The sequence below is a fragment of the Metasolibacillus meyeri genome (genome assembly GCF_003049505.1).
Classification (GTDB): domain Bacteria; phylum Bacillota; class Bacilli; order Bacillales_A; family Planococcaceae; genus Metasolibacillus; species Metasolibacillus meyeri.
The window spans coordinates 1-44732 of the sequence record NZ_PYWN01000088.1 but is presented as its reverse complement, the minus strand read 5'-3'; the positions used below and the strand labels follow the sequence as shown (position 1 = coordinate 44732).

The following is a 44732-nucleotide window of genomic DNA, read 5'->3' as shown; positions in this document are numbered from 1 at the left end:
TGTCGCTGACGTTACACTTTCGCGACAGGAGAAGATTTGCTGAATCAAGTTAAACATTGAAATTCGCTCAACCAAACTTAAAAGCAGAGCATTGCTGCAAAGTTGATTGGATTTAAATAACAATGGCTGCCGGAAAAGTGACATATTAGCCAACTTTTCCGACAGCCTATTTACAATTATAGTTTTGTATCATCAATTGAATTTAAGTAATCTTTAATTGTACCAATTACCGATTCCACACAGCCACTCTCAAACGGTGAAATAAGGCCGGCTTCATTCACTAGATTTGTAAAGGATTGTGAGCCACCTAAGCCGCATAAATGCACATAGTCCTTCCATGCGCCATCGAAGTCCTCGCGTGAACGCTTCCAAAATTGGAATGCACATATTTGGGCTAATGTGTAATCGATATAATAGAATGGGCTTGCATAAATATGCCCTTGACGTTGCCAGAAGCCGCCCGCCTCTAAATAAGCATTACCATCAAAATCACGGTTCGGCAAGTATTTCGCCTCGATATTCTTCCATGCTGCCTTGCGTTCAGCAGGTGTCATTTCTGGATTTTCATAAATAACATGTTGGAATTCATCAACCGCAACACCATATGGTAAGAATAATAATGCACCACTTAAATGCGTAAATTTATATTTGTCTGTTTGCTCTTTAAAGAAGAGCTCCATCCATGGCCATGTGAAAAACTCCATACTCATTGAATGAATTTCTGCTGACTCATATGTTGGCCATAAATATTCTGGAATACCGATGTTGCGGCTAGAGTACACTTGGAATGCGTGACCTGCCTCATGTGTTAATACATCGATGTCACCTGATGTTCCATTGAAGTTTGAGAAAATAAACGGTGAGTTATAGTCATCAATAAATGTACAATAACCGCCACTTTCTTTCCCCGTTTTCGCTACTAAATCCATCAACTCATGGTCAATCATAAAATTGAAGAACTCGCCTGTTTCCTTTGATAGCTCCTCATACATTTTCTTACCATTATCGATAATCCATTCTGGAGAGCCCTGTGGTTTCGCATTACCTGTTAAGAAATTCAAGCCTTCATCATAGTATTTAAAATCTTCTACACCAATGCGCTTCGCTTGACGCTTATATAGCTCTGTTGCGACTGGTACGATAAAATCACGCACTTGATTGCGGAACTTCTCTACCATCTCTGCATTGTAATCAACACGATTCATATTAATATAGCCTAGCTCTACATAGTTTTTATAGCCTAATTTCGTCGCAATTTCATGACGTAGCTTCACTAATTTATCATAAATTTCATCAAATTTCTCACCATGCTGTGCATAGAAGCTAAAGTTTGCTTCGCGTGCCGCTTTACGCACATTGCGATCCAATGATTCACCATACGGCGCTAACTGTGCAAGCGTTAATGTTTTACCATCAAAGTCGATTTGTGCAGATGCTACAAGCTTATTATATTCTGAAACAAGCTTATTTTCCTGCTGCATTAATTCAATCACTTCTGGTGAGAAGCCTTTAATTTGATTTTCTGCTAATGCAAAAAGCTGTGTTCCCCATTTTTCTTCAAGCTGTGCACGGAATGGTGATTTCACAAGCTCTTGATAATATTCGAATACAATTTCTTCTGCCTGTGGACTTACTTCATCTAAATAATCACGCTCTGCTTGATAAAAAGCATCATTTGTATCGATGGATGCGCGAATATAAACTAAATTCGCTTGCGTCGAGAAATTATTACGGTACGCATTAATTTTTTCAATAACTGCGCTTTGTTCCTCTACATTTTGTGCATTTTTGAAATCCTCAATCAATGCACGTACTGCTACTTTCATTTCATCTAAATTTGGACGCTTATACTCATAATCTTTAAATGTTACTCCCACGATGTCCCCACCTTTAAATTGTGTTTGAATCAATGACGCCTTTAGCTAAAGGTCTTATGTTGATTTCCTAGCATGCCGTTCCTTTCTAGCATTTGCCCAATCAAAATCATTCAATTCGCTTTTAATTATTTACTACTATTCATTATTTTGCAACTATTCTGAAGGACATTTAGTAGAATTATAGTCAATTGTCAGAATTATTTGTGTGCCTGACACCTATACATTAAATTTACGAATTGCTTCTTGTAAGCTATGAATCTCATTCATTAACTCGTTTGCAGAATTTGTAACAAGTTCGATTGTATGTTGTTGCTCCTCTACAGATGCCGTAACCTCCTCTGTCACAGCTGCATTTTTCTCACTAATATTCGCAATATCTTCCATTGAAATGAGCATCTCATTTTTAGACGTGTTCAACTTATTCACGCTACTCGACATATCATGAATAGTAGCCGTAATGTGTTCAACAGACTTTTCGATTGCCTCGAACGAGCCTTGCGTTGTCACAACAGAGTCACGTTGCTTTTGCACAATTATTGTCGCTTTCGCCATTTCATTTGTTACTAAATTTGTTTCTTCTCCAATTCCACGCAGCGTCTCTTTTACTGCTCCTGTTGCCTGTTGCGTTTGATCAGCTAATTTACGTACTTCTTCCGCTACAATTGCAAAACCTTTTCCATGCTCACCTGCACGTGCCGCTTCAATCGATGCATTCAAGGCTAATAAATTCGTTTGATCAGAAATTTCATTAATTGTACCTACAATCCCTTCAATCTCAGTCATTTTCTGCATTAAATTATTAAATACCGTTTGCACTTGTATCATAAGCTTGTTCGATTCTTCAGAGCTTTGCTGTAAATGCTGTAAATTTGCCATTCCTTGTTCATTGGAATCAAACATTTGTACAGACGCTGTTAGCATCATGTCATTTTTTACATGTAATACGTCAATTTGAGTAGCAAATTCAGCTGTTGATCGATTCGTCTGTTCCGTGTTTAAAGCTTGCTGCGTCGCACCGCTCGCCACTTCCGCAACCGCTTTCACAATTGTCTCGCCTACAGCCGTCGTTTCCTCTGCAACAGCCGATAAATTGCTAGAAGTCGTTTGAATTTCAGTGATTGTTTTCTCTATATTTGAGATAAGTGCCTGTAATTGAATCACCATATTATTAAAACCTTCATTCAAAGTACCGATTTCATCTTGTCGATTAAGTTGATCAATCGTTACTGTTAAATTTCCATCTGCTACTTGGCTCACTCGCTTAGATAAACGTATTAGCGGAATTGCTAAATAGCGTGAAAATACAATCGACACAATCCCTCCTACTACAGCAGAAACAATAAGCGTTGCTAGAATGACTTTAACTAAGTCATTTACAGGTGAATTAAAATCTTGCATGTATGTACCTGATGCAACAATCCAGTCCCAATGAGGATCTAGCTTTGAGTAAATTAATTTTGGTGCTACAGCAGTTTGCCCTGGCAGCTCAAAATCATAATATGTAAAACCCCCACCAGCTAATGCATGCTCTTTCACTTCTCGAATAAAATAACTTCCAGAACTATCCTGACTTTCCCATAAATTATCCCCTTCACGTGTAGGATGTCCAAGCAATGTTCCATCATGACCTAAAATATAAATATAGCCGTTTTCCCCTAAATTTGCAGGGTATTTTAGTGAACGCTTGCCCTCTGCACCCATTGCGCCAATCAGTTGCGTTTTGATACGCTCTTTTGCTTCTTCAAGCGTTAGCATCCCTTGCTCTACTTCATAATTTGTCGATTCAATTAATTGCAAAGCCGTTTCTACGCTATTTTTAATTACCGTTTCTCCTAGCTCATCCATCCCTTGCTTTGCTGTCATATAACTAACAACACTAATGATGAGACTGGGTATAAAAAATATTAAAAATGAAAACACAAGCAATTTACCCTGTATAGATTTTAGAAAACGTGTCATTGTCATCATCCCCCCATCTTTAATCTAAAAATATATAACTAATATTATTACATAAATAGGCACAGTAGGGAAGAAAGCCTAATGATAAGTGAAAATCAGCGAAATTCATAAAAAAAACGCCTTAAAAGTAGGCGCTTTTAGCAGCAAGTATTTACTATCTAAAAAAAAGTGCCTCATCTTACAACATGAATCTCTTTATTAACCAGTTCAAAAGTACCAATTTACCCAGTGGACAAAAAAATTCGCCCAACCAATGCTCAGTTTCGCCCGTAAGACAAGTAAATTTACTCAAAAACAGAGGCATGCCTGAAAAGTTGATACCTTTTCGGACATGCCCCTTGTTTTCAAAGCTCTCTCTTACAATTTAAACTTCTCAATCTCATTCACAACGTCTTTTGACGTAGCATCGAGCTTTTCGACTACTTCATTGAGCTTCTCAACCATATCTACTTGAATATCTATCGATTTTGCTACTTCCTGTGTTTGAGTTGTTGTGTTTATTGCCAATTGGCTCATGTCTTCAGCGGATGCTAATATTTCCTCGGAGCTCGCTGACATTTGCTCGATAACTGCTGAGTTTTCTTGAATATTATTATTAACTCGTATAACAGATTGTAAAATGCTTTCTAGATTTTCACCAATTGCTGTTACTGCTAAGCTACCCTCTTTTACATCCTCTGTACTTACAGCCATTTCACTTAATGCACGTTCCGCAATTTCTAAGAAGCTTTGTAAATGGTTGCGAATATCGTCTGCTGAAGTGCGCGACATTTCTGCTAGCTTACGCACCTCATCAGCTACTACAGCAAAGCCTTTACCTGCTTCACCTGCTCTTGCCGCTTCAATCGCAGCGTTTAATGCTAATAAATTGGTTTGGTCTGCAATGCTTGTAATGACAGTAACCATTTCTTCGATAGAATGGAATCGTTCACCCATTTCACGTACTTGCTCAGATGTTCTAATAACTGAAGCTTCTACGTTTTGAATTTGCTGAACAACATGTTTAGAGTTTGACGCACTCTTTTCCACTAACTCTGTCATATCGTTCGAAGATTCGGCAATATCGCTTGTTGAATCAGCTAATCTTTGAATACCAATTGTCATTTCACTCATCGCTTGCATGACCTCATCATTGCTAACTTGTTGTTTGCCACTACCTTCTGCAATTTGCGTTACACTTGCAGCAATGGTATTATTCGAATCACTTACATGGTGCGCTGTCAAATTAATATCTTCAACAGCCTGCTCTAGGTTATTTGTTTTTGCATGAATTGTTTCAAATGTTGCTGAAAGCTGTTGGAGTGCATTTGTAAAGTCTTTTGCGAATCTGGAAATTTCATTGCCATTCGTCATATCGATGTTAGATACTGCCTCATTGGCACCTTTAATATCGCCTTCCGCTAAATAGGTTGCTGACTCCTTCAACGATGTTAAAGGGCGCAAAGATTTATTAATATAATAATAAAGTATAGCTAAACCTAAAATTGCAATTACACTAAAGATAATAATAATCATAGGGATAACTTCCTTAGCGATTAAACTACTAATGATATCAACATAGTCTGCATCCATATCAATCCCTAAATAAAAAACTGCCTCTCCACTTGCATCCTTTACCGGAATTGTTCCTGAAATAAACTGCCCGTACTCACTTTCAATAATATCTGTATAGTAGTAGTCATCTTCTAATGCTTGTACAAGATGGGCATTTGAGGTAGCGCTTGATTCATCACCGATAGCAGCTGCATTTTCATGGTCATCTGCTGGCATACCATCAACTAAAAAAACTGCCTTTCCTTCTTTACCATTTGTAGGTGGGGCAAAAGTATAAGCATACATAACGCCATTTTTCTCACGTAGCTCATTTAATTGTTCACGTAATTCCCAGTATAATGTACTCTCTTCTGGTGAATTTACTAGCTGCTTATAGCCTTCAATATCCATATATTCAGCTATATTTTGTGCTACTGTTACACTATGCTCTGCTAATGTTGCTTTTACGGACTTTTCCGTACTATAAACGGTCATGAAAACATTAGCTGCTATTAATACTATAAAAACTGCAATTGTAATGGCTACAATACGGCTCGCTAATCTATCTTTTCGTCGCATAAGTAGTCTCCTTTCTCGATTTCCAATCGTTATAAATATTGTGACTTACTTCGACAAAATTCACAATAGTTAAAATCTTTAAGCTTGTTTTTTCACAATTTTGCCATATAAAAAAAGAGACTGTAAATTTTTTCATTTTACAGCCCCTTTAAAATGTATTATTAATTAATACTACGAATTAATATGGTAAGGACAAGCAAGTTTCAACTAGCACGCTACTAAGAATGTAACTGAAGCTCGACCTATTCTCCTAAATCTGCATTATGATATACACGCTGAACATCTTCTAAATCTTCTAGCGCATCAATCATTTTTTCAAATTTTACTAAATCATCGCCTGTTAACTCTACCTCTGTCATTGGTAGCATTGTTAACTCAGCTACTGTAAATTCCTCAATACCAGCTGCTTTAAATGCTTCTTGCGTTGTATGGAATTGATCTGGTTCTGTATAAACGATAATTGTACCTTCTTCGTCCATAATATCACGCGCATCTAAGTCCGCTTCCATTAGAATTTCTAGTACCTCATCCTCTGTTTTACCTTCAACGCCAAACACTGCTGTGCTTTGGAACATATGTGCAGCAGAACCGCTAACACCCATATTCCCACCGTTTTTGCCGAATGCTGCGCGCACCTCAGAAGCAGTACGGTTAACATTGTTTGTTAAAGCATCAACGATAACCATTGTACCGCCTACCCCAAAGCCTTCATAGCGCAGCTCATCAAATTGCTCATCTCCGCCGCCTTTTGCTTTTTCAATTGCTTTTTCAATAATATGCTTTGGCACAGAATATGTTTTTGCACGCTCTAAAACCGTTTTTAATGCACGATTTGATTCTGGATTTGGCTCACCAGATTTTGCTGCTACATAAATTTCACGACCGAATTTCGCATAAATACGGCTATTTGCTGCGTCTTTCCCCGCTTTTTTATCTTTAATGTTATTCCATTTACGCCCCATCGAGTTCACTCTCTTTCAATTATATATAAATTCAATGAAATAATGTTTTAACTTAACTATTATACATAAAAAACTTCAAAAATTAAATTATAAATCTTGTAAATTAAATGTATCGCCTTCTTGCAATGTGCCGCTCTTATAGCCCTTTGTAAACCATCGCATGCGCTGCTCGCTCGTCCCATGTGTGAAGCTTTCTGGCACAACATAGCCACGTGCCTCCATCTGCAATGTATCATCACCAATCGCATGTGCAGCCGTTAATGCCTCCTCAAAGTCGCCTTCTTCTAAATAGCCTTTGCTTTGCACGTAATGTGCCCAAACACCTGCTAAATAATCGGCTTGCAATTCAAAGCGCTTCACCTGCTCGTTATACTCTGCTTGCGATACTTTACCATTTAATGCATGCACCTTTTGCGAAGTGCCTAACAATGTTTGTACGTGATGCCCTACCTCGTGTGCGACAACATAAGCCATCGCAAAATCACCAGGTGCTTTAAAGCGATCTTTCAATTCTCCATAAAAGCTTAAGTCAATGTATAGCTTATAATCTGCTGGACAGTAAAACGGTCCAACAGCTGCACTTTGCAAGCCACAGCCTGAGCTAACACTTTCAGTAAAGAGTACAAGTGTTGGATTTTGATATGTCATACCGTTGTCTTTAAAAATTTGCGTCCAAATATCTTCCGTATCTGCCAGTACGACCGACACAAATTCAGCCAGCTCTTCCTCTTCACGACTTGGTGTATATACCTCTGTCGTTTGCCCGTTTTGCGTAATACTTTTCGTCACCGTATTGAGTACATCACCTGCATCCCCTCCGCTCAGCAATGTATAAATAATGACAATAATAATTCCAATACCACCTAAGCCACCACCGACTTTTCCAGCACTCATGCCGCGACGATCTTCTACATTGCTGCTTTTACGTCTGCCTTTCACATCCATAGATGTCCCTCCAATATTTCTTTACATATATTCGTACCCGTTTTACAAGTAAGATACTCTTTTTTAATAAAAGTAAGGTAGAAAAAACGCGCTCACGAATCTTATCGTGAACGCGCTTTTTCATCCTCTAAAACCTTCTCCAGCAGAGCCTCGCAGCCTTCTAAACAAAGGTCATACGTTTCTTGGAAATCGCCTGTATACCATGGATCCGGTACATCTTTCTGATGCGCTGTTAAATCTAGAAAACGGAAAATTTTTGTATCATCCGGCTGTCTAAGCATTTCGCGAATGTTATCTACATTGCTTGTATCCATCCCAACAATATAATCAAATTCTGTAAAATCACTGCTTGTTAACTGACGACATTGCATACCAGTTGTGACAATGCCATATTCCGTTAGCTTCGCCTGTGTTCCTTTATGTGGTGGCTCACCAACATGCCAGCTACTCGTGCCTGCTGAATCCACTGTAATTTTCTCACTTAAGCCGCGCTTTTCTATTAAATCGCGCATAACAGCTTCAGCCATAGGAGATCTACAAATATTGCCCAAGCATACAAATAGTATACGCATCTCGCTCAACACCACCCTATATTTTTGCGTGTAGCTCTTCCGTTAAACGTAGCAATTCCTGCTCTAAAAACTTTGTTGCTTCATCGCGTGCTTCCTTGCCACTTTCCACTGTAAATGGCTTCCCATAAATTAAATAACCTTTTTGACGCTTAAATACTTCCCCCACATTACGTGGTCCAACATAGGCAGCTGGTACGATTTGTGTCTTTGAAAGCTGTGCAATTGTTACCGCTCCTTGCTTCAAATCATTGCTTTCTGTTGAGCGTGTACCGCTTGGGAAAATACCGACGATTTTTCCTTCCTTAATAAGCTGACGTGGAATTTTAATAACGCTTGGTCCAGGATTATCACGGTCAACAGGAAAGGCATTTAATCGATTAATGAGCCAACCAAGACCCTTCATTTCAAACAACTGCTTTTTCGCCATAAAATGAATTTCACGTGGATAAATCGATACGCCTAGATTAATAATGTCAATATAGCCTGTATGCGTACAAGCAATAACAAAGCCGCCATCCTCTGGTAAATTTTCCTCGCCATATACCTTTGCCTTTGAGCCATTTATTTTTAACGTAACCTTACAAATATTCGCTGCTAATTTATACACATCATTGCCCTACCTTATGTTTTAATACTTTTATTTTAATCAAAAAGGTGCATTCTTTCAATTATGTGTACTGCTTTGCAATGTCTTGTACTAAATTTTCTAGCCAGCTATCAAGCTGTGAAAACTGAAAACCAGCCGCTGTCGCTTTATCATTTTTCATATACCATGATGCGGGAATCGCATAAGGTGAACGTATTTCGTCATCTCCTAAAAGAGCGATTTTTGCTCGTTTGCCTGTCGCCTTCTCTACTAGCTCCATTAATGTACGCAATGTAATTGCTCCCGTTGCCGTTGCATTAAATGGACCCTCTACCTCAGTTTCCCCCGCCCATAATAAAAAACGAGCTGCTTCATCCGCATGAATAAATGACATTTCTGCCTCCATATTGACAAAGCCAATTGGCTTCTCCTGCGCTACACGCTTCACATGAAAATGCAGTCGCTCTGTATAATCATCCGTTCCCATCACAATTGGGAAGCGCACCGCTACAACAGGAAACTCTGCATATTTGAAAAACACGGCCTCTGCCTGACGCTTTCCTTCTCCGTACGTAAAATCTGCCGTATCCCCCATACGAATCGCATAATTATGCGGATCAAAGTCTTCCTCTACTTTTATAGCACCATCAATCTCATATGTTGATAATGTAGACGTAAAAACAAGCTTACCAATTTTTCCATTAAACACATCACAAAAAACCTTCGCTTCATTTGGCGAATAACAAATATTGTCATAGACAATATCGAATGTACGGTTTTCCATCAGTGATTGTAAATCGCTCGCATTTGTGCGGTCTATCACGACATGCTCCACTTTGCCGCCAAATGGATTGCCCGACTTTCCTCGTGTCGCAATTGTCACTTGATACCCCTCTGCTAATAGTCGCTCTACTAATTTCTGTCCAAAAAATCGCGTTCCACCTAATACTAAAACTGTCGCCATCGTTTATTCCCCTTCCCCAATTAAAATATCTACATCTATCGTAATTTGTGGTAGCTCTACTGCCTCGCTATTTTCAATATGCCAACCCATCGGTGTCATTTGCAATAATTTTGACACAAGTCCCGTGGCTAGCGGTATGGTGTAAGTAAGCCGGTGAACATTCACATGTGCAAAGCTTTCTTTAAAGCGTTCTACCGTTTGGATATTAGAATAGTTTTCCTTCTCTGAATCCGCAAATGCTTGCACACGTAACTCTTTTAAATAGCCTTCCTGTGGCACAACTTTAATTACTTTACCATTTGGTTGAAGCAAGCGCTTAAATTCCTCATAATTGGCCGGTGATAAAATATTTAAAATCGTCGTAAAGCTCGCTGATTGAAATGGGCTATTCGCTAAATCACCAACACACCAAATTTTCTCACTATAAAATTTAGCCGCAGCGATAATTCCTTCTTTCGCAATATCAATGCCCACACCTACCGCATTCGGTATCTGTGCACAAATACGGGCTAAATGCGAGCCCTCCCCACAACCTGTATCTAAAATAATTTGTTCACCAACTAATAACTCAGCAATCTTCTGTTGCAAAGGATCATAAAGACCGCTTGCAATGACTTCCTGCCGTGCCTCAAATAATTCTTTGCTATACATTGTAGCAACAGGCTTTGTCATGAAATTCATATAGCCTTGCTTTGCCATATCAAATGAATGATTTTCACTACAGCTCATTGTTCCCGTATCATTTAACTGCATCTTGGCCTGACAAAGTGGACATGCAAATAACGCCATATGCTGCTTTACATAGTAAATGCTTGCTTCTCTTTTTGATAATTGTTTCATCATGCTCTCCTACAACCGTTTTCTCTATTGTACAGGAAAAACGCACTCAACAAAAATAGCCCCGTCCTATTAAGGAGCATGGGGCTATCACAATTACTCTATTAAATCCCTCTTCACTCACTTCGTGCCTAACACGCCTATTTCTTTAAGAAGGCTAATCAAAAACGGGTTTTTCTCACTTTTTAACGCCTCATCTGTACAGGCTGAGTCAGATGCATAGCTTAGTTTTTGCGCCTCTCCTAATGTGGATTCTTCAAGAAAATTTGTCGCATTCGCATCTTCAAAGCATTGTGGAGCGATATATGTTTTAAACGTATGCTCCAAAATGACCCTAGTATCTGCCGAAGGTTTCGTTTCTCTCGGTATAATGAAACTTGCAAAAATAATGACAATCATTAAAACTGTAAAAAGAATCAATCGTCTACTTTTCTTTCCTTGCATGAACTCACTCCTTCGATAGCAGCTTTATATCTTTAATTATTTCTTCATACGGTACATTTAGCCCATTATAATTTTTGATGATGATTCCCTCTTTATTAATCAAATAAAAAGATGTGCCGTGTATCACTTGCGTATCATCCAAAGGCTTTTTAGCAATTGTTTTAAAATTTTCTAACGCGAACTGCTCAATTGTTTCTTGTGAATAACCTGTTAGCAAGTTCCAATTAGATAAATCTGCACCGTAGCTCAACGCATATTTTTTTAAAATTTCTGGTGTGTCTATTTCTGGATCAACACTAAAGGACACTAATTCTACATCCAACTTCTCTTCCTTTAACTTTTCTTGTAGCTCCGTCATATTCGCCATCATTGGTAGGCAAACTGTCACACAATTTGTAAATACAAAATCGGCTACCCATATCTTCCCTTTTAAATCAGCTAATCCAAATTCTTGGTCTTCCTGATTGGCAAATGTAAACTCTTTCAGCTCCCAATTAAGTGGATCTTTCACTTGTTGGCTGCATCCGATCAACAAAATGGAGAAAAATAATATAGAAGAAAATAATCGTTTTTTTCGCAATACACTCACTACTTTCCATTCAATTGTAGGTACTCTGACTAACGTCATCATAAGTATTGGTCATCGCCAATCTATATGTCAATGTGAGCTAGCCCTTTTTCACTCTTTCTTCTTTCTTATCACACATTTTCTAAACATTTTTGACACTTTTACAACAAAAAACTGCTAGGAGAGTCTAATTACTCTTTCCTAGCAGTCTCATATTTAAGTCGTTTCCATCGCTAAATGCTCGGTTGTTTTTCTATCCTTTAATGCATCATAGGCTGCCTGTATATTTTCAGGCGATAATACTTTTTTCTGTTGATGTAAATGCACAATCCAGCTCTTTAAATCATTTGTCTTCAACACATCTACATTATCAGAATGCAGCTCAATTTTCTGGAAGGAGCATTCATTTGTAAAGACAACAATTGCTTTATACGCCTCTGCATCTACTGTAGGCAATACATCACGCAATGTATAGACACTACGTTGAGCTTGATGGATTGGGTTTGGGAAAGTCTCTTTTCGCTCCTTATGTAGAAGCTGTGACCATTCAATATCTTGCTCACGTCCCGCAATCCAGCCCTTTTTCTGCTCTACATGTACTACATAAATGCCTGATGCGTGCATAATCAACACATCTACTGGCTTTTCATTTGGTTGAAGCTGTACATCAAATAAAATATCATATTTTTCTTTCGTCGCTTTTAATTCCGCTGTCAGTTTATATAATGTATGAACTCTACTATTACTTAGTACATCGAAAATCGAATACGACGTCGCTTTACTAAATAAAGAATCATCATATTTATAAACAATAAGCATTACTATAGCTATGAATAGAAATACACCTAGCAATATCCAAACCATTCCTCACGTCACCCCATAGACAATCATTTATACAGTTATTGTAACAAACTAACAACGGCTTGGCTACGCGCGTTTAGAACTATAATTTTTTATCAATGACAATGCTACCTAGCTCTGTTTTTAGCTTAATCAAATTTTCCCCTGTACCATAAACAAGGCGCTTGCCACGCTCACCATAAATCGAAATTTTCCCTAGCTCTGATTTCGCCTCAATTGTTGCATTATCAATCGCTTTTGCTGTTAGTACCTCTATTTTCCCTACACTTGTTTTCAGCTTTAATGGCTTTGTAATGCTTTCAACATCCATCGTCATCTTGCCTGCCTCTGTACGCGCATCAATTTCACCTTGAATATTGATTAAATCTACACGCCCTGCTTCTGATTTTACATGCCAAATTTCCGCAATAGAGTCTTCAATGATGACTTTGCCAGCTTCACTTTTCACAGTAGCTGTCGTAGCATGAACTGATTGCAATTCTGCTTTCCCAACGCTTGACTTTACATTTAACTCACTAGCTAAGACATTTTTTAGCTTTGTCTTACCAACAGATGTATGACATTTAATCTCCTTTGCTTGTAGCTTTTCAATCACAGAGCCACCGATTTCATTTTTAATGACAATGCTTTGGTAAAGTTTTTCTGGTACATAAACGAACGCTGTCGCCCCATGATCTATATTGAAATTAATATTAATCTTTAAGCCAAATAATTTAAATGTACTTTCCTCTCGTTGAATGTCAATAGTCAATGTATTATTCGCAATTTCCACATCCATTATAAATTGCTCGCCTTTGCTTTTTAATTCTGTATAAAATTTCCCTGTTGGTGATGGTAATAATTCAATAGCAGCAAGTTCACTATCAATTTTAATATGATCGAATTCTTCTTCCTTCACAGTTTTTGATGTTTGAATGAATTCCTGTTCTGAATAAGCTTTCAACAGCTCTGCTGCTAGCTCATCTACATCACCTAATGAAGTAATTATTTCTTCCACTGATTTCCCTTCAGCCTGACCACTTGCAAAGTATTCCTTGAAATCACGCAATATATCTTGTCGCTCACCATCATTTAACTTTGCTAACGCTCGCTCTAATTTGCTTAAAAATTGTTGTTCCATCATTATTATTCCCCCTCATTCATTAAACTGTTTACCGCTTGGTAAAAATGTTCCCATTCCATCTTTTGTATGCGCAATTGCGCCTTGCCATCTTCGGTAATTTGATAATACTTTCTTGCAGGTCCTTCTGTCGATTCCACCATATACGTTGTAAAATAGCCTTCTGCTGTTAAACGACGTAGTAATGGATACACAGCCCCTTCAGAAATATTGATTTTACTTGAAATTGCCTGTACTAGTTCATATCCATACATATCGCGCGTTTCAAGTAAGGCGAGTACACATAAATTCAGCACACCCTTTTTAAACTGTGGATTCATTGCGTTTCCTCCTCCCACTACTATTTATTAATTAGTAGTATAGCATCCACTATTGTTCAATGCAAGGTACTGATTTAAAAATAATAGAAATAATTCAGAAATCTCGTGCACCTTTATCGAAAATAAAATCGTTACCGCCAGTGTTTTCAACGATTTAAAAGAAGATATCATTTTTCTCAATGCCGTACGCTTCCAGCAAAAAAGTGTCTGGGGAGTGATCTAATATACCACTTCCCAGACACTTCCTATTTTACTTGTCTTAAAGACTTCATACTTTTTGCAAAAACCCATAACAACACAATACTCGCAATGGCGATGCTTGCTGATAAATAATACGTTTTACCACTCGCCAGCGTGAGCATCCACGTGAAAAATAACGGTCCGATAATGCGTCCTAAGCTATCCATCGAATAAATAACACCTGCTGCAGTGCCATACATACCACCTGATTCCTTCGAAGCAAGCGATGTATTTAACGTTCGAGCAAGTGCATTTCCTGCCGTAAATACGCATAGTGCTGCTCCAGCAAAGACTAAGCTATTCGTGAATGGTAGCATGAATAAACCGATTGCTGTAATAATTTGTGCGAGCATTAACCATTTCGGCTCTTGTCCATCCTTCACTTTGCGTACGACCATCCCTTGAATGAAAAAGTCCACAAAGCCGCTAAATAAAAACAGTGAGCCGATTTGCGCTGGCGTAATTTGAATCGCATCCATGTGGAAAAGCTGAAATGTCGATTCAACACCTGCTAATAAAAATGTCACTAAAAATGAAAACACAAATAAATAGCGAATACGGTAGCTAAATAGCTGACCAGCCGCCATTGGGATAAGTGCACGCCCTTCCGTTTTGCGGTATGTATCTGGCTCTTTCAAGACGGCTAACGCATAGAAGAACAGCATAAAAATTAGGATTGCTGACACTGTAAAAGGCATCTGTATGCTGATTTCTCCAAGTAAACCACCAATTGCAGGACCAAAAATAAACCCTAAACCAATCGACATCCCCATAAAGCCCATATATTTATTGCGGTTGTCCTCATTTGAAATATCACCAATAAAACCAGTTACGGCTGTGTATAAAGCTCCTGAAAACAAACCACCAACAATGCGTGAAGCATAGAGCATTGGCAATGAGTGTATAAATATTGAAACCAATATAAAGCTTAAACTAAAGCCAAGCAAGCCTACTAATATTAATTTTTTTCTTCCTACTTTATCAGATAAGCGCCCCCATAACGGTGCTGTAAAAAAGCTCGCAAGTGAATAAATCGTCAACAGTCCGCCAACATGCATCGGATGAAAGTCTTGCTGGACAATAACCTCTGGTAAAACAGGGATAATTAGCCCGAATCCTACATATACAAAAAATTGCACAGATACGAGTAAAAAAATTGCTTTATTCATAACGCCTTCTCCCTTATTTAAACTAAATTATTCTCTACAAATTGAACAAGTCGCTCATAACCCTTTACGCGATGATTACAATTTTAAGCATTATCACAAATATATTGGCTATACGCTTTATATGTATCTACCTTCATTAATTGCTAGTCGATTAAACGAACGGTGTCATTCTAATAGCACTTCCTTTATTCTTAGCATTAACTATTTATTTTAACATGCTCTTCTCTATTATATAATAAGATTAGCATACTAAAAGTGAGGTTTTTGCATGCAAACAACGACAATCGATATACCCGCTTATGTTGAATCTGGCAATATTATATGCCCTCCACTAACAATTCCACATCAACCGGAATTTATAATGGGCATTTATACAGATCAAGCAAAAATACAATATTTATTAAAAGTACTGATGAAACAACCAAATAGCTATGTACATTTAAAAAACGATAATCTTTATGAGCGCTTAACAGTAAAAGAGCATGTTTCCTTTTTTAAAAAGCTATTCAACTCATCCGAAACGGTTGAAGCATTGTTACAGCTTGTTGATTTATTTGATTTTAAAAATATGAAAGCAACTCAGTTATCAAATAGCAATCGTCAATTACTTCATTATTTAAAGCTTTATTTAACACCTGCTTCCATCATTGTAGTTGAAGAGCCGTTGCAAAATATGGAAGATTTTTCAAAACAAATGACTGTACAACTATTTGAGAAGTTGTCTCAAAAAATGATTATATTGCTATCCAATAATGTTGAGGATCTATTTATTTCTTGTCATGAAACAAACCGTCTCGATGCACAAGGATTATGCTTATTGGATGTTGTTGGACAAGATACAGCAACAAATGACATCATAACATTTTCTCCAATGAAGATTGAGAAAATCCCAACGAAGAAAAATGATAAAATTATTTTGTTTAACCCACCTGAAATTGATTATATAGAAAGTGTGGAGGGGAATGTTTCCGTCTATGTTGCAGGAGAAGCATATCCTTGTACATTGACATTAACAGAGCTTGAACAACGCCTTCTACCACTTGGCTTCTTCCGTTGCCATCGCTCTTATATTGTTAATTTACAAAAGGTACGTGAAATTATTACATGGACGAAAAATAGTTATAGCTTATCCATTCATACAACAACAAAAACAACAGTTCCTTTGTCTAAAAATAAACTTACCTCGTTAAAAGAACTTATCGGAATTTAGCGAATTTCCGGGGAAATAATTTGCTCCATTTAGCCGTTTTATTTCTCCATTCGCCCCTCTTCCCCCTCCTTTCACCATGAATTGAATGCTCATTTCCTTTTCATCTATTACATTTAAGACATCACAAATATGGAGGGGAAATACGATATGACAACAATTATTGATGTTCGTCACTTAAAAAAGAAATTCCAAAAATCATACGCTTTAGCAGATGTTACATTTTCTATTGAAAAAGGAGAAATTTTTGGTTTCTTAGGTCCAAGTGGTTCGGGAAAAACAACAACAATTAAAGTTTTAACAGCACAACTTCTTAAAGATAGTGGTGAAGCACGGGTTTTCAATATGCCTGTTAGCGCCATGCAAAAAAGTAAAAATAGGGAAAAATTCGGTATTTTAACAGATAACAGTGGTCTCTATTCTCGGTTATCTATTGAGGAAAATTTAGCACTTTACTGCAAGTTATATGATGTACCTATAACAGCGATTAAAGAAGCTCTAGAATTTGTCAATTTATATGGAGAGAGAAAGAAAAAAGTGAGTATGTTGTCAAAAGGGATGACACAGCGCGTTTTATTAGCTAGAGCCATTTTGCATAAACCTGAACTATTATTTTTAGATGAGCCAACATCCGCACTTGATCCTGTCAACACAGCACATATTTATAATGGACTACGCGCTTTAAATGAGCTAGGTACAACTATCTTCTTAACAACGCACGATATGCAAGAGGCTGAAACATTGTGCCACCGTGTTGCTTTTTTAAATAAAGGTTCAATTCAAGCCATTGGTACGCCGAAGCAATTAAAGGAACAATATAGTGAGCAAACAATCACAGTGGAATTGCTAGATGGCTCATCTCACATTATTAAAAACGCGGCACAAAATGCCTCAGTTTTACATGATTGGATGGCAAATAATCAAATTTCTCGTATCTTTTCTAATGAACCAACTTTAGGCGATATTTTTATGAAAATTACAGGGAGTGACTTACAATGATGAATATTTCGATTGCGCGCATTCAAGCTATTTTTATGAAGGATTTTAAGGAGTTTTCTAGAAATTACGCTATTTCTGTCATGGTATTTGTTCCAATAATTCTGACGTTTTTATCTAGAGCTGAAGGAGGAGATGGCACTCAACAACTGCTGTTCCCGCTCGCCTTTACTTTCGGTATGGTGACCGCCTTTGTGCAAGCTGCTCTAATTGCAGAGGAAAAGGAGCGCAACACACTGCGTAGCTTATTGCTATCACCTGCCTCACTTGCAGATATTTTAATCGGTAAAAGCGCGTTAGTTTCAGCTATATCCGCTTTCACTATCACTGTTTGCTGCTATGTTATCGACTATATACCAAGCATTGCCTTAATGGTCGCTATGATTTTATCCATATTATTTTATACAGCTTTAGGTACAATTTGTGGCTTATTTGCTAAGTCAACATTAGAAACAACATTTACTGTATTACCCGTGGCGTTTATTTTCCCATTTGGTCCATTTGTTATGCTGTTAGCTGAGCGTTTTCCATTTTTAAAAATCGCCCAATGGCTACCAAGCACACAATTGTCCGATTTAGCACAAGGCGATATTGTTGCCCCATTAATCAATATTGCACTATGGGTTGTCATCGCTTGGGTTGCCGCAATAATACTTTGTAAAAAAAGAATGGTAGATTAATTGAAACCTTTTACCCATCTAGCCGTACAATAATTATGGCACCAATTTTCAAATACAAGGGGAAATTTTCGTTGAATCATTGAACCAAATGTTTCTTATTTATCATGTATCTAATTGCAATTTCAGATGCCTATTATTCTTCTTTATGGCTATTTGAATTGAAATCACCACCGCAACACCAAACTGTACAAACATATGGACAATTTGCGCTAGAGGTTGTTCATATGCGGTGACAAAGATGCGAATACTAAACAGCGCACCACAAAGAAAATGCAAAATGCACCATTATTTCGCATTATCCTATATGATAGAATTAAATTAAAAAGGTCGATTTATACCCAAAATTTGAGTATAAATCGACCTTTCTATCTAATAATAGCCTCTTATAATAAAATTTTCTCTAATTGCTGTAACCCCACTATTTCATAGGTAGGTTTGTAATTATCTACTGACTGCTTCCCATTTGGATTGAGCCAGCATGTATCGATGCCCGCTTCAATGCCACCTACGATATCTGCGTGGAAGGAATCTCCAATAATTAATGCCTTCTTTGTATGGAAATTCGGGATGCGCTCAAATACATAATCAAAATAGCCTTTCATTGGCTTCTGATAGCCTGTATCCTCAGATACAAATACATTTTTAAAAAATGGTGCTAGTCCTGTTACTTGTAAACGTTTATATTGAGTTGTGGATACACCATTTGTCACTAAATATAAATCGAATTGTAGTGCCAGCTTGTTTATGAGCTCCCACGCGCCCTTCACAAATACTTTGCTTTCCGTTAAATAATTGCGATATTTCTCATCAAATTGTACACCATCAACTTCTTGACCATATGCTGCAAACAATTTAGCAAAGCGCGTTGCAAGGACTTCATCGCGTGTAATCTCACCATTCTCAAATCTAGTCCATAAGTTGCTATTAATTTGACGATAGTTCGCCTCTATATCTTCCGTTAAAGGGATTTTTTTCTCCTCAAATAAACGGTGGAGTGCTACATCCTCAGCTGCTCCAAAATCTAGTAATGTATCATCTAAATCAAATAATAAATGCTGATATTTTTTCATATGCCCTCACCTCTCTCTTTTACTATAGCAAAATATTGTTGTGATGATTAGCTATTTTCAGGTACGATTCAATTGTAAAGTAGAAAGAAGGTTGGACAATGCCATTCGATTTAGATATTTCACTCATTATTATTTTAATTTTCTTTGGTTTTTTAGCCGCTTTTGTTGACTCGGTTGTTGGTGGCGGCGGTCTTATTACAATACCAGCATTGTTGTTCACAGGACTTAGCCCTGCTTCTGCCATAGCAACAAATAAGCTCGCAGGCTCATTAGGCTCTATGACGAGCACGATTACCTTTTATCGTTCTGGAAAGCTTGATATGAAGTCTGTTTATAAATGGTTTCCTCTATCATTTTTCGGCTCAATGCTTGGCGCATGGACCGTCCATTTAATCAATCCAGAAATTTTAAAACCCTTGATGCTTGTGATGTTAGCAGCCGTAGCTATTTATACAATTTTCAAAAAGGATTGGGGGCAGCTTTCTACATATAAAAGCTTATCTCCTAAAAAGCTTTTCATTTTTTTATTTATGCTTTTTATCATCGGTTTTTACGATGGCTTTTTAGGTCCTGGGACTGGCTCATTTTTAATTTTCGCCTTCCTAATTGTTGGCTTTGATTTTTTGAAAGCAGCAGGCAATGCAAAATTCTTAAACTTCGGTAGTAATATTGGTGGATTGTTTATGTTTATGTCACTTGGACAAGTAAATTATACATACGGTCTTATTATGGGGGCGGCACAAGTTGCAGGTGCCATATGTGGTTCCAAATATGCGATAAAACGTGGAAGCAGCTATGTGCGTATTTTATTTATCGTCGTAACAATTCTATTGCTAGCTAAAAACGCTTATGATTTTTTCAAATAGATCAATTACACTCAAGCTAACTCTCGTTCAGATTTTTCGAGCTTGCTCATATAACTGACCTGCATCACGCAGGCTCTCTCTTCAAAATTTGCGACATCCGCTGTAACATGATGTTGGTCACACAATCGTTGCACGCGTGTCGTAGCGTTCTTAGAATGAGTTTCTCTTTCTCAGCGGGTTGCCGCTTCGCTTTCGGTACAGAAAGAAGTTAAAATAGCAGCCTAGAAGTGTACGAACACGCCTCTAGACTGCCTTTTCTAACGCTTAATTTTACCGATATATCTCAATGCTTTTTCAGATGGGACAAGCATCACTTTATCATTGCGCTTTTTGCGAATTGTATATGCTCTATAAAAGCAACGTTCAGCATTCATTACATCACCCTGTTCTAAATAACACTTTCCTTTAAATTGCCAGATGCTATCTTCATACTGCTGTAAATTATGCTCATTGCAATAAGTTAATGTTTTTTCAAACACATCTATTGCTTTTTCATACGCTTTTGTATGTTTTATGATTTCTCCATAATGAATTAATGTTAATATGTACTCTTCTCCGCCTTCTGGCTCAAAATAATCTAGCGCTTCCTTTATGTAATATAACGACGTTGCAAAACACCCTACTAGTTTATTTAAATAACTTATTTTACGATATGTTCTATACTTTAAATTACCTTCTGTCGTTGGCTGTAATAGAAGAGAATCACCTAGGCGAAGGGCCGCATAAAGCTTATCTGTATCAGAACATTTCTCACGCAAAAAATCATTCTCATCAATAAAAATTAACTGTCTAACTTCTTGAAATCTTTGTTCAAAGTCATTTATTAGCACGAAAACCCTCTCCTTAGCTTTCCATCACGCTACAATTGTGATTCATCATCGTTGTCCTTCAACTGCTAATAATGCCTTCTTTAGCTCTATACCTGCACTAAAGCCTGTTAAAGTACCGTCTTTTCCAATCACTCTATGGCAGGGCACAACGATAATTACTGGATTCGCTCCAATCGCGCCTCCTACAGCTCTTACTGCCTTTGGATTGCCTATACGAGAAGCTATATCAGAATATGTACATACTTCTCCATAAGGAATTTGCTGCAATTCTCGCCATACACTTTCTTGAAAAGGAGTACCTTTATAATGTATTGCAAAATCAAATTGTTGTCGTTGCCCTTGAAAATATTCAGTAAATTGCTGCGTATAGAGCATTAACTTCTCAGCATCTTCCTTTACTTCGCTACCTTTATAACGCTTGTCTGCCCATGTAAGTAGCTCCTCCTCATTTTCATACAAAGAGCCTGTGTAGCATAAACCTTGCTCCATTGCTGCGATAACAAATTGTATGTCTCCATAACAGAAATTTGTCCAATAGATTTGTTGTGGCATTAGAATATCTCCCCTATTGTTAGCTCATTTCGGCAGTTGGTCCCATTACTGGCGGCACTGTTAAACCTGCTTGCCGTAATAACACGGTCATTTGTCCTCGGTGATGTGTTTGGTGATCAATTAATACTCTAAATAACGCACCACGTGGCATGGAACCTCCAAATGCAGGTACCTCCTCCGCCAATTGTTCATCAGATAATCCCACAATTTCTTTTTTATATGCTTCAATTACCATTTCATATGATTCTATAATGTCTGCCATATTGTTAGGCATAGCCATCTCTGGCCCAGGTGCAGGTATTTGTAAGCCAGCAAATTGACCAAATGCTCCAGCTACTCCAACTAAATGCCAAGCTAACCATCCCAATGTATTATGCCCTTCCACAATTGACTGACCCATTTTTTCATCTGGAATTGCCTTCAATACATTTAAAGTGCCTTTTGAAGACATATGCCAATCTTTTGAGAAATCCGCTACTGTGCGATACATAAAAATCCCCTTCCTAATATACCGAAAGTTTCACTTTATTTACAGCATAATCAAAAAAACATCAAATTTCAATCAGTTTGCTAGCTTAAACAATATATTGCTTTAAAGTGCTCCAAGCTTCTATTTTTTGCTCGAAAGTTTTAATATTCTTCCCTGGTATCGGGCTTGTAGATGGCATTTTTTCGTAATAGCGTCCATCTAATATATCTAGCCCTACATGTTTTTTAAATACCTCAAACGATTTCGCACCATTAAATAGCACAGCTTTCACTTGAGGATATTGCTGAAACAACCATGAAAAGTCATTAGCTACCTCGTTTCGAATATTCGCATCTAAGCTCCCTTGTCGCTCACATGATTGAATAGAATCCCATAAACCGATGCCCTTCTTTTTCAATACTTCTATACGCTGCCGATAATCCTCTTGTATGCTTTCCTCTGTAATCGCTGCAATGATTGGCCAAAAATGATTGCGTGTATTGCCGTAATATTGTTGTTTCTCTAATGACTGTACACTCGGCATTGATCCAAGGATAAGCACTTGTGTATTTTCGTCAATAATTGGTGGCAAACTATTTTGTCGCACTACTTTCACCTACTTCTACCATCCATTATATACTATTGAAAACATTTGTAGACAAAGTCTAAATTGACTTTGTCTACAAAAAAATTATTCTACAAACTTAACGTGTTGAATTTTATAAATTCCAGTTGGATCAATTGTGAAGCCTGTAACCTTTTTGCTCACACCTGTTAAATAAGCTTGGTGGTGAATGAATGCTGCTGGTGCCTCTGTGTTAAGAAGCGTTTGAGCTTCTTTATAATAGCCTAAACGTGTATCGCTATCTGTTTCAATACGAGCCGCAGCCAATAGCTTATCTACTTCAGGGTTTGAGAAGCGAGTACGGTTATTGTTGCCAATATCAGATGAATGGAACAGCGGATATAGTGCACCATCTGCGTCACCTGTTGATGCAGACCAACCTAAAATGAACATTTGATGGTCACCAGCACCCGTTTTCTCTAAATACGCGCCCCACTCCATTACTTCAATCTTTACCTCAATATTTAATTGCTTTAATTTTTCTTGTAAAACAATCGCAATTTGTTGACGTTGTGGATTGTCATTTGTCCAAATTTCTGTTTTGAAGCCATCTGGATATCCAGCTTCTGCAAGTAATGCTTTTGCTTCTTCAATATTGTAATCTTGCGGCACAATATCGTCACTTTGTCCCCAAATCATCGGTGATAATGGCCCTTTAGCCGCTACCCCAAAGCCATCATAAACACCTTGTAAAATTTCTTCACGATCGATTGCTTTTGAGATGGCTTGACGCACTTTCGGATTATCAAATGGCGCTTTTTCTGCATTAAAACCAATATATGCAATAGACATAGATGGTTGCTCATTTACTGTTGCAAAACCTTCTACCATCGATACTTCTGTTGGCTGTACTGGATCAATAATATGCGCATTTCCTACTTCTAAGTCCGCAGCACGCGTTGCACTTTCCGGTACTGTTTTAAATACAGCTGAATCGTAAGCTACTTGCTCGCCCCAATACTCTGTATTTTTCACTAAACGAATTTCTTGTCCTGGCGTCCATGCATCAAACTTTAAGAAACCTGTACCAACTGGGTTTGCATTTACATATGCACGAAGCTTTGATGTATCATCGCCTGCTTCTTCATAATCTTTCGCAATAACAGTTGGACTAATCATATATCCACCCGAATGTGTTAATACTGCCATAATCGGTCCATAAGGCGTTTTTGTTTTAATTTCTACTGTATATTCATCTACCACTGTAACCGATTCAATCGGCTCAAAGTTTGTCGCACGTGGTGATGCTACAGCTGGATCTAATAAACGATCTAGGTTGATTTTTACCGCTTCTGCATTAAAAGGTGTTCCATCATGGAATTTCACATCTTGACGTAATTTTAATTGCACTGTTACATCATCTACTTGCTCCCATGACTCTGCTAATTGTGGCTCAATATCGCCTGTGTCAAAATTACGAACTACTAAAGTTTCATAAATATTATTTTGTACGTTAGAAGATGGCACATCATTTGAACCATGCGGATCAAGCTCCACCGCTTCTGATAATACTTCTAAAATAAGATGACCACCTGTTACTGTCTCTTGCTTGTCATTATTATTGTCATTGTTTGTTGTATCCCCACCTGTTTCTTTACCTTTATCATCGCTACCACCACATGCTGCAAGTACAACAAGAAGAGCCGATAATAATAGCAGTAACCATAACTTATTTTTCTTCATCCAAAAACCCCCTTCATTAATAACAGAAAATTATGTTTTTTAAATATTATCTGAATGTTCTATAAAAAGCAACTCTTCTTTACAAATTATTTTCATCTAAAAAGCTGTGAGGATAGTAGCGTCCAGCTTAAATCCTTCACAGCCTTTAATTATGATAAAAATTCTGTCATATACATATTTACTAACAATGCGTCACATTTTATTATTTTTTCCTATTAGATTTCATGCCTTTCGCAATTTGCTTCCATTTTCGCTGTTCAGCTTGCTTGGCTTGAGCATCTGTTTTGCGCTCAATATAAGCTAGTTCACGTTGTAGCTTGAAGTAGCTTTGCAAACGTGCTGCTTCCAACAGTCCTTCATCAATTGCATGTTGTACGGCGCAATGTGGCTCTCCTTGATGCGTACAATCTCTAAAGCGGCATTGCTCAGCTAATTGCTCGATATCTTGGAAGCTTGAAGCAAGACTATCTGACTGATTCCAAAGCTGCAGCTCGCGCATCCCTGGTGTATCAATTAAACAACCACCTGATTCTAATACGACAAGCTCACGGTGTGTTGTTGTATGTCGCCCTTTCGCATCATCTTCTCGGATACCGGAAACCTTCATATGTTCCGTTCCTAAAAGTGCGTTTGTTAATGTAGATTTCCCTGCCCCAGAGGAGCCTAGCAATGCACCTGTTACACCTGCTGGAAACAATGTTCGTAAACGTTCAAAGCCAATGCCTGACACCACACTCGTCACAATTACTTCCACGCCATATGCAACACGCTCCACATCTGAAACAAGCTGCCCTACATCATCACATAAATCTGCCTTCGTTAAAACAATAACAGGTACTGCACCCGAATCCCATGCCGCAACTAAATAACGTTCTAATCTGCGAATGTTAAAATCCTCATTTAAGCTCATCACCAACAATACAATATCCACGTTGGCTGCAACAATTTGCTCCTCAATTTCCGAACCAGCTACTTTGCGTGAAAATACTGACTTACGTTTTAATAACTTATGAATAATCGCCTTTTCTTCTCCTGGCATTTGCTCAACTAACACCCAATCCCCGACTGCAGGGTAATCCTCTCGTGCAAATGCATTGTAAGCAAAATTACCTGCTATCGTCGCTAGCCATTCACCATGCTCACCTACAACCCGATATGAATGTTTATGCTCCAATACAACGCGTGCTGCCACATATTTTTTATATTTATCTTCTAACTGTTCAATTTGCTCACTAAAAAATGCCGTTAATCCTAAATCCAATGTGTATTCCTCCTAAGTTGTATATCAATGATGCCTCCACTTTAGTCCAGATTTTTTCGAGCAAGCTCTTTAGAAGGTTAACCTAAAATCATCCCGCTAATCGCTAATGATTAACTGACCTGCATTGCGCAGACCTCTTCCTCTTCAAAATCTATGACATCCGCCAGAGACTTTGTTTTAATTCAACAAACTAAATCAAAACAAAAAAAGTCCTGAGCCGCCATTTCAGCAGTTCAAGACTTTTACACACTTAGGAACTTCTATGCGAAGTTAAATAAGCATACGTCAAAACGTACACTGTAGGCGTGTGAAAGTGAACAAGCTGAATGGCAGTTTGTCAATCGCAATCTTATTCATCATGTCACATCACCTACTTCCGATAATTAGTAATTCCACTATAACGAAATATTTCCTACAAGTCAATTTTATTTGCAATTAACGCATTATATTCCTCTTCAATCCGCGCTACATCAATGCGCTCTAATAAAGGTGTAATCGTTGGTAAATACGTTGGTTGGATAATTTGCTCCTGCCATTCAATTGCTTCAATTTGCAGCATTCCACGCAATTTCTCCGTAGAAAATGGTAAAAACGGCTGTAATAATTGGGCTAAATTTGCACAAATATAAGTGCATGTTGCCAATGTTCGCAACGCCTTTTCCATATTATCTTTCACCTGTAGCCATGGCTGTTGCTCGTCAAAATAACGATTTGCTCCACGTATATAATGGAAAATTTGCTCTAACCCCTCTTTGAAATGCCCTTCTTCAATAAGCACACCTACGCTTTCATACAGCGCAATAGTTTGCTGACGAATCACCTCATCAATTTCACAATCTGGTACAATGCTCTCAAATGACTTTTCAATAAACTTCAATGTACGATTAACAAAATTGCCATATGCCCCAAGTAGTTCACCATTATGACTGTAAATAAATTCTCGCCATGAAAAATCAGCATCGCGATTTTCAGGTGCATTGACTGTTAAAAAATAGCGAATCGAATCCACATCGTACCTTTCTATCATATATGGAATCCATACCGCCCAATTTTGACTCGTTGATAGCTTCCTTTTTTCCAATGTTAAATATTCATTCGAAATCATATACGTTGGCAAGGATGGATTATTTAGCCCCATTAAAATAGCTGGCCAAATAACACTATGAAACGGGATATTATCTTTGCCGTGAATATAGTAGGCAATCGTCTCCTTATTCCACCAATCTTCTAACTTCTCGCCATGTTGACGCGCCCATTCCATGCTTGCTGTTAAATAACCAGCTACCGCCTCAATCCAAACATAAATCTTTTTATCACGAAAGCCATCAATAGGTGCTTCAATACCATTTGGTAAATCGCGGGTTACAGCGCGGTCTGGCACACCTTCTGCTAAATAGCGTTTCGTTAATGCTATCGCATTGTCACGCCAACGATTCTCTTCCTTTGCTTTCGCTACAAACTGCTCCAACTCTCTTTGGAATTTGCTAAAGGCGAAATATAGATGCTCAGTTTCTTTAATCACAGGTTCATTCCCACAAATTTTACATCGCTTTTCCACTAAGTCGAGCGGGTCTAAAATTGCTGAACAATTGTCACATTGATCGCCTCTCGCCTTCGTACCACAATTTGGGCAAATACCTTCTACAAAGCGATCTGGCAAAAACTGCTTGTCGGTTTCACAATAAGCCTGCTCTACCTTTTGACTATATAAATGCCCCTTCTCGAATAATTGTAAAAATAATTGCTGCACAGCTTGATGATGGTGTGGCGCATCTGTTCTTGTGTAAAGATCATACGTAAAACCTAGCTTTGTAAAGCTTTCTTCAAATTCTCGATGATACTGGTCTGCAATTGCTGCGACAGTTGTATTTTCTTGACTTGCACGAATGGAAATCGGCGTACCGTTACAATCACTACCAGATACATACAACACACGCTCACCCTTTTGTCGGTAATAGCGTGCTAAAATATCTCCTGGTAATAATGCCGCAATATGCCCTAAATGCAAAGAACCATTCGCATAAGGCCAAGCTCCCCCAATAACAATTGTCATGATAAATCCTCCTTTAAAATAGAAAAGCGCCCTAATCTAAAAAGATTAGGACGCCTAAATTAACGTGTTACCACCTATATTTACAAATAGCTCACACTATTTGCCTCCATCAGTACGTCATATGTGAGATACTGCTGCTGTTGTAACGAGTGCCTTTCTCGTCGTAGCCTACTTCATCGTTCGGTACGCAGCTCCGAGGCCATTTTCCACTAGGTTTATTTGCTTCATTTCCACCATCAGAAGCTCTCTATCAAACGTGCCTACTGTACTTTCCTCTTCAACGCTTTTCATTTCAAGTTGTCATTTATCATACATACAAATAAATGAAAAAGCAAGTCATTGTTTTTTAAATGACTGCGCTCGTGTTATTGGTTGCCCAATAAAAACATGGTCTAACAGCTCCTCAGATGAACCATTATGCAATAGTACAATTTCCTGAACATAAGGCAAGTTTTCAAAATAGGTTTCTGCGAGCGCTCCCATAAACATTTGTCCACCCGCTGAGCCTTGCACAAGAAGCACCCCGTCATCTAAATTTAAAATAAGCGTGGTATCACCATTTGCCAATTTATAATCTAGTAACTTCACTGGTTCAATAACAACTTCATCAAAAATAAAACGGATAGCAGACTGTTCCATCTCTTTTGGATAACCTACCTCACGAGGAATAACGTACTCTGCATTAGCGTCTGATTCATATACAACAAGCGTACGCTCCTCTGTTACTCCATTGTTCTGCTCATTCTCTTCCTGCGAGCAAGCGGTTAATAAAATGACAGCGAATATAAATAGACACCTTTTCATTATAAACCCTCCTTTTCTAATATTGCCCCATCCACTATTATCTCTGTTGGCATATGCAATAGCTGCACTGCTGTTAAGTCATTTGTTTCTTGAAAGGACTTTACTATCCTATACCCGATGCAGTAGCCAATCCAACTAGGTAAATTCTCATAATTTCCAAATAAGAAGGGTTGATGCTTTTCCAAATCAACTAGCTGTAATGCAGGGGTAAAATACTTTTCCCAAATTGGAAGCACTTGCCCTACTGTATAACGCTTTGTCCAAGGCAATAGCCACTGTTCTCCATATAATTCCTCCACAGCACATTCTGCTAACCCTTCAATTACTAACGAATCTTGCAATGTCAATTGATTAGGCTCTCGATTTAAATAATGTAGACGGCAAATATGGTTATACTCATGTGCCAACAATGCTCTAAGTTCCTCTACATGAAGCCCTCCAGATACGAATAAAAAAAGTCCATTTCGGTAAGCTATACCATTTTTCTTCGATGCACCCATAGTAATCGGCAAAATATAGATTTCAACATCAGGTCCATGCCATAAAGTACGCAATCGCTCATACTCTTGCTCAAGAATCGACCATATTTCTATGTTTTGTAACAGTTGCTCCGCCTGCTGCCATTCAAACGGCTGAAACAAGCCATTACTTAATAATTCATATTGAATCGCTTCTTTAGATGCCCAAGGAAATAGTTTTTGTAACGGTGTGCACAGTACATCGCAGTGAACCTCTGTTATTTTTTCCACACTTTGATTGCTGCATAATGCAACTACCTTTGCAAGTGTTGGTGCAGTTTCGATAATCCCCATTACATTCATCCTTTTTCATTAACCTATGCTTCTTAGTCCAACAGCGTTCTTCCATATAATTCATAATACTTTTCTTGTCGAAAAAGATTGACTTTTGCCGAAAAAATAGTATTATTTTACCGAGTGATAAAGATTCTCATTATCATCTATTTAAACTTAAGTGAGGTTAATAAAATGAAAAAAATAAAAAATTCTTTGTTTTTCCTAATGCTGATGGCATTAGCAGTATTTGCTTTAGCAGCGTGCTCCGATTCATCGAAAGAGGAAGAGCCGAAAAAAGAAGAACAAGCAACAGATAACACATCTAATACATCAGAAGCTACTGATGAACAGCAATACCCGATTACAATTAAACATGCTTTCGGTGAAACAGTTATTGACAAAAAACCTGAACGTGTTGCAACAATTGCATGGTCTAACCATGACGTAGCATTAGCACTTGGCGTTGTACCTGTAGGCTTCTCAGCAGCAAACTATGGCGTGCAAGACGGTAGCGGAATGCTTCCTTGGACTGCTGAAAAATTAAAAGAGCTTGGTGAAGAAAATCCAAATATTTATCAAGATACAGACGGTTTAGATTTCGAAGCAATCGCTGACTCTAATCCAGACGTTATTCTTGCTGCATACTCTGGTATTACACAAGAAGATTATGACACATTAAGCCAAATTGCACCTGTTGTTGCATATAAAGAAACTCCTTGGGTAACTTCTTGGCGTGATCAAATCCTATTAAACTCTCAAGGTATGGGTATGGAAGCAGAAGGAAAACAATTACTTACAGATACTGAAAAATTAATTCAAGATAAAGTAAGCGCACACCCTGAACTTAAAGGGAAAAAAGCGGCATTTGCAATGTTTATGGTGAACGATTTATCAAAATTCTATATTTACACACCAGGGGACCCACGCGGTGAATTTTTAGGAGAATTAGGCATGGAATTCCCAGCAGGCCTTCAAAGTTTAGTTGTAGATGAGAACAGCTTCTATATCGAATTAAGCGCTGAAAATGCAGATGCTTTAGCTGATACAGAAATCTTCATCGCTTACGGTGATGATGCGACGGTAGCAACATTACAAGCTGACCCAATTTTAGGAAAAGTACCAGCGATTCAACAAGGTAATGTTGTTATTATTGGTGACAACACACCACTTGCTGCCGCAGGTACACCTAGCGCACTATCAATTGCCTATACAATTGATGAGTATGTATCATTAATCTCAGATGCAGCAAAAAATGTAAAATAATATGAACAAGTTACAAGTTACCGAAAATAAGCAATCATTTATGCCAAAGTATTTAGGTAAAACTATAATTCTACTTATTATTTTACTGGCATTATGTATCGTCGCTTCACTTGTATTCGGTTCTCGTACTATTGGCTTGACTGGACTGATGGATGGATTATTCCATCCTGATGTCGAGTCCCATGAAGCCAACGTTGTGCGACAACGAATTGTCCGAACAATTTTCAGTTTAATGTGCGGTGCTGCTCTAGGTGTTTCTGGGGCATTAATGCAATCCGTAACCCGCAATCCTATTGCAGATCCGAGTATTCTGGGTGTAAATATGGGGGCATCACTTTTTGTTGTTTGTGGTATTGCGTTTTTAAATATTAGTTCAGCAAACCAATATATATGGTTAGCAATAGCAGGTGCAATGATTACTGCTATTTTTGTTTTTGGGATAGGTTCTATGGGGGCAAGCGGTGCGACGCCACTGAAGCTTGTACTCGCAGGCGCAGCTACAAGTGCGATTTTATCTTCCTTAGTTGTGGCGGTGATGATTCCTCGTACAAATGTTATGGACCAATTCCGTTTTTGGCAAGTTGGAAGTGTCGGTGCGGGTAACTGGGATGCGATTCAGTTATTTATTCCTTTTATCGTCGTCGGTATTTTGATTGCTCTGTTCACTGCACCTGCATTAAATGCTTTGGCGCTTGGAGATGAAGTGGCAACAGGTTTAGGCGTTCGTACTGGTACATTGCGGATGTTTGCTGCACTAGGTGGCGTTCTTTTATGTGGTGCAGCTACGGCTTTAGCTGGCCCTATCGGCTTTATTGGTTTACTAGCTACCCATGTTGTACGCCTTGTAATTGGACCTGATGTCCGTTTTATTATTCCACTCTCCGCCTTGACAGGGGCTATTATTTTAACATTTTCAGATGTTTGTGGTCGACTTCTTGGTAGTCCTAGCGAGCTAGAAGTAGGCATTTTAACAGCCTTTATTGGGGCTCCGATCTTAATTTTAATTACGATGAAAGCGAAAATGCGTGCGTTATGATAAATGAAACATTGAAATCCATAATGAAAGGTCGACAGCAAAGAAAAAGACGCTTTGTTATCACCACTTCTGTGCTTATTGTTATTTCACTGCTGCTTTGTGGCACAATGCTGATGCTCGGCAATACAATTTATCCTGTGCGTGATGTGATGCGAGTTCTTTTAGGTCAAGATGTACAAGGGGCTTCCTTTGCTGTTGGCACAATTCGATTACCACGAATGTTAGCAGCTGTATTTACAGGCTTTGCATTTGGTGTCGGCGGTTATATTTTCCAAACGATGCTACGTAACCCTTTAGCTAACCCAAATGTCATTGGTATTACAGCAGGCTCTAGTGCTGCTGCAGTATTTTGTATCATTGTGCTACAAGCAAGTAATACCGTTGTATCTGTTGCTTCCATTGTCGGTGGACTAGCTACGGTACTTGTTATTTATGCTTTAGCAAAGGGTTCTTCTTTTGCTATTGGTCGATTAATTTTAATTGGGATTGGGATTCAGGCAATGCTTAATGCCTTTATCTCCTATTTAATGATTATTGGGAATACACATGATATTCCCTCTGCAATGCGATGGTTAAGTGGGAGTTTAAACGGCGCGAAAATGGAAACATTGTATCCATTAATTTTTAGTATGATGGTGTTTATACCCATTATTTTCGTTTACGGTAAACGCTTAGAAATGCTAGAGCTTGGGGAGCAAGCAGCTACTTCACTAGGTGTTGACACGAATAAAACACGAATCATTTTAATTGTTTGCTCCGTATTAGTGATTGCACTTGCTACAGCGACAACAGGGCCAATTGCTTTTGTTTCATTCCTCGCTGGACCAATTGCGAAAAGAATCGTGGGTGTTGGGTTTTCAAATATACTGCCAGCCGGTCTCATTGGTGTTATTTTAGTACTAGCGGCAGACTTAATTGGTCAATTCGCATTTACAGCTAGATATCCTGTAGGTGTTATTACTGGTATTATTGGTGCACCTTACTTGATTTACTTGTTAATTCGAATCAATCGAAAGGGAGATATATAGATGAAAGCAACACATACATTTCTAGCTGAACATATCACAGCGGGTTACGAGCATAAAACAATTTTAGAGGATATTAACATTACGATTCCAAGCAATCAAATAAGCATTATTATTGGGGCGAATGGTTGTGGCAAATCAACTTTGTTAAAAACGATGGCACGCCTAATTAAACCAACGGGTGGTCAAGCTGTACTCGACGGCAAATCAATTCATCAAATGCCACCAAAACAATTAGCGCGCATACTTGGGCTCTTACCACAATCTCCTGTTGTACCCGAAGGAATTACGGTTGCCGATTTAGTTGGACGTGGACGTTTCCCTCACCAAACAATGTTTAAAGGTTGGTCAAAACAAGACTATGAGGCAGTCGCAGAGGCGCTAGAAATGATGAAAATTACAGAGTTTGCTGATCGCAGTATCGATGAGCTGTCAGGTGGACAACGTCAACGCGTGTGGATTGCCATGGCTTTAGCCCAGCAAACCGATATTTTATTTTTAGATGAGCCGACAACCTTTTTAGATATTACGTACCAAGTTGAAATTTTGGATCTACTAACGGAGTTAAATGCAAAATACGGAACGACAATTGTCATGGTGCTGCACGACATTAACTTATCAGCTCGTTATGCAAACTACTTATTTGCATTAAAAAATGGACGTTTGCTTGCAGAGGGCGCACCAAAGGAAATCGTGACAAGCAAACTCATTAAAGAAACATTTGATTTAGAGAGCATGATTATTGAAGACCCTGTTTCAAAAACTCCATTGATTGTTCCTATTGGTCGCTATCATTCTGACAATGCCATATAATAGATGAAAATAGAAAGTTAAAGGAGGGCTACTATGTTTTATACATTTGTCTTCGCTTTACTATTTTTAGTTGTAGCACTAGGTTTTTATGTTGAGAAACGTAATAAAAAGCTAAGAAATCATCCACTGCCTTCTCATCATAAACCTGGAGAGGATTCGAATTATTTAGTCGGTGACAATAAGTATACAAATGGGAACTAAAAGCTTGAGCTATCTAAAATTCGGATAGCTCAAGCTTTTATATTAGCTTCTCCCTACCTAGTCAACTAGCTTATGTCTAGCGACTTTTTCCACATATATTAAGGTGTATGACAGGGAAAAGGAGGGACAAATATGGGTAGAGCAGAAATGTATGATTTATGCTGTCAATATCAGGGGAAAAGAGTTCGCATTACAGATACAGATGGACGTGTCCACGTAGGACGCATTACACGTGTCGATCGCAAAACGGTTTGGCTTGAGCCGGATCGAGGATTCGGTGGTTATCGCTTAGGTTTTTGGGGTTGGGGCCCTCGTCCAGGCTTTGGCTACGGTATCGCAATCGGTGCCATTGCAGGTATTGCGTTAGCATCGTTGTTCTTCTGGTAAAACACACCTTGTGTGCGAATTTTAGCTACTTACGTGCGAAAAGTATCGTTTAATGTGCGTGTTTTGATTCCTTACGTGCGAAACTCCTCTGTTTATGTGCGAATCATTACTTTGGACCTAAAAAAGTGAAACCATGTCTATATGATTTCACTTTTTTTCATATTATTGTGTCATTAGACGCTTTTTAATTTGTAGCGCAATCACCTCTAGCACAATTGCTACCACCAATGCGCAGTACGTAATCATACCAACTTCATGTAAATCATAATAGAAGCTTGAGGACATAAAGAGTTCAAAACCGATTCCTCCCGCCGCCGCCGCTGCACCCATTGCGATTGCAACACCGTAATTCGTTTCAAAGCGTAAAAACGTCCATGATACGAGATAAGAAGCTGATTGCGGCAATACACAATGGAAAATAATATGCCACCAATTGGCACCAGATGCACGCAATGCCTCAATAGTACCCTCTTCAATTTCTTCAAAGGACTCCGCATAAGCTTTCGTTAAATAAGCAATTGTATGCAACATCATCCCAAGCACTGCCGCTACAGCACCAAGTCCTGCAACAATCGCGAAAATTAATACCCAGAGCACGGTCGGTACTGCACGAATAATAGAATTAAATGCAATGATCCCATTTGAAAGACCTGCTGGTGCTAAATTTTTCGCCGTACTAATCGCTAGGAAAAAAGAAAGAACTGCACCTAATATCGTTGCCAAAAAAGCTAAAGACAGCGTAATCAAAATTTGCGTCATCGCTGTACTAAACGTGATTTGATTGAAGGCAGGCTGTAAAAACATCATCTTTAAATTATCTAACGTATACATAATCGCTGTTGGCCAATCGATAGCAGAATACTTTAATAAAAAGGGACCTACTAACGTAAAGACGGATAAAAAAATGATAACCGCACGTACAGTAATCGTTGCCTTTGTTAATGTGCGTGTTTTAATTTTGCCATTTTTCATATGAATACCTTGCAACAAAGCTGTTTGTGCCATTATAAAATCATCCTCCTTACTTTATTCGATGTAAACTCAATCGCGATGACAATGACAATAATGGATAATGTAATTAAGCCAAGCGTTCCGTAATCTAGGCGCTTATAATGCAAGTCGAATAAATAGCCGATGCCAGTCCCTGTTAATAAACCGATTAATGTTGCACTTCGGATATTAGTTTCAATCATATAAAACAGCCAACTTAGCATTTGTGGCATCGTATCTGGTAGGACGCCTTTAAAGACCATTTGAAAATAAGTAGCACCTGTCGCATTCAATGCCTCCACCCCATCTGCGCTCGCCTCATCAATCGTTTCCACAAACATCCGCACTAACGTACCGAATGTCGAAATGAAAAGAGCGAAATAGCCTGTTACGACATTATGTCCGAACGAAATGACTAGCACTAACGCCCATGCCACAACTGGAATATTACGGAAAATAGAAGCGATTAAGCGTGTGCAAAATGCAAGTGGGCGATTTAATTGTGTCGTTTTAGAGCCAAAGATGGCAAAAAAGAAAGCGAAAATGGCCGCAGTTGTTGATGCGATAACAGATAATACAATCGTTTCCCATAAGCGAGATAACACTTTCGGCAAATTTTCCATCGCTGCTGCATCTGGTATTAAATTAGTCGCCATCCAAGCAATCGTACCTGGAATGGATTTTAAACCTTTTAACATATCAAAATCCGTTATCATTGAAGAGCCATACGTAATTACTAATAACAGTACGATAATGCCTGTCATCTTCCATTTTTTCATTCTTAAAAAATTGGTCGTTGTCATTGTTTCCTCCGTCTAACGCTATTCAAAAATAAGTTCATCGACTTCTGCACCATAAATATTGTGAATATCCATCTGACTTAAGCGCTTTGGTAAATCATCAAATAGCTTAGAGCCGCGATTTAAACCAATAATACGATCAGAATATTTCAGCGCTACATCCACTTGGTGCAAATTCACAAGCACGGTAATGCCCATCGACTGAGAAATTTCCTTTAAATGATCCATAATCACCTTTGAGGAATTCGGATCAAGTGAAGCAATCGGCTCATCACATAATAGCAATTTCGGTTGCTGCACAAGTGCTCGAGCAATACCAACACGTTGTTTTTGTCCGCCACTTAGCTGGTCACAGCGTTTATAAACATGCTCCTTCATACCGAGCTTTTCTAAAATGGATAATGCAAGCATTTTTTCTTCCTCAGTATACAACCCTAAAATACCTTGCAGTGTCGATTTATAGCCAAAGCGACCATGCAATACATTTTCAAATACAGTTAGGCGTGAAACTAAATTATAGTGTTGAAACACCATCCCAATTTTTGTACGCTGCTTACGCAATGACGCTTTATTTAATTGCGTAATATTCGTTCCGTCAAAAATGATGTCGCCACTCGTCGGTTCAATCATGCGATTAATGCAACGTAGCAATGTTGATTTCCCAGCACCTGATGGGCCTATAATCGAGACAAATTCACCTTGCTTTAGCTGCAAATCAATATCTTGGATAATCAGCGTTTTCATATCATAGCTTTTTGCTATATTGCGTAATTCCAATACTGTCTCGGTAACAACTGATGTTTCCTTTGTCACCGCTTGCTCTGTTGGACGCTCTAACGTAATTGTTGACATCATTTTCTTCCTTTCTTTAGTAAAAGGGTGTCTAAAAGGCTTTTCAGACACCCACTATCTGTGGCTTTACTTTCACGCAGTAAATGCGCATCAAGTTCAATTTATTCAGATAATTTTCGAATTGGATCAAACCAAGTGTCTTCTACTTTGACAAAACGTTCGTCTCCTGATTTATAAAATAGCCCGATTTCTCCTGAATCTTTTGGTACGAAAATTGTTTGATCATTTGTTGTTTCATCAGAAATTAATAGCTCTGTTAATTTTGTAATTTCTTCTTCTGTCAGTGCAGATGTATTCACTACGAATGGTGAGTTCAACACTGGCGTAGAAGAAATTAATACAAATTCTTCACCTGTTAAGTTATTGAATGGCGCTGCCGCATCATCCTTGACACGATAAATAGCTCCCGCTGTGTTCTCCTTACCTTCTACTAGCTCGACATATGCAGATACACATGTGTCACAGAAAGCTGCAACATCTGCACGTCCCATCATCATATTAACTGCTGAGCCTTGATGAGAATCACCGAACAATACTTCTGGGAATAGCGCATTCGCCTCGATTAAGTCATCCTGTTTTAATGCTTTATAAGCATCTTGTTTTGTAAAATGAGCAATAATTGAACTAGATGGTACTTTAAAGCCTGATGTTGACGATGCAGATACGAACGAGAATTTTTTCCCAGCAATTGTATCAAGCGCAAATTCGCCATTTACTTTATATCCATCTGCTTTCTCTTTTGGTACTGCTAGCCAGCTATAATAAACTGCGTCCTCTAAAGTTCCTGAACTACCAGAAGGTACAACAATTGGTTGTACCTCTGCACTTTTATTGTTCGCCTCAATATAGCCTTGTGGCCCCATGAAAGCGACTTGTGCATTGCCACTTGCAATTGATTCAATCGCAATCGCATAATCTGTCGTTAACTTTTGTTCTACTTTACGACCTGTTACCTCTTCAAAGATTCTGCCAAACGCATCGCGCGCTCCCGCCATTTCAGAGCCAGATTCATTTGGATACCAAACCATAACTAATGGCTCGTTCGATTTAGCCTTCGCTGCATTGCCTTCCTCTGAATTACAAGCAACTAGAAAAATTGCACATAAAATCATTGTCATTAGTAAAACCAACTTTTTGCTCATGTTACGCTCCTTTTTTCTGCTCAAAATTTAGTAGACGTGCTCTACATTCAACATTTAATCATAATTTTCCAATAATAAAAGTAGTTTGGTAATTTCTTAATAATCATTAACTAAGCATTTACAAAGTTCGGCATATGTAAATGCTGCATCACATACTTGCCAAGTGCCACTTCCGTTCCATATCGCCCATGGAAATCCGAGCCACCTGTCATCAACAATCCATACTTGTTAGCCATCGTTACAATGCGTTCATAATCGTCTTCATTATGGTCTGGATGCACTAGCTCAATTCCGTCTAGCCCCTCCCTAATTAATTGCTCAGCAACCTCATAGGAATCGAGTTGCCCTGGATGTGCTAAAACCGCAATACCACCATCGGCCTTAATCGCTCGCAAGGCATCAAAGACATCAACATAGCGAATATCACTAGCCGCCACACCATTATTTTTAAACAATGACTTATACAATGTTTGATAATCCTTTGAATCAAAAGCTGCTGTCGTTAACGCGTCCATAATATGCTGCTTGTATAGCACTTTAGCCTTTGAAATGCGCTCACATGCTTGCTCTTCTGTAATCACAAAGCCTGCCGCTTGAATTTGGCGTAGCTGCCAAAGCGTATGTTCATGGCGACGTGTCAACAATGGCTGACATAGCTGGCGAATATTTGTACATGCTCCTTGCAATTGATAGCCTAGCATATGCACCTTGCGCCCACGCTCAAAGTCATATGCTGAAATTTCAATGCCAGGAATAAAATGAATATCATATTTCTGCGCAAGTTGTTGACCTTCTTCAAGATGAGCAACCGTATCATGATCGACGACACTAATATGCGTTAAATTAGCTGCCTGCGCTTGCTGAAATAGCTCTTCTAGCGTCGCAGAGCCATCTGAATACGTGCTATGCATATGCAAATCAACCTTCATCATACGAGCTCCTTTTCCTGCATTTTTGACATGTGAAAGACGCTATCGCATAAGCCTTCCATAAACTCTAAATCATGAAAAATACCAATTAATGTTGTGCCGTTCACTTTCAACTTTTCAATGGCCTCACGCACCTTTAATTTAGATGATTGATCAAGGCTTGCTGTTGGCTCATCCAACAGCAATAAACGCGGCTCCTTCACAACGGCGCAAGCGATATTTAAACGCAGCTTTTCACCGCCTGAAAACATATTTGGATAGCTATTCCACAATGCCTCATCGATGTCAAAATGCTTCAAGGCTTCTTGCGCCCTTAGTGTTGCCTCTTGCTTTGACACACCTAAATCAAGCAATGATTGCTCTACTAGCTCTAATGCTGTTGTGCGTGGCATGACATTTAAAAATTGCGACACATAGCCAATTTCATGCTTGCGTAAATAAACGACTTCACGCGGTGTTGCCTGCACTAAGTCAATTGTGCCAAATGCCTCCGATTGGAATAAAATCTTTCCTGCCTGTGGCTCATATGTGCGATAAATGCTTTTTAAAATCGTCGACTTCCCGCTGCCACTCTTACCAACAATCCCTAAAAAGCTACCTTCAGGTACATCTAATGAAATGCCTTGCAATGCAGGTAATATTTTATTTAAATGATGAATGGTGAAGCTTTTTTGCAAATTTTCTACGCTAATCATCTGCGCACATCCTTATCGATAATTTGTTTGTAAAATGACTTTACCGTCAACAATCGTTGATGTTACAACGGGATATCCATCTGCCATTTGTTCAATGATAATAATATCGGCCTTTTTTCCTGCTGCGATTGAGCCAATTTCATGTGCCATATTCACTGCCTTCGCTGGATTCAACGTAACAAGCTGGAACAACGCATGCAAATCCTCTTCATACTTGTTCGCAAGCTCAAAAATGCCGTGTAGCATGGCAGGCGGATAATAATCACTACAAATAACATCGATGACACGCGCTTGAATCGCCTCTGCCGCACTTAAATTGCCTGAATGGGAGCCGCCTAATAAAATATTTGGTGCACCCGCAATCGTTTGCAACCCTAATTGTTTCGCTTCCTTTGCCACATCTAACGTAATCGGAAACTCGCTAATCGTCGTGCCGTATGACTGTACAAGGCCTAGCTTTTGCACATCATCATCATCGTGGGAAGCGACTGCAATATTGCGTGAAATAGCTAAGCGACTTAAGCGCTCAATATCCTCCAACGTAATTTTTTCCTTATCAATCTGCTCTTTAATTAACGTATCCGCCTCGTAATCTGTCATTTTGCGATAACCGCGCATAATATCTTTGTAAATTTCTAAATTACGGTATTGCCCTTGTCCCGGCGTATGATCCATAAATGATAGTAAATGCACTTTACCATCTGTAATATTTTTCTCTAACTGGTGTAATTGATCGATTGAATCAATTTCAAAGCGCGCATGTAAGCGATGGCGAATTAAATGCGGCTCATCGTGTGACGCACTAATTGCATCAATGCATTTTTGCACATTTTCTGGATTGCGAATCGCCTTATGTGAATATTTATCATCACCATAGTACGACAATGAATGGAAAATCGTCGTAATACCATGTGTCATTAAAATACGCTCACTCTCACGCAAGCCGATAGTCATATTCATCAACGAATTTGGTCGCGGGCTCACAATCGTTTCAATATAGTCTGAATGAATGTCGACAAAGCCTGGTGACACATAGCCCCCATTGGCGTCAATCACCTCAAGCCCGTCTAGCTGTGCCTCCGATTGATGGACAATTTGCTGAATCGTTGTCCCCTCAATCAATACAACATGGTCATATAAAAATTGCTGCTCTGTTACAATTACTCCGTTCACAATGGCAAACATGGAAAGCCCCCTTATAATAATGAGTACACTAATTGCTGCGTATAAGCATGCTGCGGGTCTTCTAGCACTTGATCTGTTAAGCCATGCTCAATAATTTGACCATTTAGCATAACAATTGTACGGTCTGCTAACATACGAATAACCGCTAAATCATGCGACACAACAATCATTGAAATATTTAATTCACGTTGAATCGATTTAATTAAATCTAGGACATCCGCCTGTACCGATAAATCCAGCCCTGTCGTCACCTCATCTAGCAATAATACAGGCGGGTTATTCGACAATGCTTTCGCAATTTGCACACGCTGCTGCATACCACCAGAAAAGTTTTTCGGTGCTTCTTTACTGCGGAAAAGTGGAATATTGACATGCTCTAACAGCTCTAAGCTACGCTGTTCCATATTGCGCACATGACGATTGCCAGCCGCGATTTGCTTTTCAGCAATATTGCTCATTGAAGAAAACTCCATATTTAAGCCGAGCATTGGGTTTTGGTATACCATGCCAAGAATCGTGTTGCGAATAAAGCGTTGCTGTTGGCGTGATTGCTCAAAAATATTCGCCGTGCCATTCTCGAAATCTGTCAGTAAACCAATACCGCTCGTAATCGGCTCATCAAAATATAAGCTTTTCATTAAGGTCGATTTACCGCTACCACTTTCGCCAACGATGCCTAATATTTCACCACGATACAGCTCAAAAGAAATATCACGACAAGCGTAAACAGTTTTACAAACAGGACAGAAGTTTTTTTCAAGCTGTACCGCCTCACCTTGACAATGACTACAGCCTTTTCCGTATTGCTTTGATAGCTTCTGAATTTGTAAAATCGGTTGTTCCTTCATTGCTTAATCGCCACCTTTCGCGCCAATACCTCTTCCATATAGCTCGTATCATTACATAAATAGTATGTTTCACCTGTTTGCTCATCTGTCAGTTCATCAAGAAAGACATTGGATAAACCCGTTTCACGACAAGCCTTGCCTTCGAATTGCTCTACAACGAATGGATAGTCCTCAAAGGCTAACGATTGTACATTTGTATATGGGGGGATCGCATAAATTTTCTTCTCACGCCCTGCTCCAAATAATATGAGCGCCTCGCTTTGATGAATTTTCGGATTATCGAAGCGTGGAATCGGACTTGGGTTCATGACATAACGACCATTGACCAAGACTGGGTAATCCGCCCCTTGCGATGTTTGGTTATAGCGCATAATTTGCTCAAAAAGCATTAAATATGCACCGCTATATTCCTTTTCCGCGTGGTAACGCTTCGTTTTATATTCACTGCGCTCAATCGCACGCAGCGGCTCTGGCTCTGGCACTTGCAACACAAGAATTTGCTCCTGCGTCAGCCGGACTTCTGGAATGCGATGGCGTGACTGTACAATTGATGCATCCTGCGTGCGCGTAGTCGTTTCAATACCTGTCGTTTTTTGTACAAGCTTTTTAATATTTACAGCATTGACCGAATCATCTGCACCTTGGTCAATCACTTTTAGCGTATCTTCCTTCCCAACAAGCGCCAATGTTAACTGCAAGCCGCCTGTCCCCCATCCACGTCCAATCGGCATTTCACGCGAAGCAAAGGGCACTTGATAACCGGGAATGGCGACACCTTTTAACATCGCACGGCGTATTTCCTTTTTCGATTGCTCGTCTAACAATGCGAATGGTACTTCTCTCATAGCGATTTGCCCTCCTTTTTAATCTCCCTCATTTGCTCAAGCTTCGATTGGAACGTCACATAATGTGGCATTTTCAAATGTGAAATAAAGCCTGTCGATTCAATCGTATCTACGTGAAGTAGCACAAATTCCTCATCATGAATCGGCGTATCTCCGCCTACTTCGAGTGCGTGATCAACGATTGACATAGCGATTGCCTTCGTTTCATTTTGACCAAAGCAAGCACCATAGCCAAGATCAAACTCCAACACTTGTTTATCTTCGCGATCAATATTGACAGGAATAAATGACTCTACCTCTGTCAGCTTAATTACACCGATATAATACGGGTCGTCCTCATCATCTAACGCAACATGAATTGACTGCCAGCCTACTCGCACTTCCCCAACTGTTGGATGCGATGCACCGTAACCACGTAAACCGGCATAACCAAGCGATGTAACAGTCCCCGTTTGACCACGTGTCAATGTCTGCAAACGTTGGGAGCGATTCGTTGGAAATGCCATACTTTCCTTCGTAATATCACTCGGCTCCACATCGTTTTCTGGAAACGCTCGAATTAAGCCTTCCGCACGCAAATAATCCATTACTTTTGGCAAATTTTCTAAGCGTAATGTGCTTTCCTCTGGCACTTCAATCGCTTCAAACTCAGCTTTTTGAGCCACTACATCCTCTGCTGTTTCCTGCAATAAATCGAAATCAAGCAAACGATGTAAATAATCATGCGATGCCCCTAAAATTTGCCCTCCTGGAATATCTTTAAAACTTGCTGAAATACGACGTAATACAAACATGTCGCGCGCATCTGTCACCGTTGAATAATATAATCTTGGCAACGTTGAACGATGTGCGCGCAGCAAGAAAATGGCTTCCTCCACATTGCCTTCACTTTGCTTCATCGCAAGTGCGGCTAGCTGTTCACTATATAAACTGCTTTCCGACATCACTTGGTCTAAAAAACCCCGCATCGTCGCCTGTAATGTTTCAACTGCTACATGCGCTCCGTGCTTGATGCGCTCATATTGTAAATGCTCTAACGATGCCTCAATCGCCTCTGCACCACCGCGAACTGCTACATACGCCATTAATTCGTCACCTCATTCATGCTTGTTGTACGAGGAAGGGCAATTACCCGCCCACTGCGCTCAATCAAAATACAATCGATTCCAAGTGGAAATTCCTTATTTTTATTTGTGCGTAACTCGATAAATTCCTTGTAGACGGCCAACTCCACCATTTCAAGCTTTTTAATCCCTGGTCCGCTGAGCTGTGCCATGATAGCTGGCGTTATCCCGTCCAGTTCAATCATGATCGTCGCTGATTTTTGTGGGTCAATAAGATCGCCAACTTTCGCAGCTTCAACCGCCTTCAGTAGCTGCTCTTTTTCTGTTCCATGCGGAATAATAATAAAATCAGCTTGCTCCAACGGCTTGATTTGCCCACCTGTCAATGCACGTATCGATTGATTAATATCCTGACATTCAGTTGCTGTTTGGAAGCTTACTTCACCGTCGAACAAGGACATGCAAACAGTGACTGTTTCAGCATACAAGCCATTTACTACATACTCTCTTTCCAATTCACCAACTGTTCCAGGCCTTGCAAAACAATCCAATAGTGTACGAAATGCACGCTGTGTAAAATGTACGGTTTCCATGCCGCTCCTCCTTAAGTCGCCATCGTATCGAAGCTTACCTTTGTACGCTCGATGGAACGTTTAATTTGCTGTTCATTTATATGAAGCTGCTGCGCTAACAGCTCAAAATGTGCTGCCCATGTAGATGTTTCTGGTAGTTTTGCCGCATAAGCCGCATCAATAATTGCTAACGCCTTTGATAATTCAGGCTCAGATTCCTTCACTAAACCGACGCCATAGTGACTACCTATTTTTACTTTCGTTTCGGTTACCAACACTTCTCCTATATAAAACAGTGACTGCTGCGCTGTTTCACGCATTTTAATCATGACAAGCCCTTCTGTTGGTGGGCTAATTTCCTCCACATCATATTGCTCGCAAATAGTAGCTGCTAGTTGTAACGCAAGCTCTCTCCCTACTTCAATTAACAACTTTGTTCGCTCAGCTCTTTTCATCATGCCAGCTCCTTTCAACATCATCCTAACTTGTTGCCAAGTGACATAGTGAAAAGGTTTCGTGAAGAATATGTAAAGGCTCTTTACAGAAGGGGCGCCAAGAATGCAGTTGAACCTACCAGTTCAAAAGTAACAATTCGCCCGTAAGATATGATATACTCCCATTAAAGTAGACAAGTCAAAACCGCTCACTTTAAACTAAAG

Annotated in this window: 47 protein-coding genes and 1 other annotated feature; of the genes, 10 read left to right on the top strand and 37 right to left on the bottom strand. The window is 39.0% G+C overall.

What is annotated here, in order from left to right; translation table 11 throughout:
• Window positions 1-176 precede the first annotated feature (176 nt).
• The 15 genes from C9J34_RS13520 to C9J34_RS13450 all read right to left on the bottom strand — a co-directional run bounded on the left by C9J34_RS13520 (window position 177) and on the right by C9J34_RS13450 (window position 15536).
• A complete protein-coding gene (locus C9J34_RS13520; RefSeq protein ID WP_107840643.1) occupies window positions 177-1826 on the bottom strand; it encodes a M3 family oligoendopeptidase in 1650 nt (549 codons plus the stop codon).
• 267 nt (window positions 1827-2093) lie between these two features.
• Complete coding sequence (locus tag C9J34_RS13515; protein ID WP_107840631.1) at window positions 2094-3836, bottom strand: methyl-accepting chemotaxis protein; 1743 nt, start codon at window positions 3834-3836, stop codon at window positions 2094-2096.
• 357 nt (window positions 3837-4193) lie between these two features.
• Window positions 4194-5948: a methyl-accepting chemotaxis protein gene (locus tag C9J34_RS13510; RefSeq protein WP_107840630.1), complete on the bottom strand. Its 1755-nt coding sequence runs from the start codon at window positions 5946-5948 to the stop codon at window positions 4194-4196.
• Window positions 5949-6190: 242 nt separating this feature from the next.
• Window positions 6191-6910 carry a YebC/PmpR family DNA-binding transcriptional regulator gene (locus tag C9J34_RS13505; protein WP_107840628.1) on the bottom strand — a complete coding sequence of 240 codons (720 nt, stop codon included), beginning with the start codon at window positions 6908-6910 and terminating at the stop codon, window positions 6191-6193.
• Window positions 6911-6997: 87 nt separating this feature from the next.
• Complete coding sequence (gene ypfJ / locus C9J34_RS13500; RefSeq protein ID WP_107840626.1) at window positions 6998-7855, bottom strand: KPN_02809 family neutral zinc metallopeptidase; 858 nt, start codon at window positions 7853-7855, stop codon at window positions 6998-7000.
• Window positions 7856-7956: 101 nt separating this feature from the next.
• Window positions 7957-8427 (bottom strand): low molecular weight protein-tyrosine-phosphatase, encoded by a 471-nt coding sequence (locus C9J34_RS13495; RefSeq protein WP_107840624.1) that lies wholly within the window; start codon window positions 8425-8427, stop codon window positions 7957-7959.
• A 16-nt stretch (window positions 8428-8443) separates the two neighbouring features.
• Entirely contained in the window at window positions 8444-9034 is a 591-nt protein-coding gene (locus C9J34_RS13490; protein ID WP_107840622.1) for a lysophospholipid acyltransferase family protein, read from the bottom strand.
• A 61-nt stretch (window positions 9035-9095) separates the two neighbouring features.
• Entirely contained in the window at window positions 9096-9977 is an 882-nt protein-coding gene (locus C9J34_RS13485; RefSeq protein WP_107840621.1) for an NAD-dependent epimerase/dehydratase family protein, read from the bottom strand.
• A gap of 3 nt (window positions 9978-9980) precedes the next feature.
• Entirely contained in the window at window positions 9981-10817 is an 837-nt protein-coding gene (locus tag C9J34_RS13480) for a putative RNA methyltransferase (RefSeq protein WP_107840619.1), read from the bottom strand.
• A gap of 117 nt (window positions 10818-10934) precedes the next feature.
• Entirely contained in the window at window positions 10935-11258 is a 324-nt protein-coding gene (locus C9J34_RS13475; RefSeq protein WP_107840617.1) for a hypothetical protein, read from the bottom strand.
• A gap of 4 nt (window positions 11259-11262) precedes the next feature.
• Window positions 11263-11838 (bottom strand): SCO family protein, encoded by a 576-nt coding sequence (locus C9J34_RS13470; protein WP_238600658.1) that lies wholly within the window; start codon window positions 11836-11838, stop codon window positions 11263-11265.
• A gap of 204 nt (window positions 11839-12042) precedes the next feature.
• The gene (locus C9J34_RS13465; RefSeq protein WP_107840615.1) at window positions 12043-12690 is read right to left on the bottom strand and encodes a nuclease-related domain-containing protein; all 648 of its coding nucleotides are present in this window, start codon (window positions 12688-12690) and stop codon (window positions 12043-12045) included.
• 79 nt (window positions 12691-12769) lie between these two features.
• The gene (locus tag C9J34_RS13460; RefSeq protein WP_107840613.1) at window positions 12770-13810 is read right to left on the bottom strand and encodes a DUF4097 family beta strand repeat-containing protein; all 1041 of its coding nucleotides are present in this window, start codon (window positions 13808-13810) and stop codon (window positions 12770-12772) included.
• A 2-nt stretch (window positions 13811-13812) separates the two neighbouring features.
• Window positions 13813-14127 (bottom strand): PadR family transcriptional regulator, encoded by a 315-nt coding sequence (locus C9J34_RS13455; RefSeq protein WP_107840611.1) that lies wholly within the window; start codon window positions 14125-14127, stop codon window positions 13813-13815.
• Between the two features lie 245 nt (window positions 14128-14372).
• Window positions 14373-15536: an MFS transporter gene (locus tag C9J34_RS13450; protein WP_107840609.1), complete on the bottom strand. Its 1164-nt coding sequence runs from the start codon at window positions 15534-15536 to the stop codon at window positions 14373-14375.
• 268 nt (window positions 15537-15804) lie between these two features.
• Here C9J34_RS13450 and C9J34_RS13445 point away from each other — a divergent pair, with 268 nt between their 5' ends.
• The 3 genes from C9J34_RS13445 to C9J34_RS13435 all read left to right on the top strand — a co-directional run bounded on the left by C9J34_RS13445 (window position 15805) and on the right by C9J34_RS13435 (window position 18419).
• Window positions 15805-16746: a LytTR family transcriptional regulator DNA-binding domain-containing protein gene (locus tag C9J34_RS13445; protein WP_107840608.1), complete on the top strand. Its 942-nt coding sequence runs from the start codon at window positions 15805-15807 to the stop codon at window positions 16744-16746.
• 147 nt (window positions 16747-16893) lie between these two features.
• Window positions 16894-17742 carry an ABC transporter ATP-binding protein gene (locus tag C9J34_RS13440; RefSeq protein WP_107840606.1) on the top strand — a complete coding sequence of 283 codons (849 nt, stop codon included), beginning with the start codon at window positions 16894-16896 and terminating at the stop codon, window positions 17740-17742.
• A complete protein-coding gene (locus C9J34_RS13435; RefSeq protein ID WP_238600657.1) occupies window positions 17739-18419 on the top strand; it encodes an ABC transporter permease in 681 nt (226 codons plus the stop codon). Before C9J34_RS13440 ends, C9J34_RS13435 begins: the two co-directional genes overlap by 4 nt.
• A 383-nt stretch (window positions 18420-18802) precedes the next feature.
• Here C9J34_RS13435 and C9J34_RS13430 read toward each other — a convergent pair whose 3' ends face one another.
• Window positions 18803-19489, bottom strand: coding sequence for a YjjG family noncanonical pyrimidine nucleotidase (locus C9J34_RS13430; RefSeq protein ID WP_107840604.1), 687 nt, complete (start codon window positions 19487-19489; stop codon window positions 18803-18805).
• Window positions 19490-19587: 98 nt separating this feature from the next.
• Here C9J34_RS13430 and C9J34_RS13425 point away from each other — a divergent pair, with 98 nt between their 5' ends.
• A complete protein-coding gene (locus tag C9J34_RS13425) occupies window positions 19588-20355 on the top strand; it encodes a TSUP family transporter (protein WP_107840602.1) in 768 nt (255 codons plus the stop codon).
• Window positions 20356-20612: 257 nt separating this feature from the next.
• On the opposite strand, the gene C9J34_RS13420 is transcribed toward C9J34_RS13425, so the two are convergent.
• The 9 genes from C9J34_RS13420 to C9J34_RS13380 all read right to left on the bottom strand — a co-directional run bounded on the left by C9J34_RS13420 (window position 20613) and on the right by C9J34_RS13380 (window position 29444).
• On the bottom strand, window positions 20613-21185 hold the full coding sequence (locus C9J34_RS13420; RefSeq protein WP_107840600.1) for a soluble NSF attachment family protein: 573 nt from the start codon (window positions 21183-21185) through the stop codon (window positions 20613-20615).
• Window positions 21186-21230: 45 nt separating this feature from the next.
• Window positions 21231-21737, bottom strand: coding sequence for a methylated-DNA--[protein]-cysteine S-methyltransferase (locus C9J34_RS13415; RefSeq protein WP_107840598.1), 507 nt, complete (start codon window positions 21735-21737; stop codon window positions 21231-21233).
• Between the two features lie 19 nt (window positions 21738-21756).
• Window positions 21757-22227, bottom strand: a complete 471-nt coding sequence (locus C9J34_RS13410; protein WP_107840596.1) for a DinB family protein — start codon at window positions 22225-22227, stop codon at window positions 21757-21759.
• Between the two features lie 85 nt (window positions 22228-22312).
• The gene (locus C9J34_RS13405; protein WP_107840637.1) at window positions 22313-22813 is read right to left on the bottom strand and encodes a DNA-deoxyinosine glycosylase; all 501 of its coding nucleotides are present in this window, start codon (window positions 22811-22813) and stop codon (window positions 22313-22315) included.
• An 84-nt stretch (window positions 22814-22897) separates the two neighbouring features.
• Window positions 22898-24514, bottom strand: a complete 1617-nt coding sequence (locus C9J34_RS13400) for a glutathione ABC transporter substrate-binding protein (RefSeq protein WP_107840594.1) — start codon at window positions 24512-24514, stop codon at window positions 22898-22900.
• Between the two features lie 202 nt (window positions 24515-24716).
• Window positions 24717-25775, bottom strand: a complete 1059-nt coding sequence (gene rsgA / locus C9J34_RS13395) for a ribosome small subunit-dependent GTPase A (protein WP_107840592.1) — start codon at window positions 25773-25775, stop codon at window positions 24717-24719.
• A gap of 412 nt (window positions 25776-26187) precedes the next feature.
• A complete protein-coding gene (gene metG / locus C9J34_RS13390; protein WP_107840590.1) occupies window positions 26188-27828 on the bottom strand; it encodes a methionine--tRNA ligase in 1641 nt (546 codons plus the stop codon).
• A gap of 43 nt (window positions 27829-27871) precedes the next feature.
• Window positions 27872-28118: a binding site (T-box leader), on the bottom strand.
• 46 nt (window positions 28119-28164) lie between these two features.
• Window positions 28165-28632 (bottom strand): hypothetical protein, encoded by a 468-nt coding sequence (locus tag C9J34_RS13385; protein ID WP_107840588.1) that lies wholly within the window; start codon window positions 28630-28632, stop codon window positions 28165-28167.
• Window positions 28632-29444, bottom strand: a complete 813-nt coding sequence (locus C9J34_RS13380; RefSeq protein WP_193769008.1) for a DUF2268 domain-containing putative Zn-dependent protease — start codon at window positions 29442-29444, stop codon at window positions 28632-28634. Before C9J34_RS13380 ends, C9J34_RS13385 begins: the two co-directional genes overlap by 1 nt.
• 174 nt (window positions 29445-29618) lie before the next feature.
• On the opposite strand from C9J34_RS13380, the gene C9J34_RS13375 reads away from it, so the two are divergent.
• From C9J34_RS13375 to C9J34_RS13355, 6 genes are all read left to right on the top strand, one after another.
• Complete coding sequence (locus C9J34_RS13375) at window positions 29619-30689, top strand: iron-siderophore ABC transporter substrate-binding protein (RefSeq protein ID WP_107840584.1); 1071 nt, start codon at window positions 29619-29621, stop codon at window positions 30687-30689.
• Window position 30690: 1 nt separating this feature from the next.
• Entirely contained in the window at window positions 30691-31725 is a 1035-nt protein-coding gene (locus C9J34_RS13370) for a FecCD family ABC transporter permease (protein WP_193769007.1), read from the top strand.
• Window positions 31722-32753, top strand: coding sequence for a FecCD family ABC transporter permease (locus C9J34_RS13365; protein ID WP_107840583.1), 1032 nt, complete (start codon window positions 31722-31724; stop codon window positions 32751-32753). Before C9J34_RS13370 ends, C9J34_RS13365 begins: the two co-directional genes overlap by 4 nt.
• On the top strand, window positions 32754-33563 hold the full coding sequence (locus tag C9J34_RS13360; protein ID WP_107840581.1) for an ABC transporter ATP-binding protein: 810 nt from the start codon (window positions 32754-32756) through the stop codon (window positions 33561-33563).
• A 33-nt stretch (window positions 33564-33596) separates the two neighbouring features.
• The gene (locus C9J34_RS22005) at window positions 33597-33764 is read left to right on the top strand and encodes a hypothetical protein (RefSeq protein ID WP_193769006.1); all 168 of its coding nucleotides are present in this window, start codon (window positions 33597-33599) and stop codon (window positions 33762-33764) included.
• A gap of 132 nt (window positions 33765-33896) precedes the next feature.
• A complete protein-coding gene (locus C9J34_RS13355; protein WP_107840580.1) occupies window positions 33897-34151 on the top strand; it encodes a hypothetical protein in 255 nt (84 codons plus the stop codon).
• Between the two features lie 162 nt (window positions 34152-34313).
• Here the strand turns inward: C9J34_RS13355 and C9J34_RS13350 are convergent, their stop codons facing one another.
• The 12 genes from C9J34_RS13350 to phnG all read right to left on the bottom strand — a co-directional run bounded on the left by C9J34_RS13350 (window position 34314) and on the right by phnG (window position 44528).
• Window positions 34314-35156 carry a PhnE/PtxC family ABC transporter permease gene (locus C9J34_RS13350; protein WP_238600656.1) on the bottom strand — a complete coding sequence of 281 codons (843 nt, stop codon included), beginning with the start codon at window positions 35154-35156 and terminating at the stop codon, window positions 34314-34316.
• Entirely contained in the window at window positions 35156-35944 is a 789-nt protein-coding gene (locus tag C9J34_RS13345) for a PhnE/PtxC family ABC transporter permease (protein ID WP_107840578.1), read from the bottom strand. Before C9J34_RS13345 ends, C9J34_RS13350 begins: the two co-directional genes overlap by 1 nt.
• 18 nt (window positions 35945-35962) lie before the next feature.
• Entirely contained in the window at window positions 35963-36793 is an 831-nt protein-coding gene (gene phnC, locus C9J34_RS13340; protein ID WP_107840576.1) for a phosphonate ABC transporter ATP-binding protein, read from the bottom strand.
• A gap of 101 nt (window positions 36794-36894) precedes the next feature.
• Window positions 36895-37935, bottom strand: coding sequence for a PhnD/SsuA/transferrin family substrate-binding protein (locus C9J34_RS13335; RefSeq protein ID WP_107840574.1), 1041 nt, complete (start codon window positions 37933-37935; stop codon window positions 36895-36897).
• 110 nt (window positions 37936-38045) lie between these two features.
• Window positions 38046-38864, bottom strand: coding sequence for a PHP domain-containing protein (locus tag C9J34_RS13330; protein ID WP_107840572.1), 819 nt, complete (start codon window positions 38862-38864; stop codon window positions 38046-38048).
• Window positions 38864-39559: a phosphonate C-P lyase system protein PhnL gene (phnL, locus tag C9J34_RS13325; RefSeq protein ID WP_107840570.1), complete on the bottom strand. Its 696-nt coding sequence runs from the start codon at window positions 39557-39559 to the stop codon at window positions 38864-38866. The genes C9J34_RS13330 and phnL overlap by 1 nt, the downstream gene beginning before the upstream one ends.
• 12 nt (window positions 39560-39571) lie before the next feature.
• Window positions 39572-40744 (bottom strand): phosphonate metabolism protein PhnM, encoded by a 1173-nt coding sequence (gene phnM, locus C9J34_RS13320; RefSeq protein ID WP_107840569.1) that lies wholly within the window; start codon window positions 40742-40744, stop codon window positions 39572-39574.
• An 11-nt stretch (window positions 40745-40755) separates the two neighbouring features.
• The gene (locus tag C9J34_RS13315) at window positions 40756-41592 is read right to left on the bottom strand and encodes an ATP-binding cassette domain-containing protein (protein WP_107840567.1); all 837 of its coding nucleotides are present in this window, start codon (window positions 41590-41592) and stop codon (window positions 40756-40758) included.
• On the bottom strand, window positions 41589-42437 hold the full coding sequence (locus C9J34_RS13310) for an alpha-D-ribose 1-methylphosphonate 5-phosphate C-P-lyase PhnJ (protein WP_107840565.1): 849 nt from the start codon (window positions 42435-42437) through the stop codon (window positions 41589-41591). Before C9J34_RS13310 ends, C9J34_RS13315 begins: the two co-directional genes overlap by 4 nt.
• Window positions 42434-43522 (bottom strand): carbon-phosphorus lyase complex subunit PhnI, encoded by a 1089-nt coding sequence (locus C9J34_RS13305; protein WP_107840563.1) that lies wholly within the window; start codon window positions 43520-43522, stop codon window positions 42434-42436. The genes C9J34_RS13310 and C9J34_RS13305 overlap by 4 nt, the downstream gene beginning before the upstream one ends.
• On the bottom strand, window positions 43522-44094 hold the full coding sequence (gene phnH, locus C9J34_RS13300) for a phosphonate C-P lyase system protein PhnH (RefSeq protein WP_107840561.1): 573 nt from the start codon (window positions 44092-44094) through the stop codon (window positions 43522-43524). The genes C9J34_RS13305 and phnH overlap by 1 nt, the downstream gene beginning before the upstream one ends.
• Window positions 44095-44105: 11 nt before the next feature.
• A complete protein-coding gene (gene phnG / locus C9J34_RS13295) occupies window positions 44106-44528 on the bottom strand; it encodes a phosphonate C-P lyase system protein PhnG (protein ID WP_107840559.1) in 423 nt (140 codons plus the stop codon).
• Window positions 44529-44732 lie beyond the last annotated feature (204 nt).

Excerpts from the sequence above, each read along its gene's own strand:
- C9J34_RS13520 (WP_107840643.1), bottom strand. The coding sequence starts at position 1,826 with ATGAAAGTAGCAGTACGTGCATTGATTGAGGATTTCAAAAATGCACAA.
- C9J34_RS13335 (WP_107840574.1), bottom strand. The coding sequence starts at position 37,935 with ATGAGCAAAAAGTTGGTTTTACTAATGACAATGATTTTATGTGCAATT.
- C9J34_RS13475 (WP_107840617.1), bottom strand. The coding sequence starts at position 11,258 with ATGCAAGGAAAGAAAAGTAGACGATTGATTCTTTTTACAGTTTTAATG.
- C9J34_RS13355 (WP_107840580.1), top strand. The coding sequence starts at position 33,897 with ATGGGTAGAGCAGAAATGTATGATTTATGCTGTCAATATCAGGGGAAA.
- C9J34_RS13455 (WP_107840611.1), bottom strand. The coding sequence starts at position 14,127 with ATGAATCCACAGTTTAAAAAGGGTGTGCTGAATTTATGTGTACTCGCC.
- C9J34_RS13445 (WP_107840608.1), top strand. The coding sequence starts at position 15,805 with ATGCAAACAACGACAATCGATATACCCGCTTATGTTGAATCTGGCAAT.
- C9J34_RS13305 (WP_107840563.1), bottom strand. The coding sequence starts at position 43,522 with ATGGCGTATGTAGCAGTTCGCGGTGGTGCAGAGGCGATTGAGGCATCG.
- C9J34_RS13365 (WP_107840583.1), top strand. The coding sequence starts at position 31,722 with ATGATAAATGAAACATTGAAATCCATAATGAAAGGTCGACAGCAAAGA.
- C9J34_RS13410 (WP_107840596.1), bottom strand. The coding sequence starts at position 22,227 with ATGTATCGCACAGTAGCGGATTTCTCAAAAGATTGGCATATGTCTTCA.
- C9J34_RS13450 (WP_107840609.1), bottom strand. The coding sequence starts at position 15,536 with ATGAATAAAGCAATTTTTTTACTCGTATCTGTGCAATTTTTTGTATAT.
- metG (WP_107840590.1), bottom strand. The coding sequence starts at position 27,828 with ATGACAATTGTTATTGGGGGAGCTTGGCCTTATGCGAATGGTTCTTTG.
- phnC (WP_107840576.1), bottom strand. The coding sequence starts at position 36,793 with ATGTCAACAATTACGTTAGAGCGTCCAACAGAGCAAGCGGTGACAAAG.
- C9J34_RS13515 (WP_107840631.1), bottom strand. The coding sequence starts at position 3,836 with ATGACACGTTTTCTAAAATCTATACAGGGTAAATTGCTTGTGTTTTCA.
- C9J34_RS13465 (WP_107840615.1), bottom strand. The coding sequence starts at position 12,690 with ATGGTTTGGATATTGCTAGGTGTATTTCTATTCATAGCTATAGTAATG.
- C9J34_RS13375 (WP_107840584.1), top strand. The coding sequence starts at position 29,619 with ATGAAAAAAATAAAAAATTCTTTGTTTTTCCTAATGCTGATGGCATTA.
- C9J34_RS13435 (WP_238600657.1), top strand. The coding sequence starts at position 17,739 with ATGATGAATATTTCGATTGCGCGCATTCAAGCTATTTTTATGAAGGAT.
- C9J34_RS13505 (WP_107840628.1), bottom strand. The coding sequence starts at position 6,910 with ATGGGGCGTAAATGGAATAACATTAAAGATAAAAAAGCGGGGAAAGAC.
- C9J34_RS13385 (WP_107840588.1), bottom strand. The coding sequence starts at position 28,632 with ATGAAAAGGTGTCTATTTATATTCGCTGTCATTTTATTAACCGCTTGC.
- C9J34_RS13330 (WP_107840572.1), bottom strand. The coding sequence starts at position 38,864 with ATGAAGGTTGATTTGCATATGCATAGCACGTATTCAGATGGCTCTGCG.
- C9J34_RS13495 (WP_107840624.1), bottom strand. The coding sequence starts at position 8,427 with ATGCGTATACTATTTGTATGCTTGGGCAATATTTGTAGATCTCCTATG.
- C9J34_RS13440 (WP_107840606.1), top strand. The coding sequence starts at position 16,894 with ATGACAACAATTATTGATGTTCGTCACTTAAAAAAGAAATTCCAAAAA.
- C9J34_RS13370 (WP_193769007.1), top strand. The coding sequence starts at position 30,691 with ATGAACAAGTTACAAGTTACCGAAAATAAGCAATCATTTATGCCAAAG.
- C9J34_RS13400 (WP_107840594.1), bottom strand. The coding sequence starts at position 24,514 with ATGAAGAAAAATAAGTTATGGTTACTGCTATTATTATCGGCTCTTCTT.
- C9J34_RS13460 (WP_107840613.1), bottom strand. The coding sequence starts at position 13,810 with ATGATGGAACAACAATTTTTAAGCAAATTAGAGCGAGCGTTAGCAAAG.
- C9J34_RS13345 (WP_107840578.1), bottom strand. The coding sequence starts at position 35,944 with ATGACAACGACCAATTTTTTAAGAATGAAAAAATGGAAGATGACAGGC.
- C9J34_RS13315 (WP_107840567.1), bottom strand. The coding sequence starts at position 41,592 with ATGAAGGAACAACCGATTTTACAAATTCAGAAGCTATCAAAGCAATAC.
- ypfJ (WP_107840626.1), bottom strand. The coding sequence starts at position 7,855 with ATGGATGTGAAAGGCAGACGTAAAAGCAGCAATGTAGAAGATCGTCGC.
- C9J34_RS13430 (WP_107840604.1), bottom strand. The coding sequence starts at position 19,489 with ATGAAAAAATATCAGCATTTATTATTTGATTTAGATGATACATTACTA.
- C9J34_RS13380 (WP_193769008.1), bottom strand. The coding sequence starts at position 29,444 with ATGGGGATTATCGAAACTGCACCAACACTTGCAAAGGTAGTTGCATTA.
- C9J34_RS13510 (WP_107840630.1), bottom strand. The coding sequence starts at position 5,948 with ATGCGACGAAAAGATAGATTAGCGAGCCGTATTGTAGCCATTACAATT.
- C9J34_RS13415 (WP_107840598.1), bottom strand. The coding sequence starts at position 21,737 with ATGCCACAACAAATCTATTGGACAAATTTCTGTTATGGAGACATACAA.
- C9J34_RS13425 (WP_107840602.1), top strand. The coding sequence starts at position 19,588 with ATGCCATTCGATTTAGATATTTCACTCATTATTATTTTAATTTTCTTT.
- phnL (WP_107840570.1), bottom strand. The coding sequence starts at position 39,559 with ATGATTAGCGTAGAAAATTTGCAAAAAAGCTTCACCATTCATCATTTA.
- phnG (WP_107840559.1), bottom strand. The coding sequence starts at position 44,528 with ATGAAAAGAGCTGAGCGAACAAAGTTGTTAATTGAAGTAGGGAGAGAG.
- C9J34_RS13360 (WP_107840581.1), top strand. The coding sequence starts at position 32,754 with ATGAAAGCAACACATACATTTCTAGCTGAACATATCACAGCGGGTTAC.
- C9J34_RS13485 (WP_107840621.1), bottom strand. The coding sequence starts at position 9,977 with ATGGCGACAGTTTTAGTATTAGGTGGAACGCGATTTTTTGGACAGAAA.
- C9J34_RS22005 (WP_193769006.1), top strand. The coding sequence starts at position 33,597 with ATGTTTTATACATTTGTCTTCGCTTTACTATTTTTAGTTGTAGCACTA.
- C9J34_RS13310 (WP_107840565.1), bottom strand. The coding sequence starts at position 42,437 with ATGAGAGAAGTACCATTCGCATTGTTAGACGAGCAATCGAAAAAGGAA.
- C9J34_RS13350 (WP_238600656.1), bottom strand. The coding sequence starts at position 35,156 with ATGGCACAAACAGCTTTGTTGCAAGGTATTCATATGAAAAATGGCAAA.
- phnM (WP_107840569.1), bottom strand. The coding sequence starts at position 40,744 with ATGTTTGCCATTGTGAACGGAGTAATTGTAACAGAGCAGCAATTTTTA.
- C9J34_RS13480 (WP_107840619.1), bottom strand. The coding sequence starts at position 10,817 with ATGAAACAATTATCAAAAAGAGAAGCAAGCATTTACTATGTAAAGCAG.
- phnH (WP_107840561.1), bottom strand. The coding sequence starts at position 44,094 with ATGGAAACCGTACATTTTACACAGCGTGCATTTCGTACACTATTGGAT.